Source organism: Pseudomonas sp. GL-RE-26, from assembly GCF_019956275.1.
GTDB classification, from domain to species: Bacteria; Pseudomonadota; Gammaproteobacteria; order Pseudomonadales; family Pseudomonadaceae; genus Aquipseudomonas; species Aquipseudomonas grandcourensis.
The window spans coordinates 1-57,671 of record NZ_JAHBDI010000025.1; the positions used below are offsets into that span (position 1 = coordinate 1).

At 53.7% G+C, this 57,671-nt stretch carries 47 protein-coding genes and 3 pseudogenes (1 of these 50 running past the window's edge); 11 read left to right on the forward strand and 39 right to left on the reverse strand.

Annotated features, from left to right (window positions below; translation table 11 throughout):
• The first annotated feature begins 279 nt into the window (after nt 1–279).
• Nucleotides 280–1,554, forward strand: a complete 1,275-nt coding sequence (locus KGB07_RS17030; RefSeq protein WP_223466017.1) for a Wzz/FepE/Etk N-terminal domain-containing protein — start codon at nt 280–282, stop codon at nt 1,552–1,554.
• 75 nt (nt 1,555–1,629) lie between these two features.
• On the opposite strand, the gene KGB07_RS17035 is transcribed toward KGB07_RS17030, so the two are convergent.
• The 5 genes from KGB07_RS17035 to KGB07_RS17055 all read right to left on the reverse strand — a co-directional run bounded on the left by KGB07_RS17035 (nt 1,630) and on the right by KGB07_RS17055 (nt 7,409).
• Nucleotides 1,630–1,959, reverse strand: coding sequence for a ComEA family DNA-binding protein (locus KGB07_RS17035; protein ID WP_223466019.1), 330 nt, complete (start codon nt 1,957–1,959; stop codon nt 1,630–1,632).
• A gap of 117 nt (nt 1,960–2,076) precedes the next feature.
• A complete protein-coding gene (locus KGB07_RS17040; protein WP_223466069.1) occupies nt 2,077–4,074 on the reverse strand; it encodes a polysaccharide biosynthesis protein in 1,998 nt (665 codons plus the stop codon).
• A gap of 91 nt (nt 4,075–4,165) precedes the next feature.
• The gene (locus KGB07_RS17045; protein ID WP_223466021.1) at nt 4,166–5,194 is read right to left on the reverse strand and encodes an MraY family glycosyltransferase; all 1,029 of its coding nucleotides are present in this window, start codon (nt 5,192–5,194) and stop codon (nt 4,166–4,168) included.
• Between the two features lie 2 nt (nt 5,195–5,196).
• Nucleotides 5,197–6,156 (reverse strand): UDP-glucose 4-epimerase family protein, encoded by a 960-nt coding sequence (locus KGB07_RS17050; protein ID WP_223466023.1) that lies wholly within the window; start codon nt 6,154–6,156, stop codon nt 5,197–5,199.
• Nucleotides 6,156–7,409: a glycosyltransferase family 4 protein gene (locus KGB07_RS17055; RefSeq protein WP_223466025.1), complete on the reverse strand. Its 1,254-nt coding sequence runs from the start codon at nt 7,407–7,409 to the stop codon at nt 6,156–6,158. Before KGB07_RS17055 ends, KGB07_RS17050 begins: the two co-directional genes overlap by 1 nt.
• 198 nt (nt 7,410–7,607) lie before the next feature.
• On the opposite strand from KGB07_RS17055, the pseudogene KGB07_RS17060 reads away from it, so the two are divergent.
• Nucleotides 7,608–7,817: pseudogene (locus tag KGB07_RS17060) on the forward strand (transposase domain-containing protein); the annotation flags it as partial.
• A 116-nt stretch (nt 7,818–7,933) separates the two neighbouring features.
• On the opposite strand, the gene KGB07_RS17065 reads toward KGB07_RS17060, so the two are convergent.
• Entirely contained in the window at nt 7,934–8,605 is a 672-nt protein-coding gene (locus KGB07_RS17065) for an aspartyl/asparaginyl beta-hydroxylase domain-containing protein (protein WP_223466027.1), read from the reverse strand.
• 314 nt (nt 8,606–8,919) lie between these two features.
• On the opposite strand from KGB07_RS17065, the pseudogene tnpC reads away from it, so the two are divergent.
• Together tnpC and KGB07_RS17075 are read left to right on the forward strand one after the other, a co-directional pair.
• Nucleotides 8,920–10,126 (forward strand): annotated as a pseudogene (gene tnpC, locus KGB07_RS17070) (IS66 family transposase); the annotation flags it as partial.
• Nucleotides 10,127–10,488: 362 nt separating this feature from the next.
• Nucleotides 10,489–10,857, forward strand: a complete 369-nt coding sequence (locus KGB07_RS17075) for a hypothetical protein (protein WP_223466029.1) — start codon at nt 10,489–10,491, stop codon at nt 10,855–10,857.
• Nucleotides 10,858–10,980: 123 nt separating this feature from the next.
• On the opposite strand, the gene KGB07_RS17080 is transcribed toward KGB07_RS17075, so the two are convergent.
• Together KGB07_RS17080 and KGB07_RS17085 are read right to left on the reverse strand one after the other, a co-directional pair.
• Nucleotides 10,981–12,414 (reverse strand): hypothetical protein, encoded by a 1,434-nt coding sequence (locus KGB07_RS17080; protein WP_223466034.1) that lies wholly within the window; start codon nt 12,412–12,414, stop codon nt 10,981–10,983.
• 11 nt (nt 12,415–12,425) lie between these two features.
• On the reverse strand, nt 12,426–14,039 hold the full coding sequence (locus KGB07_RS17085; protein ID WP_223466035.1) for an MBOAT family O-acyltransferase: 1,614 nt from the start codon (nt 14,037–14,039) through the stop codon (nt 12,426–12,428).
• Nucleotides 14,040–14,345: 306 nt separating this feature from the next.
• On the opposite strand from KGB07_RS17085, the gene KGB07_RS17090 reads away from it, so the two are divergent.
• Entirely contained in the window at nt 14,346–14,549 is a 204-nt protein-coding gene (locus tag KGB07_RS17090; RefSeq protein ID WP_223466036.1) for a hypothetical protein, read from the forward strand.
• A 225-nt stretch (nt 14,550–14,774) separates the two neighbouring features.
• Here the strand turns inward: KGB07_RS17090 and KGB07_RS17095 are convergent, their stop codons facing one another.
• From KGB07_RS17095 to KGB07_RS17160, 14 genes and pseudogenes are all read right to left on the reverse strand, one after another.
• Complete coding sequence (locus KGB07_RS17095; RefSeq protein ID WP_223466037.1) at nt 14,775–15,206, reverse strand: MaoC family dehydratase; 432 nt, start codon at nt 15,204–15,206, stop codon at nt 14,775–14,777.
• Complete coding sequence (locus tag KGB07_RS17100) at nt 15,206–15,871, reverse strand: acetyltransferase (RefSeq protein WP_223466038.1); 666 nt, start codon at nt 15,869–15,871, stop codon at nt 15,206–15,208. The genes KGB07_RS17095 and KGB07_RS17100 overlap by 1 nt, the downstream gene beginning before the upstream one ends.
• 201 nt (nt 15,872–16,072) lie before the next feature.
• Nucleotides 16,073–18,067 carry a nucleoside-diphosphate sugar epimerase/dehydratase gene (locus KGB07_RS17105; protein WP_263290450.1) on the reverse strand — a complete coding sequence of 665 codons (1,995 nt, stop codon included), beginning with the start codon at nt 18,065–18,067 and terminating at the stop codon, nt 16,073–16,075.
• Between the two features lie 313 nt (nt 18,068–18,380).
• Nucleotides 18,381–19,560 (reverse strand): annotated as a pseudogene (locus KGB07_RS17110) (DegT/DnrJ/EryC1/StrS family aminotransferase).
• 86 nt (nt 19,561–19,646) lie between these two features.
• Nucleotides 19,647–20,273 (reverse strand): acetyltransferase, encoded by a 627-nt coding sequence (locus KGB07_RS17115; protein ID WP_223466040.1) that lies wholly within the window; start codon nt 20,271–20,273, stop codon nt 19,647–19,649.
• Nucleotides 20,270–20,866 carry a sugar transferase gene (locus KGB07_RS17120; RefSeq protein WP_223466041.1) on the reverse strand — a complete coding sequence of 199 codons (597 nt, stop codon included), beginning with the start codon at nt 20,864–20,866 and terminating at the stop codon, nt 20,270–20,272. Before KGB07_RS17120 ends, KGB07_RS17115 begins: the two co-directional genes overlap by 4 nt.
• A 47-nt stretch (nt 20,867–20,913) precedes the next feature.
• Nucleotides 20,914–22,134, reverse strand: a complete 1,221-nt coding sequence (locus KGB07_RS17125) for a glycosyltransferase family 4 protein (RefSeq protein ID WP_223466042.1) — start codon at nt 22,132–22,134, stop codon at nt 20,914–20,916.
• A 5-nt stretch (nt 22,135–22,139) separates the two neighbouring features.
• Nucleotides 22,140–23,270, reverse strand: coding sequence for a non-hydrolyzing UDP-N-acetylglucosamine 2-epimerase (wecB, locus tag KGB07_RS17130; protein ID WP_150726251.1), 1,131 nt, complete (start codon nt 23,268–23,270; stop codon nt 22,140–22,142).
• A 312-nt stretch (nt 23,271–23,582) separates the two neighbouring features.
• The gene (locus tag KGB07_RS17135) at nt 23,583–24,746 is read right to left on the reverse strand and encodes an EpsG family protein (protein ID WP_223466043.1); all 1,164 of its coding nucleotides are present in this window, start codon (nt 24,744–24,746) and stop codon (nt 23,583–23,585) included.
• 224 nt (nt 24,747–24,970) lie between these two features.
• The gene (gene wbjC, locus KGB07_RS17140) at nt 24,971–26,089 is read right to left on the reverse strand and encodes a UDP-2-acetamido-2,6-beta-L-arabino-hexul-4-ose reductase (protein WP_223466044.1); all 1,119 of its coding nucleotides are present in this window, start codon (nt 26,087–26,089) and stop codon (nt 24,971–24,973) included.
• Nucleotides 26,090–26,093: 4 nt separating this feature from the next.
• Complete coding sequence (locus tag KGB07_RS17145; RefSeq protein ID WP_223466045.1) at nt 26,094–27,128, reverse strand: polysaccharide biosynthesis protein; 1,035 nt, start codon at nt 27,126–27,128, stop codon at nt 26,094–26,096.
• Between the two features lie 7 nt (nt 27,129–27,135).
• Nucleotides 27,136–27,540 carry a hypothetical protein gene (locus KGB07_RS17150; protein WP_223466046.1) on the reverse strand — a complete coding sequence of 135 codons (405 nt, stop codon included), beginning with the start codon at nt 27,538–27,540 and terminating at the stop codon, nt 27,136–27,138.
• 24 nt (nt 27,541–27,564) lie between these two features.
• The gene (locus KGB07_RS17155) at nt 27,565–28,770 is read right to left on the reverse strand and encodes a glycosyltransferase family 4 protein (RefSeq protein WP_223466048.1); all 1,206 of its coding nucleotides are present in this window, start codon (nt 28,768–28,770) and stop codon (nt 27,565–27,567) included.
• Nucleotides 28,767–30,020 carry an O-antigen translocase gene (locus KGB07_RS17160; protein WP_223466049.1) on the reverse strand — a complete coding sequence of 418 codons (1,254 nt, stop codon included), beginning with the start codon at nt 30,018–30,020 and terminating at the stop codon, nt 28,767–28,769. The genes KGB07_RS17155 and KGB07_RS17160 overlap by 4 nt, the downstream gene beginning before the upstream one ends.
• Before the next feature lie 665 nt (nt 30,021–30,685).
• Between KGB07_RS17160 and KGB07_RS17165 the strand changes: the two genes are divergently transcribed.
• Nucleotides 30,686–30,841: a hypothetical protein gene (locus tag KGB07_RS17165; RefSeq protein ID WP_223466051.1), complete on the forward strand. Its 156-nt coding sequence runs from the start codon at nt 30,686–30,688 to the stop codon at nt 30,839–30,841.
• A 103-nt stretch (nt 30,842–30,944) separates the two neighbouring features.
• Here the strand turns inward: KGB07_RS17165 and KGB07_RS17170 are convergent, their stop codons facing one another.
• The 12 genes from KGB07_RS17170 to mtnA form a co-directional block, all read right to left on the reverse strand.
• On the reverse strand, nt 30,945–32,003 hold the full coding sequence (locus KGB07_RS17170; protein ID WP_223466052.1) for an LPS O-antigen chain length determinant protein WzzB: 1,059 nt from the start codon (nt 32,001–32,003) through the stop codon (nt 30,945–30,947).
• Nucleotides 32,004–32,058: 55 nt separating this feature from the next.
• On the reverse strand, nt 32,059–32,283 hold the full coding sequence (locus KGB07_RS17175) for a hypothetical protein (RefSeq protein WP_223466053.1): 225 nt from the start codon (nt 32,281–32,283) through the stop codon (nt 32,059–32,061).
• Between the two features lie 23 nt (nt 32,284–32,306).
• The gene (gene ihfB, locus KGB07_RS17180; RefSeq protein WP_223466055.1) at nt 32,307–32,609 is read right to left on the reverse strand and encodes an integration host factor subunit beta; all 303 of its coding nucleotides are present in this window, start codon (nt 32,607–32,609) and stop codon (nt 32,307–32,309) included.
• Nucleotides 32,610–32,758: 149 nt separating this feature from the next.
• Entirely contained in the window at nt 32,759–33,037 is a 279-nt protein-coding gene (locus tag KGB07_RS17185) for a hypothetical protein (protein ID WP_046042605.1), read from the reverse strand.
• A 214-nt stretch (nt 33,038–33,251) separates the two neighbouring features.
• Entirely contained in the window at nt 33,252–34,943 is a 1,692-nt protein-coding gene (gene rpsA / locus KGB07_RS17190) for a 30S ribosomal protein S1 (RefSeq protein ID WP_007973639.1), read from the reverse strand.
• A gap of 120 nt (nt 34,944–35,063) precedes the next feature.
• Nucleotides 35,064–35,753 carry a (d)CMP kinase gene (gene cmk / locus KGB07_RS17195; protein ID WP_007985391.1) on the reverse strand — a complete coding sequence of 230 codons (690 nt, stop codon included), beginning with the start codon at nt 35,751–35,753 and terminating at the stop codon, nt 35,064–35,066.
• Nucleotides 35,750–37,957, reverse strand: coding sequence for a bifunctional prephenate dehydrogenase/3-phosphoshikimate 1-carboxyvinyltransferase (locus tag KGB07_RS17200; protein ID WP_263290452.1), 2,208 nt, complete (start codon nt 37,955–37,957; stop codon nt 35,750–35,752). The genes cmk and KGB07_RS17200 overlap by 4 nt, the downstream gene beginning before the upstream one ends.
• 28 nt (nt 37,958–37,985) lie before the next feature.
• Nucleotides 37,986–39,098, reverse strand: coding sequence for a histidinol-phosphate transaminase (hisC, locus tag KGB07_RS17205; protein ID WP_223466059.1), 1,113 nt, complete (start codon nt 39,096–39,098; stop codon nt 37,986–37,988).
• Nucleotides 39,099–39,111: 13 nt separating this feature from the next.
• The gene (gene pheA, locus KGB07_RS17210) at nt 39,112–40,206 is read right to left on the reverse strand and encodes a prephenate dehydratase (RefSeq protein ID WP_007939916.1); all 1,095 of its coding nucleotides are present in this window, start codon (nt 40,204–40,206) and stop codon (nt 39,112–39,114) included.
• The gene (gene serC, locus KGB07_RS17215; protein ID WP_046042602.1) at nt 40,206–41,291 is read right to left on the reverse strand and encodes a 3-phosphoserine/phosphohydroxythreonine transaminase; all 1,086 of its coding nucleotides are present in this window, start codon (nt 41,289–41,291) and stop codon (nt 40,206–40,208) included. Before serC ends, pheA begins: the two co-directional genes overlap by 1 nt.
• A 230-nt stretch (nt 41,292–41,521) precedes the next feature.
• Nucleotides 41,522–44,176: a DNA gyrase subunit A gene (gene gyrA / locus KGB07_RS17220; protein ID WP_046042601.1), complete on the reverse strand. Its 2,655-nt coding sequence runs from the start codon at nt 44,174–44,176 to the stop codon at nt 41,522–41,524.
• Nucleotides 44,177–44,592: 416 nt separating this feature from the next.
• Complete coding sequence (gene mtnA / locus KGB07_RS17225) at nt 44,593–45,669, reverse strand: S-methyl-5-thioribose-1-phosphate isomerase (protein WP_046042600.1); 1,077 nt, start codon at nt 45,667–45,669, stop codon at nt 44,593–44,595.
• A gap of 108 nt (nt 45,670–45,777) precedes the next feature.
• On the opposite strand from mtnA, the gene KGB07_RS17230 reads away from it, so the two are divergent.
• The 5 genes from KGB07_RS17230 to KGB07_RS17250 all read left to right on the forward strand — a co-directional run bounded on the left by KGB07_RS17230 (nt 45,778) and on the right by KGB07_RS17250 (nt 50,781).
• Nucleotides 45,778–47,112: a TRZ/ATZ family hydrolase gene (locus KGB07_RS17230; RefSeq protein WP_223466061.1), complete on the forward strand. Its 1,335-nt coding sequence runs from the start codon at nt 45,778–45,780 to the stop codon at nt 47,110–47,112.
• A 58-nt stretch (nt 47,113–47,170) separates the two neighbouring features.
• The gene (gene ubiG / locus KGB07_RS17235) at nt 47,171–47,869 is read left to right on the forward strand and encodes a bifunctional 2-polyprenyl-6-hydroxyphenol methylase/3-demethylubiquinol 3-O-methyltransferase UbiG (RefSeq protein WP_046042598.1); all 699 of its coding nucleotides are present in this window, start codon (nt 47,171–47,173) and stop codon (nt 47,867–47,869) included.
• A 4-nt stretch (nt 47,870–47,873) separates the two neighbouring features.
• Nucleotides 47,874–48,545: an N-acetylmuramic acid 6-phosphate phosphatase MupP gene (gene mupP, locus KGB07_RS17240; protein WP_046042597.1), complete on the forward strand. Its 672-nt coding sequence runs from the start codon at nt 47,874–47,876 to the stop codon at nt 48,543–48,545.
• A gap of 191 nt (nt 48,546–48,736) precedes the next feature.
• Nucleotides 48,737–49,477: a YciK family oxidoreductase gene (locus tag KGB07_RS17245; protein WP_007999919.1), complete on the forward strand. Its 741-nt coding sequence runs from the start codon at nt 48,737–48,739 to the stop codon at nt 49,475–49,477.
• Between the two features lie 377 nt (nt 49,478–49,854).
• Nucleotides 49,855–50,781: a GGDEF domain-containing protein gene (locus KGB07_RS17250; RefSeq protein WP_046042594.1), complete on the forward strand. Its 927-nt coding sequence runs from the start codon at nt 49,855–49,857 to the stop codon at nt 50,779–50,781.
• Nucleotides 50,782–50,917: 136 nt separating this feature from the next.
• Here the strand turns inward: KGB07_RS17250 and KGB07_RS17255 are convergent, their stop codons facing one another.
• The 5 genes from KGB07_RS17255 to KGB07_RS17275 form a co-directional block, all read right to left on the reverse strand.
• A complete protein-coding gene (locus KGB07_RS17255; protein WP_263290451.1) occupies nt 50,918–51,679 on the reverse strand; it encodes an iron-containing redox enzyme family protein in 762 nt (253 codons plus the stop codon).
• Between the two features lie 76 nt (nt 51,680–51,755).
• Nucleotides 51,756–54,215 (reverse strand): EAL domain-containing protein, encoded by a 2,460-nt coding sequence (locus tag KGB07_RS17260; protein ID WP_223466063.1) that lies wholly within the window; start codon nt 54,213–54,215, stop codon nt 51,756–51,758.
• 188 nt (nt 54,216–54,403) lie between these two features.
• Nucleotides 54,404–56,221 carry an ABC transporter ATP-binding protein gene (locus KGB07_RS17265; protein ID WP_046042590.1) on the reverse strand — a complete coding sequence of 606 codons (1,818 nt, stop codon included), beginning with the start codon at nt 56,219–56,221 and terminating at the stop codon, nt 54,404–54,406.
• Nucleotides 56,214–56,816, reverse strand: a complete 603-nt coding sequence (locus KGB07_RS17270; RefSeq protein ID WP_185754836.1) for a DsbA family protein — start codon at nt 56,814–56,816, stop codon at nt 56,214–56,216. Before KGB07_RS17270 ends, KGB07_RS17265 begins: the two co-directional genes overlap by 8 nt.
• 36 nt (nt 56,817–56,852) lie before the next feature.
• Nucleotides 56,853–57,671 carry the 3' portion of a rhodanese-related sulfurtransferase gene (locus KGB07_RS17275; RefSeq protein WP_046042587.1) on the reverse strand. Its footprint extends 123 nt past the window's final position, so only the last 819 of its 942 coding nucleotides appear in the window; the start codon falls outside the window, past its right edge — the gene reads right to left on this strand; its stop codon occupies nt 56,853–56,855.

Genomic DNA, 57,671 nt, shown 5'->3' on the forward strand with positions numbered 1-57,671 from the left:
ATATGGCCCCTTCCTGTCCCTTCCTTCAGCACAACGGTAATTCGAACCCTTACAGCAGCGCATCAAAGACCTGGCCGCTGCATTCCATGGGTTCTGCCGGCTCCGCCGAGTAGAAATAGACTGCATAAAATATGCCGTTAAACTTGCCAACAGCTTGCCGCCAGAATGTAGATACGGGAGAATGCAAAATATTTCTAAATATTTTTCACCACCACAGTCAGCGAAGACCGATAGAGCTTTTCTCAACGCCAGCTGACTTTTTTGTGACTTGAGGGTTTCATGAACTTGCCTACAAAAATACGTCCTGACAGTGAGCGTCATGAAATCGATATTGCAGAGTTTCTTCACGACTTATGGAAGCAAAGAAGGATTATTCTACTCTTTACCGGGCTTTCCACAGCAGCCGCAGTAGTTTATGCATTAACGGCGCAACCTCAATATAAAGTGCAGAACGAAATCAGACCTGTAGCGACTGCAGATTTGGATATGTTAAACGAATCTGGCCTTTATAAGATTCAACCAGAGCAAGCCTTAAGACGTATTGGTTCGTCCATGGGTTCTTATACCGAACGTTTAAGTTTCTTCCAGACCAATCCGGGTTTGCTCGCCCCCATACAAATCGACGGCAAGTCAATCGAAGAGACCCTCGAACGCTTCAATACTAATGCGTTTACGATTGAGCAAAACGATCCTAAAAAAAACTCTAATCTTTCGGAGGCAATTCAATTTAGCGTAGAGTATCCATCTGGCGTGGATGGGGTGGCTATTGTTAACAACTTTACCGATTTTGTAGTCAAACGCGAAAAAGAGAAGATCGAAACGGACTTTAAAACTCTTGTTGAGAACCGGATCGCGCAAACAGAAAGAAAGCTGTTATCCAAGAAAGCTGCATACGAAGCCGACAAAGACTCGGAAATCGCAGAACTCCTTGAAAAGGATCAGTTAAAAAAAGAAACCCTACAAGACGAACTCAAAGCCCTGCGGCAACAATTGCAAACTCGTCGACAAAATCGCGTGAAACAGTTGGACGAGGCAATATCGATTGCCAAAAAACTGGGAATTGTTGCGCCTACCACGCCATCTGCCCTTGGAGAGGCTGGGCAGACAAGGCAAGGCAACATGATTCGCACAGAAGTAAGCAACCAACAAATACCTCTTTATTTTATGGGTCAGTCGGCACTGGAAGCAGAGCGCACAACACTCGCCTCCCGAAACTCCGATGACTTTACTGAACCTCGCGTTGATGAAATCCAGAAAGAGCTCAGCCTCCTCGCCAATAACCGGAAAGTTACCCTGCTTAAACAGCGTAGTAACGAAGAACTGTTCTTAAAAGGCTTAGGTGAGATCCGGGAAGAGCTGGAACACCTGAAAAACCTGCATGTCAATTTTGAACAATTTAATCTGGTTAATATCGACAGACCGGCGTCTCCCCCGCAAGCCCCTATCAAGCCGAAGAAAGCGTTAATCGTTGGCTTAGGTTTGATATTCGGGCTGATGCTCGGAACAATGCTCGCTATTGCCCGGACAATCATGCTACCTAAAAAAGCCGACTGACAAACGCACTGCAAGCTTATTTCCCGCTCCAATAAAAAGGCCGATCAATGATCGGCCTTTTTCTGACTCTCGCGATTAATTCACTTCAATCTTGTCTCGGTTACTTTCCAGAATTGCCTTACCAATCCCCTTGACCTCAAGGAGTTCATCCACTGACGCAAACGGCCCATTATTGTCACGATACGCAACAATTGCCTTGGCCTTCGCTTCCCCAACACCGGCTAGCTCACGTTGAAGTGTTGGTGCATCTGCACCATTAAGATCAACTTTATAGGCCTTCGCTTTAGTAGCAGCTTCCGTGACCACGGAAGACTCAACAGCTTTAGCTTCCGGAGCAGCAATAGCTGCAACAGAAGCGCCGCTCAAAAGGGCAAAAACCAAAGAGTAGAAGTAACCTTTAAGCATGATGATGCTCCATGACATGACACGAATTGAAAGAAGCAGCTTTTCCTAAGCTGCTCCCCAAATTTAGGCCATGTTACGGAACTGTCAAAAACGTGTACGTTTCCGAATATGAAGCAATCAAGGCTCCAAACGGCGCTGCTGGTAGATCCAGTCGACAATCTCTTCGTCCGGGGTATAGCCGCTGACCGTGTCGCGCAACAGCTGGCGGACGCGCGCATAGTCGTCCTGATCCACCGCAGTGAGCAACTCGGTCAACTTGACCTTAAGCAAATCCCAGGACAGGTGATCCTCGTTGGCAGTCATGATCATCGGGTGCTGAGTGGCCGCCACGTTATCGCCGATCAGCAGCTCTTCGTAAAGCTTCTCGCCAGGACGCAATCCGGTGAACTCGATAGCGATGTCGCCATGCAGGTTTTTTTCCGAGCGGACGCTCAGGCCGGACAAATGGATCATCTTCTCGGCCAGCTCGACGATTTTCACGGGCTCGCCCATGTCCAGGACAAAAACATCACCGCCCTGCCCCATGGAGCCCGCCTGAATCACCAGCTGCGCCGCTTCAGGGATGGTCATGAAGTAACGAGTGATCTTCGGATGGGTAACCGTCAATGGCCCGCCCGACTTGATCTGTTTGTGAAACAACGGAATGACCGAACCAGACGATCCCAGGACGTTACCAAACCGTACCATGGTGAAGCGTGTTTTGTTCACATGCGAAACGTTGCTCGTATCTCCGAACAACACCGGCGCCAACTCACGACTCAGCGCTTGCAACGTCAATTCGGCAAGGCGCTTGGTACTGCCCATGACATTGGTCGGGCGCACGGCCTTATCTGTCGAGATCAGGACGAAGTTGGCAACACCTGCCTTCAAGGCCGCCTCCGCCGTATTGAGCGTACCCACCACGTTGTTCAGCACGCCTTCAGCAATGTTGTGCTCGACCATCGGCACGTGTTTATACGCGGCGGCATGGTAGACAGTGTCTACACGCCATGTTTTCATCACGTCGAGCAACTTCTCCGGATTGCGCACGGAACCGAGAATAGGCAATAGACGGACGGACAAAGACTCACGAGCAATCCGCTGTTCAAGTTCGGACAAGATGCTGTAGAGATTGAATTCACTGTGCTCGAACAACAGCAGCGTAGTTGGATGCTGGGCAAGAATCTGTCGGCATAACTCTGAACCGATGGAGCCACCGGCCCCGGTGACAAGAACAGACTGTCCCTTGATGCAATGTTCAAGCAAGTCGCCCTGGGCCGGAACCGCATCCCGGCCCAAGAGGTCAGCGATATCCACTTCCTGGATGTCGTCGACCTTTACCCGTCCGCTGGCCAGATCCATGAAACCGGGAACGCTTCGAACGTGAAGCGGGAAACCTTCGAGATAACCAAGAATTTCACGCCGCCGCCCACGGTTTGACGAAGGGATGGCCAGCAAGACTTCCTGAGCCCCGGTATTATCGATCATCTGCTGGATATGCCTGGGTTTATAGACCTGCAAACCAGAAATAACCCTGTCGGCAATCCCGCTATCGTCATCGACAAACGCCACCGGGCGCATGGCGCGCCCCATCCGCAAGGCAGCGACTAGCTGGTTACCGGCTGCCCCCGCACCGTAAATGGCAACTTTGGGCAAGCCATCGTCCCGATTGGTAAACGGGACATGCTGAGCCGCACTGAACCAGTCGCCCAAGAAGTACTGACGCATGGCCAGGCGAAGCCCGCCGATCATGATCAGACTCAACCACCAGTAGTTGAAAATGATTGAGCGTGGAACGACGTTTTGGTGATTGCTATACCAATAAACAACTACGCCAAGAATCAGCGACGACAAGCTGACCGCCTTGATGATCGCGATCAACGCATCGTTGCCGAAGTAGCGCATGACTGCGCGATACATGCCAAATCGGATGAACAACGGGATTGCGACGACCGGGGCACTCAAAAAAAGCCAGGAATGGACGCTCAGTGGATTGACCATATCATCAATGCCGAGGCGAACCAGAAAAGCCAACCACAACGCTGCCCACACTAGAATGACGTCAGCCGCAACCTGAATGAGCCGTTTTTGACGGCGCGGCAGTTCAAGCAACAGTTTGCGCAATTTATCCATAATTCCGTCGTACACCACTAACCACTCCCCATGACCTTGCTTGATCAGTGTACGTCTCCTGACGCACTTGTTACTTCAAATAATCACAAATCAGCTATTGAAGGCCTGGTTTTTTTTCGATTTCACCCGCGTGAAATTTGATCGCCAAAATCACGAGAGGGAGGTAGGCGACTATCAGCCCCAGCACACCATCTACTCCAAAGGAAGTCACGCAAACCGCAACGGGTAGCAACCAGCCGACATTGATTGCTCCGACAGCAAGAGTGACTGGCAAATGCTTGCGATACCGGCGTGATGCAAACTGATAGGCGTGACTACGATGAGCTTCATAAACTTTGTCACCGCGAACCAGGCGACGAATCAAGGTAAAGGTTGCGTCTACAACAAACACCCCCAACAGGATCAGCCAGGCCCAGAGCAACTGCGGTGCAATCCAGGCAGCCTGAATCGAGATGACACCGAGCACTATGCCAATGAATCCGCTTCCAGCGTCTCCCATGAAGATGAGAGCAGGGGGAAAATTCCAGAACAAAAATCCTCCAACCGCCATCGCCAACAGTCCAGGAACCCACATCTGACTTTCGAATCCATTCATCCAATAAAGCAGACAAGCACCCAGGCACGCCGAAATCGCTTCAACACTGGCTATACCATCGATTCCATCCATGAAATTGTAAAGATTGAGCATCCAGACAAGATAGACCGCCGCCAGGATGCATCCCAGCCAACCAAGATCCACAACCCATCCAAACAAGGTAATCGGAGGCAGACCTCCCAGACAGAACAAGGCCCAGGCGGCCGCACAGAAATGGCCTAACAAGCGCCAACGTGCTGCTATATGACCATGATCATCTATGAAGCCGACAATTGCGATCAGACCACCCGCCCCCCCGATAGCGATCAACAGTGGCATGGTTGCCAACTGCGCCCATGCCAGAAATGGCAGCGCCAACAAAAATGCGATGACGATCGCGACACCGCCCCCCCTGGGAGTGGGTACTGAATGAGAACTGCGAGCATTGGGGACGTCGACAATACTTCGTGCCAATGCATAACGACGTAATACAGCTGTCAATATTAAGGAAACAATCGCCACCGCAGGAATTAACCACCAATAGATCATTGTTATTTACTTTCTTGAAAATATTGTGCTGTAGCCTTCAGTGCGTCATCTGCCGAGACCGGAGGTGTCCACCCCAGTAATGAGCGAGTTTTGCTGATGTCTACCTGCAAGGATCCGCATAACCGGTTTGACAGGGCTTTCCTTCCGAGCAATGTGGCGACGCCTCGCAGGACGCCGGCAGGTATTGGTACAAGCCGAGCCGTACGCCCAAGGGCAAGCGCTATCTTGCGCAGCAATTGAGTGGTGGATAGATCCTCACCATCACTGACCAGAAAGGTCTGATTAGCGGCCGCCGGATGAATGATACAGGTGACAATCAAATCCACCAGATTGTCCAATGCTACGAGACTGCGGCTGTTGTGAATCGCCCCAAATGGCAGCGGAATACCTTTATCGAGCCATCGTATCATGCTTTGAAAGTTAGCCTTGACCCCGGGGCCGTAAACCAGCACTGGCCTTATGATCACGACCTCCATCCCGGTCTCCACGGCCAATTCACGCAACCGCTCTTCGGCTTCCATCTTGGATATCCCATAGGGATCTGCCGGGGCTGGCGTGTCCTCGGGAGAATACGTGATACCCATATCGGTACTTTCGCCGTTCACCTTGATGGAACTGATGAATACGAAGCGTCGGACGCCTGCAGACGCAGCCTGGCGCGCGAGATTCACTGTACCTTCAACATTGACTCGCCTGAATGCCGCCAAGGGATCGGTTTCGGTATCATTCATCACATGAACGCGAGCCGCGGCATGTATGACAACGTCTACGCCGGTGAGACCGTTTTTCCAGGACGTAGCACCATCGATACTGTCAACGTGGATCGTCGAGACTTTACTCTGAAGTAATTGCGACCCATTACGTAGCGCGGCAATGACCGTGTAGTTTCTTGCGACCAGACACTTTAGCGTCGCGCCACCAACAAACCCTGTTGCACCGGTTAAAAATACGGTCTTCGACATTATTGGGTGGTCCTTCGCAAAGTAGCAACGCGAAACAACTCTTCCAGACGCCCCATAAGTGCAGGTTTGGAAAAGTGGCTCAAATAGTAAGACCGACCGGCACGCCCCATAATTTCACGTTGAGCAGGGGATGTGGTGGCCAACTGCAGAGTAATCCGCACAAGCCCCTGGATATCACCTGAGGGGCAGGAAAATCCCCCGCCTGACTCTTCGATTACCCGTGCAGCCTCCCCATTGATCATGCCCAGGATCGGCTTGCTCGAAGCCATATAAGCCTGGACCTTCCCGGGAATCGTTTTCTCGAATACATCATTGGTTTTCAATGAAACCAGCAACGCATCGGCACAAGCAAACACCCCTGGCATCTCGCTCAGAGGGTGTCGTCCCAGCAGCCATACGTTGCTCAAGTTTCTTGTCGTGACTTGTTCATGCAACCATTTGCTCATACGCCCATCCCCCACGATCACCCAACGCACTGCCACTTTGTTCTTCAATGCCTCTGCGGCCTCCAGGATCGCGGGGAAATCCTGCGCTTCACCTAAATTTCCTGCAAAAACAATGGTGAAGACCGAGTCATCTCGCTCTAGCAAATTTGAAGTGAGTGGAGTGGAGGCTGAAAAATCATCCTCAGCCCAACTTGGGAAATAAATCAAACGTTCTGGGGTGATTTCCTTGGTGCAATATTGTTTTACGTTGTCGGCAAAACCTTTGGATTGTAAAAGCAAATAATCAGCACGATTGTAGATCGCACTGACCACGCGCCCGACCAAAGCCAACAAGGCAGGCTGACGGAGTACTCCTACAGCCCTCAGAGTTTCCGGCCAAAGATCGAGGACCCAGACAAATACTGGGACCTTTTTTATCCGTCCTAACACAACTGCGGGAATCGCAGCCATAATAGGAGAAACTGCGTACACGAAAACCGCATCAAATTTTTCATTTCGAAGTTTGAAAACGCCGAGTATGGAAGCGCTGAGAAAAAAAGAAACGTAATTGAAAATCAGGCTGACACTGCGCTTTCCACGCGAAACTAATGGAACTCTAACTATGCGCGCGCCGAAGTAGTTTTTGAAACGCTCAGGACTGGCACTAAATTCCGAATAAACCGAACCCTCAGGGTAATTTGGCCATCCGGTCAACACACTGACCTCATGACCATTTTCCGAGAAGGCACGAACCAGGTCATTGATACGCATATTCTCCGGCCAAAAATACTGTGTAACTATCAGGATCTTTAATTTATTTTCAATCATTCCTGCAGCTCAACTCAGCATTTATCTGTTTATCCAATCAAGCTATTGTAAACAACCCCAATTACTTTATCGGCAATATTCGGCATGCGGTACTCAGTGAGCATAGCTAATTACGCATAGTCGGAGCTCCATGTCAACGATTTGAGAAAGCAGCTTTTCCCAAGCAGCCCCCAAAGTTAGACGATGTGTGGGGGTTACGCCGAAAGAGCGATCAAGCCGTTTGTCGTCGGGCGCAAGGGCGCCACCGCCAGTACCCAGATCTACAGCTTGGTCGAGACCGCGAAGATCAACGAGCAAGAGCCCTATACGTGGCTGCGCCACGTACTGGAGCGGCTACCTCATGCACAGTCGGTCGCCGACTACGAAGCCTTGCTGCGCTGGAACTGCTCGCTAGAGATGCCACGTTAAACCTTCACCTCTACTTGCGATAGGTGGGGTTTATGTATCGCATACAAAACATCAACCACGGTTGGTTGATTGCGGCGACTTCAAATAAATCCCCCTTGTACACAGATGTACTATCCTCATTTCACATCTTTTTTTCCAAAAACTCTCCACATAATAAATTTTTTCAGCATCCGCATCTGCGCAAAGAAGTACCCTGGATCTCGCCAGACGTTTATAAGAATCGACTTCAGAAAACTAAAAAGCAAAATCGACACAAAATAAACATCATGAACCCTGCCAAAGAGATTTTTTTTCGGCAAGTGTGTCATGACCTGTTTATTGACAGGGCATTCGATGACAATGTGAACGCGAGTCTGTTCACTCTTGTTTTCTACAGCGTGCAGAAAGGACGTATCCAATGCCCAAAGTTCTCCGGGCTGCATTATCACTCGCTTTTTGGATACGTTGAAATACACGTTATCGTTAGTTATAAGCGGAACATGAAACCTAAGTCGAGCGTTACTGGATGCGCCCGTCAAATCTCTATGAGGATGCAAGACGGCACCTGGAGACAAATAATAAAAAACGCAAATACCGTTTTTTTCCGCACCCAAAAAGTTATAAATATCTGAGACAAAAGGATACTGCTTGGGATCGAGATCTACCTTGTGCCACTGAATATCTTTATACTTACCACCTTCATGCACACTCGACTTTTCGCCCTCCAATTGTCTTGCCAATTCGGCAAGCTCTGCGACTTTGTGCGTATCAAAAAAATCTTTCTTAATTAAATACGTACCCGTATTCATCTAAAGCTCCCACATTTCATTTGGTGATGGGCAGAAATTAAACTCTCCGACGCAAACACAGCTGAATCTATCGCGGTAGCCTGGCGAGAGTTGTATCGGCGCAAGTATATTAGCATGATGCTGAGTTGCCATGCGAGTTAGCCTTGCATCCTAAGCTGCTAGTGGCGTAAACCGCGCCCGACGTCACTGACGAAGCCATCGTATTGAGCGTCCAGGAACTGAACTGGCTGCTTGACGGTTTTGACCTGTGGCGCAAGCGTCCACATCAGGTTTTGACGCCGCGATTTGTTGCTTGATTGCGCATAATCCGGGCCATGATTTCCAGGTCCGACAACTTTCCCGATGACCCGGCAACGCTCAAGCAATTACTTGCTCAAATGCAGTCGAAGGTCGTTCTTCCTGAAGAAGAGAATGCGCCGCTGCGTCAGCGCCTGTTCGGACGCAAGTCTGAGCAAACGGCTGATCCGGCGACACCACAACTGCCGCTGTTTAATGAAGCCGAAAGTATCGACACGCTAGCGCCTGTTGCTGCTGACGAAGAAGTTGTCGCCCCGACCAAACGCCGTGGCAAACGCAAGCCACTACCGGCTGACTTGCCACGCATCGAAGTTATCCACGAACTCCCTGAACACGAACTGACCTGCGTTTGCGGCTGCCGCAAACATACCATGGGCGAGGAAACCAGCGAACAGCAGGTGATCGTACCGATGCAAATCCGGGTGATCAAACATATCCGCAAGGTCTACGGCTGCCGAAGCTGCGAAACAGCACCGGTCACTGCTGACAAACCCGCGCAACTGATCGAAAAAAGCATGGCCAGCCCCAGAGCGCGAGCCATGCTGCTGACCACCAAGTACGTCGATGGCCTTCCGCTGCACTGCTTCGAAAAAGTCCTCGGTCGTCACGGTGTCGATATCCCGCGCCAAACCCTAGCGCGCTAGGTGATCCAGTGCTGCGAACACTTCCAAACGCTGCTGAATCTGATGCGTGATCGGTTACTGGAAAGTCCGATTGTTCACTGCGATGAAACGCGAGTGCAGGTACTGAAAGAGCCAGGTCGAGACCCGACCAACCAATCCTGGATGTGGGTACAAGCCAGCGGCCCACCGGAGCGACCAGTCCTTCTTTTTGACTACACCACCAGCCAAGCGCAGGAGGTTCCGTTGCGGCTGCTCGGCGACTATCGTGGCTATTTAATGACTGACGATTACGCCGACTATAACGCTTTGGCCGCACAGCCGGGTGTCGAGCGTTTGGCTTGTATGGCCCATGTCCGGCGCAAATTTGTCGATGCGCAGAAAGTGCAGCCCAAGGTGTAACACCGGTCGGGCCGATGTTGCGCTGACGATGATCAACAAGTTGTACGGTATCGAGCGTGTTTTGAAAGAAATGACGGATGAGCAGCGCTTTGCCGGTCGCCAGGAACAGAGCTTGCCGGTGCTCGTCCAGTTAAAAAGCTGGCTGGAGAAAACTCAGCCACAGGTCACTGTGCAAAGTGCCTTGGGTACTGTCATGAAGTTCAACCGCAAGACTGTCACAGTGGAAACCGACACCGACCAGCGCTGGAATATTTCACCGCACTTACTGTCACCGATCAAAAACGTACAGGCGGGGGATGGTGGTGGATATCGGGCCGAAAAAATGAAGTAACTGTGCCGAGAATGGTCTCCGCGCCTGCTTGACTTGATTCCCCCCACCTCACGTGCTGTCTGTTTGGACAGGTGGGGTTTAGGATCAGTTACGATCTGCTCGGCACCCTCGAAGTGGACCTGACAGCGCCTTCGAGGTCGGCATCGTCGGTGCCATCGTCGTGGTGCGGCGAGGCCGTCGATGGATTTTCGGAAGTCCACGGGCTTGAGGCATAGGTAGAGGTGGAGGTGGAGGTGGAGGTAGACTTTTTCCACTTTTTTAGCGTCGGGACGCATCATGAGGTTCTGGCTCCGGAAAGGAATCGGGAGCACAGCATCGGGGATCAGGTGGTGACTTTGAATGTGGGGTTCATGGTTCGCTTACAGTACAACTACAAGAAATGCGGTGATGTGCTGGGCGCGGATCTAATAACCACGCCGGAACTGCTCGAGCAGCCAAAGCACGCGGCAATGTCGGCCGCCTGGTTCTGGTACATCAATGGACTAAATGCTTTGGCTGACAACGGCGACCTGCAAGCGATCAGCCAAAAGATCAACGGTGGGTTGAACGACTATACTGACCGTGCGGCGAACTACGACCGGGCGTTGAAGACGGTGATTTGAACGCGTCTCTATTTGATGGGCGTCGCTGGCTTGGTCGAAGTCAGTCGTAAGGGTGGACAAGCTGCCCTCGAACTCCGGAGAGACTCCATTGCCAACCAAGCAGACTCTGACTTGGAGAGAAGCTCATTGGCTACTGAACGTTTTTTGAGCTTTGCTATCCGGCGGGGTAAAAAAAATAGTCTTGTAAAGCAAGCTTATTCCAGTATCGCTAGAAGACACATCGCTGGAATTTATAGTGATCACATGCTTTCCTTGCGTCAATGGAAAACTCAAGACAACGCTCTCAAAATTCAAGGACTTTGTTATTACCTTCGAGAAAATCTGGACATCGTCAACCAAAACAGCAACTGGCTGATGTTCCAGATTTGCGAGAAATTCGATCTTGAATTCTGCGTTACCACTTCTTGCGACCTCCAATTGTAGTTTTGTTTGTGGTGCCCCCCAAGCTACAACTGGGAGGTTATGCTCAGGGTAAGGTCCCTCAAGAGTGCGGAGTCCTGAAATTGGCATCCACCCATTAAAATGTCGAAGTGCTTGATCTACGGGGGTTTCCTCGACAACAATTGGTTTGAGCGGGTGCTGAACATGTAAATAGGGCTTAATCCATTGGATTAATGTGTCCGTATAAGCTGCCTTACCAAGTTGGTTGGCATGATAATTGGTATCGAAAAAAAGATTGGTGTCATACATTACCTGATAGGGGTCGCCAATAAATTTTATCCCTGCATCCGCGTAGAGCACATTCAAATTTTCCAGCGCATCACGATAATTAGCCTGGTCATAGATGTTGAATTTCATGGTTGCTGGCGGCACCGCCAGTAACGAAATATTTCTTTCCTTGCACCATTCAGAAAAATGCTTAAGCAATAACCAGTTATTTTTTGACTCCTTGATCGATAAAATTCTGAACTCTGGCGGTGCTATCGAACGCTGATCGCGCATTTGCTGGTTCAAAAAAATTAAGTTATTGGCGTGCGAATCGCCGTAGGGTGAATAGAAAAATTCAGAGTATACATTGAAGGCGTAGGATGGTTCGGGTGAAAAAAATGACTCCTTAATGGGAGTAAGTAACCGCCTCAATGATACATATGTCATTACATTGATTTTTTCTGAAACGGGGAGTCCGTTGAAATATTTTTTGTCTCTCGAAATTAGATAGTCGATATAAGCGTCGCTGAGTCTATCATCTGCGGCGAAATACAAGTATTCCAAAGCCAGCACAACGGTGTCGCCCGGAGTTAATACATTTTTTGTATGATCAAGCATGTATTCAAGCGGGAGGATTGCATGAGTGCCTAGATTTACGGATTGAATGTTAGTTAATTTTGAAAATTCTTCTGAATCAATATTAAAATTTCCGCTGGAGCCCGCCACAAACACCAGTTTTTCACCGGTGACGTTTTGCGCAGCCAATAGCTTGCCTTTTACAAGAGCATTGGTCCAATAACTATGCTTTGTCGGAAGGCCCAACTGAAAAACAAAAAGCGCACACCACAATGCAATCAACACTACGAAACTGCAAAGAGCACTTAGAAGATATAAAATAGGCTTGCTCATGTTAAGCGTCATCAAAAGTTAAAGTACATGAATTGAGAGGGTAACGCCGAAAACAACTGCGACAACGCCACGAAAAGCATCAAACCGGTCAGCAAGCCTGCACTCCACGACATCCCAATGCGCCAGTGACCGTTCTCTACATCAGGGCCGCAGTCAAGTGCTGGTTTGTACCTAGAGAATATTTGCTGAGTGTTTGGAGTAAACCAAACAATAAACAGAAGGGTGCCTAAAGTGAAGAGAGTACCCGCAGTGCCCCAGCTGATTTTTTGAGCATCCATTAAAAAAACCAAAATTTTCTGCATCCAAGAGAAATTAGTAACCGTCTCTGTTTGAAGTAGCACTGCTTTAGCTTGTGTCATTCCAAGAATGGCATCCTGCGTTACTCTAGAAACGTCAAAACCAGACGTCCCAGTCATTGCCCCCAGGATTAATTTTGCCGAACTCCAATCATATGCCCGAAAAAAGGTCCAAGCAAAAAGAGTGGCAATAAATGTAACTAGAACGCTGATTGCTCGCACTGGTATTCTAAAAATCGGTGGCACACTACTTAGTCCGATTGAGCGTCGACAGGTATGCCATCCATGGTTGATTATTAGGTAAGAGCCATGTAGGGCGCCCCATATTATGAAGTTCAGGCTCGCTCCATGCCAAACGCCGCCTAGTAACATCGTTAACCATAGATTGATGTAGCGACGTACCTTCCCTTTTCGATTGCCACCAAGGGATATATAAAGGTAGTCTCTTAGGAAGTTAGATAGGGTAATGTGCCAACGCCGCCAAAATTCGATGATATTGGGGGCTTTATAAGGAGAGTTAAAATTAATAGGAAGCTTTATTCCGAAAAGTAGCGACAATCCAATCGCCATGTCGGAATAGCCCGAGAAATCAAAGTAAAGCTGCAGCGCGTAGGAAAGAGTTCCAATCCATGCGTTGAGAAAGTCTGGGGCTGCCGTTATCGCCACCCCTGGCTGCCCATAGACGGTTGATACGTCTCCAGCCAAGCCATCGGCAAAAACTATTTTTTTGAAAAGCCCAACTCCGAAAATAGTCAATCCAACAGCTATTTGATTGAAATCGATAAAATAGTTTTCACGCCTCAAAAACTGGGGTAAAAATTGCTTGTGATGAACAATGGGACCCGCGATAAGATGAGTGAAGAAAGTAACGAACAGGCAGTAATGTAGGAAGTTATATTCTTTCGCCTCGTCGCGATATGAGTCAACTAAAAAGGCAATTTGCGTGAATGTGAAAAATGATATCGCTAATGGCAAAACGATATGCTGGAGATTGAAGTCGGTGCTAAATGCTACATTTAATGTACTTATAAAAAAATCATAATATTTATAATAACCAAGTAGCAGTAAATTGGTGAGCACCCCAAATACTAAACCTTTTTTACGCCATTTTGATTGTTGGCTTATCTTCTGACCTAATATAAAATTAAAAATCATCGATGCTGCGATGAGCCATACATAAACCGGGTTCCACCACCCATAGAATACAAATGAGCACAAGACCAACCAAGCAAGTGCCGGCTCAGTCCATCTGCGATTCATTAGGAGATAATAGCCTAATAACGTGATCGGTAAAAAAGCAAAGATAAAAAGTGGAGAATTGAAAAGCATAGATCGCTAATCTGAGGGGAAAGGACCTGAAGTCTACCTTAAAAAAAGGTATTAATAAATAGATGGACTGATGATTCAGTTCGTCGACTTTGGCATTATCAGCGATGCGTGGCGCTTCCTCATTTCAACCGGCATTGCCTTTGCAGTCAGATGCTGTAAGCAGCATTCTAAGCTTTGAGTTACAGCGTGCATGGGGTGCTAGGGGGCAAGTGTTCGAGTCACTTCGTCCCGACCATATTTTTCAATGACTTAGGCCAATGGCTGAAGATGTTGGAGTCGTTGGAGTCGTTGGAGTCTCATAAATCGATGATGCAGTTCCATCCAGGAGCACGGGCAAGCTTCGACTCACCCAATGGTGAGCGCCTGTCCGGTACCGTCATGAAGTTCAACCGCAAGACTGTCACAGTGGTAACCGACACCGACCAGCGCTGGAATATTTCGCCGCACTTACTATCACCGATCAAAAACGTACAGGCGGGGATGGTGGTGGATATCAGGCCGAAAAAATGAAGTAACTGTGCCGAGAATGTTCTCCGCGCCTGCTTGACTTGATTCCCTCCACCTCACGTGCCGTCTGCTTGAATAGGTGGGGGATATGGATCAGTTACCGTGGAGTGACCTGCGAGCAGGCGTACGACGGGCTAAGGCGATCGTCTTAAACCTTATCCGGAAGATTCGAATACCGTATTTAAGAGTATTTAAGGCAAGCGGTCACCCCGCTTTGCGGGGTGATTTCTATTTTTCGGGAATAAATATCTCTGCTGACCCGGTAATTACCTTTTTACCTTTCACTCTGCAAATTGTATCGAAGGATATGCGACGCTTTTCTTGGTCAACCTTAGTCACTTCAACTTCTGCCGTAACGGTGTCGTCAATGTAAACGGGCCGCAAGAAGTTTAGGTTTTGCGATACATATACACAGCCTGGTCCCGGTATCCTAGTCCCGAAAATTGCGGAAAAAAAACCGGCAGACATCAAACCGTGCGCAATGCGTTTCCCAAATCTCGATTTGGCAGCGTATTCACTGTCTACGTGCACAGGATTGTGGTCCCCGCTTAGACCTGCAAAGGCTTTGATGTCCGAGTCGGTAATCGTTTGTGAGTAACTCGCCTTCATCCCAATTTCAATTTCAGTGATAGGTACCGAGCCAATAGCGAAGTCTTTCATTAGCTGCCGAGCCCCTTACGAAGCGGCTTTGCCGGGTTTCCAACTACCACGGCTCCAGCTGGAACGCTTTTTGTCACGACCGCGCCCATGCCGACAATGGCGCCTTCGCCAATCACGATAGGTCTATCGGGCGTGCCTTGTTTGATGATGGCACCTGTTCCAATATATGCGTGGTCTTCAATCGTTACATTTCCGTTGCACTTAACGCCTGGGGCGAATGTTACGAAGTCGCCGATCACACAATCATGAGCGGCATAGGAATAGATATTGGCATGGAAGAATTTTCCAATTTTCACGTTTGAAGTGACCGTTGTGAACGGGCAAAAAATCGCGCCCTCGCCGATTGTGTTTGCATCTAGAATTACACTGTTTCCCATCGAAGATATCGAGAATGGCTTCGCACCAGCTGAAACCAGATCTGCAGCAATATTCTCGCGAATCTTGCTGTTACCGATTGCGATGTTGAAAAACTTATCGCTACTTTTAATCGCTTTAAATGCTTCGGAGGTCATGACCATTACGCCGTTAACCTCGGACTCTGTCGAACCATCATCGACAAACACAATCCGAAACTCGTCATGGCCGATCATGCCGATCTGTTCCCGCGCCAGCGGCAACACCTCGCGGCCAAAACCTCCAGCCCCCACGATTGCGTAAATGTTCATATCCTCTCCTTTTTAACGGTTATAGCTGAAGGCCCCATATCGGATATCGGGCAAGGGTACATGAACCCAATCACAATAGCTGTCCAACTCGACACGGTTAGCTTAGCTGGGGGCTTGCGTTATGGTTACTCTCTGTCATTTGGGAAACGCCTCCGTCAGTAGGACCTGTCAAAAATATGTCTGTTGCGGAATGTGAAACAATCAGGGCTCCAGGCGGCGCTGCTGGTAGATCCAGTCGACAATCTCTCCGTCTGGGGTATAGCCGCTGACCGTGTCGCGCAACAGCTGGCGGACGCGCGCATAGTCGTCCTGATCCACCGCAGCGAGCAACTCGGTCAACTTGCCCTTCAGCAAATCCCAGGACAGGTGATCCTCGTTGGCCGTCATGATCATCGGGTGCTGAGTGGCCGCCACGTTGTCACCGATCAGCAACTCTTCGTAAAGCTTCTCACCCGGACGCAGCCCGGAGAACTCGATAGCGATGTCGCCATGCAGGTTCTTTTCCGAGCGCACACTCAAGCCCGAAAGATGGATCATTTTTTCGGCGAGCTCTACGATTTTCACGGGCTCGCCCATGTCCAGGACAAAAACATCACCGCCCTGCCCCATGGAGCCCGCCTGAATCACCAGCTGCGCCGCTTCAGGGATGGTCATGAAGTAACGAGTGATCTTCGGATGGGTAACCGTCAATGGCCCACCCGACTTGATCTGTTTGTGAAACAACGGAATGACCGAACCAGAAGACCCCAGGACGTTACCAAAACGTACCATGGTGAAGCGCGTCTTGTTTACCCGCGAAACGTTGCTCGTATCTCCGAACAACACCGGCGCCAACTCACGACTCAGCGCCTGCAGCGTCAACTCGGCCAGCCGCTTGGTGCTGCCCATAACATTGGTCGGGCGCACGGCCTTGTCTGTCGAGATCAGGACGAAGTTGGCAACACCTGCCTTCAAGGCCGCCTCCGCCGTATTGAGCGTACCCACCACGTTGTTCAGCACGCCTTCAGCAATGTTGTGCTCGACCATCGGCACGTGTTTATACGCGGCGGCATGGTAGACAGTGTCTACACGCCACGTTTTCATCACGTCGAGCAACTTCTCCGGATTGCGCACGGAACCGAGAATAGGCAATAGACGGACGGACAAAGACTCACGAGCAATCCGCTGTTCAAGTTCGGACAAGATGCTGTAGAGATTGAATTCACTGTGCTCGAACAACAGCAGCGTAGTTGGATGCTGGGCAAGAATCTGTCGGCATAACTCTGAACCGATGGAGCCACCGGCCCCGGTGACAAGAACAGACTGTCCCTTGATGCAATGTTCAAGCAAGTCGCCCTGGGCCGGAACCGCATCCCGGCCCAAGAGGTCAGCGATATCCACTTCCTGGATGTCGTCGACCTTTACCCGTCCGCTGGCCAGATCCATGAAACCGGGAACGCTTCGAACGTGAAGCGGGAAACCTTCGAGATAACCAAGAATTTCACGCCGCCGCCCACGGTTTGACGAAGGGATGGCCAGCAGGACTTCCTGAGCCCCGGTGTTATCGATCACCTGCTGGATATGCTTGGGTTTATAGACCTGCAAACCAGAAATAACCCTGTCGGCAATCCCGCTATCATCATCGATAAACGCCACCGGGCGCATGAGGCGCCCCATCCGCAAGGCAGCGACCAACTGGTTACCGGCGGAGCCCGCACCGTAAATGGCAACTTTCGGCAAGCCATCGTCCCGATTGGTAAACGGGACATGCTGAGCCGCACTGAACCAGTCGCCCAAGAAGTACTGACGCATGGCCAGGCGAAGCCCGCCGATCATGATCAGACTCAACCACCAGTAGTTGAAAATGATTGAGCGTGGAACGACGTTTTGGTGATTGCTGTACCAATAAACAACTACGCCAAGAATCAGCGACGACAAGCTGACCGCCTTGATGATCGCGATCAACGCATCGTTGCCGAAGTAGCGCATGACTGCGCGATACATGCCAAATCGGATGAACAACGGGATTGCGACGACCGGGGCACTCAAAAAAAGCCAGGAATGGACGCTCAGTGGATTGACCATATCATCAATGCCGAGGCGAACCAGAAAAGCCAACCACAACGCTACCCACACGAGAACGACGTCAGCCATAACCTGAATGAGCCGCTTTTGGCGGCGCGACAGCTCAAGCAACAGTTTGCGCAATTTACCCATAATCCCGTCGTACACCTCGAACCGCTCACCTATTGATCATGCTGACGAGTGTACGTCTCCGACGCTCTCGTAACGTTGAAATAACTTATCTGATTCAAAACATTGAAACCGGTAGCGCCATAAGGAGGCTAAATCACCATCACGGGGCGTGTGCAAGGAATGCAGGCCTCGACCGATACTACCGGCAAGAACTGAAAACTGTGAGGAGAAGGGGATCAGATATTGCGAATATCAGGCGGTTTTTCGCCATCCCTTTTCCCCACCAGCAAGAACCGACTCGCACCAAAAGGAAATTGTGAGGCCCCAAACAGGTCTAAGGCTTCACAGCTTGCTGCATAACTCTGCGAATCACCTCGCAGGTCTTTTCGATTTCGGCTTCAGTCAACGTAGGGTGTACCAAGAACATCAAGCTTGTCTCACCCAGCTCTTTCGCAATAGCTAGTCGTACTTCTGGACGCCAGCCCGTATCGTCGAACGCTTTCTCGAGGTATACCTCAGAGCAAGAACCCGAAAAACATGGAACGCCAAGAGCAGAAATCTCGGACAGAATACGGTCTCGGTTCCAGTCAGCCCTCAACTGCTGTGGCTCTACGAACGCATAACATTTATAGGCAGCGTGAGCATAGTTTTCGGAAACCGCTGGAACACGCAAACCTTTAAGCTCCCGAGCCTGCGACCAAATACGTTCCGCATAATTGATTCGGCTAGCACGCCACTGCGCCATGCGACGAAGCTGAATCCGGCCTATGACCGCTTGCACTTCCAGCATCCGCCAGTTCGTACCAAAGCTCTCATGCAACCACCGGAAGCCTGGTTGATGGTCTCCTTCGTAAATGGCTTCCCAGCTCTTGCCATGATCCTTGAATGCCCACATTTTCAACCAGAGGGTGCGGTCATTCGTCGTGACCATCCCACCCTCCCCCCCCAGTGGTCATGATTTTGTCCTGGCAAAATGACCAGGCGCCTATATGACCAATGGAACCTACGGGGCGTCCCTTATACTTCGCACCATGTGCCTGGGCGCAATCTTCGATTACCTTGACATCATGAAGTGCTGCCAACTCCATGATCGGATCCATATCACACGGCCAGCCGGCCAAATGCACACAGATAATACCCCGGGTACGAGGGGTCAAGACGGCCTGGATCGTCTGTGCGGTAATGTTCTGGGTATCGCGGTCGACCTCGGCGAAGACCGGAATCGCACCGGCATTGACAATGCTGGAAACTGAGGCGAGGAAGGTGCGAGGCGTGACGATGACTTCGTCTCCACGCCCAATACCCAGCGCAACCAGTGCAAGGTCAAGTGCTACAGTGCCGTTCGCCAGGGCGACGGCATATTCAGTGCCTGCCCATGTGGCGAACTCTTTCTCAAACTCGCGGCATTCCTGCCCGGTCCAGTAGTTGACCTTATTGGAAAGCACTACGTCGCGAACGGCATCGGCCTCTTCCTCAGTGAACGAAGGCCAAGGAGAAAATGGGGTATTCAACACGGTTTTTACCTGCCACACATAATTAATAAAGAACCATCGATAATCCAGGACGGCTAATCAGTCACGTGTATCCGATGGTTAAACACTCAGGATCTTGCAATCACTCGAGCGGGCACTCCTGCGACCGTCATGTTATCAGAGATATCGTAGATCACCGCGGCTCCGGCCCCCACCACCACGTTAGAACCTATGCTGAGCACCTGTCTGACACAGGCACCGACTCCAATCCAGCTTCCGTCGCCGACGGTTACCGCACCAGCCAACCGCGCACCTGGACTGACATGCACGCACGCCCCAAGAATACAGTCGTGATCAATGCTGCAGCCGGTGTTCAGAATTACCCCTTCACCAACGATCGCATAAGCATTGACTACCGCAGATGCAAACACGACGGTTCCGGACCCGATCTTAGCGTATCGGCTTATGATCGAAGAAGGGTGCATCAAAACAGGAAGTTGTGCGCCTGAGGCTTTCAGTTCGTCCATTTTACGTCGACGGACACTGTTGTTGCCAATAGCAACCAGAACTCCATCAAACTCCCCTACACGGCCGAGCAAGTCTCTGGTGTTTCCAACGACCGGCCAAACCCCGATGGAAGACACTTGTGGCCATGCGTCATCAAAGAACTCTATGACTTGCCATCCACAACACTCCGCCGTGTCAGCGACAACTTTTCCATGTCCACTTGCACCAAAAATTGCAAGCCTCTTCATTTTTTTGACCCGGTGAACTTGGTCATTGTTACTTCACCCTCAGCGCTGATCCCATCCCTGATCAAAACTTTTTTGATGGTGAGAAAAATAATTTTCAGGTCGAGCCACAGCGACTGATTGTCTACATACCAAACATCAAGTTTGAATTTTTCTTCCCAGGACAACGCATTGCGACCATTTATCTGTGCCCACCCGGTAACCCCGGGTCGCGCATCATGCCTGCGAACCTGCACTTCATCGTACAGAGGCAGATACTCCATCAATAGCGGGCGAGGCCCTACCAAACTCATATCCCCCTTGATGACGTTCCACAACTCCGGCAACTCATCCAAGCTGCTGGATCGAAGAAATCTGCCAAAATCTGTCATTCGCTCAGAATCAGGTAACGGATTACCGTTGGCGTCCAACGCATCCCGCATAGTGCGAAACTTAACCATCTCAAAGGGTTTACCACCGAGACCCGGTCTGACTTGTCGAAACAAAATCGGAGATCCCAATCGCTTGCGAATCAGGTATGCGACAACAGCGATCACGGGAGACAAGACAATCAACCCGGCTACGGAAGCCACAATATCGAAGAAGCGTTTTGACATCGGAGGTCCTTGAAAGACAAATTATTGTTGGGGAAAAGCGTTGGAGTTCATTTCGACAAACGCTTGAAGTGCTCACCAAAACGCTTGACACCGACATGCAAGGACAGCTCTCTGTGATAGAACGCCAATCCGTTTTCAGCCATTTCCTTATGCCCTTGTACCGAGACATCTATCAAGGCCAGGACCGCGTCCGCAAGAGCCTGCGGATTGTCTGACTCGCTGACAACTCCACAACCGGCGTCGCGCACAAGATCAGCAGCATCACCGTCTACCGCCATCAAGATCGGCTTACCGGCCGCCATATACGCCTGTGTTTTAGAAGGAATAGTGATGGTGAACAACGGATCCTTTTTCAAATGTACAAGCAAGGCATCGGCGCTGGACAGATAAGCTCCCACTTCAGGCATCGGAACAGCAGGTAGGAAGAATACATTGTCGAGCTGTCTGCTTTTCGCAAGTTCTTCCAGCCTGGATGCCTCAACTCCGCCGCCCAGGAAGATAAACGCTACTTGACTGGCTTTTTCCTGCAACAACTGCGCAGCTGCAATGACCGCATCAAGCGACTGCGCCTTGCCCATATTTCCAGCAAACAGAATTCGAAACTTCGAAGTCACTGGAAAATTGACCGGTGGATTACTCGAAGTGGAACGAACCATATCTTCGGCACACCAGTTGTAGATGACATCGATTTTTTGCGAAGGCACTCCCCGCTCGATCAATAGATGCTTGAAACCAGGAGACAATACGACAATCTGGTCTACGTGACCGTATACCCAATCGCAGACGCGAGAGACAACTTTCAGGAGCTTTTCGTTGGAAAACATCCCTGTGGCCTTGAGCGTGTCAGGCCACATATCCTGAATATCGTATACCACTGGCACACGCCGAAAAAAACGAACGAGCGCAGCCGCAATACCTACCGTCAATGGAGGATGGTAGGCATAAATGACATCCGGTTTTTTCGCTCGAAAAAGGCCATAGAGCAAAATACTGGCTGCAAAGCTTATGTAGTTAAAAAGTCGACCGACACCACTCTGCCCATGGCTTGGGTAGAGTGGTACACGTGTCACATGGACGCCGTCGATGACTTCGCGCTGCAAGGGTTTGATCCTATAGCCAGGATACAATTTACCACCGGGATAGTTTGGAAACCCGGTGACAACCTCGACTTCAAAACCCTGTGCAACTAACTCACGAGCAAAAACCAGTCCTTTGAACGTTGGCTCAGGATCAAACCACTGAGTGAACAGTAAAACACGAATGGCCATTCGTATTAGTACCTTCTCCAAACGGTCCGCATGACATAATCACGATAGCTATGAATGATTCGAACCACTTTCTCAGCCACGTTAGGCATGCTGTAGTCCGCTACAAGTCGCAGCGTACGCTCTTCGTCACGATCCTGACCTTCCAGCACTTGCAAGCCCTGCATCACCCGCTCGACCTCGAGACCAACCATCATTACCGCGGCCTCTTCCATACCCTCTGGACGCTCATGAGCTTCCCGAATATTCAACGCAGGGAAGTTAAGAATGGAAGATTCTTCGTTGATCGTACCGCTGTCAGAAAGGACTGCCTTGGAATCAAGCTGCAACTTGTTGTAGTCCTTGAACCCCAATGGTTTGAGCAAGCGAACATTTTCATGGAACTTCACACCCATGGCGTCAACCCGCTTCTGGGTACGTGGGTGGGTTGAAACAATAACGGGATAGCCATAATGCTCGGCGACCGTATTCAGAACTTCGACTAGCTTACCGAAGTTTTTATCGGAATCGATATTCTCTTCGCGGTGTGCGCTAACGACGAAAAACTTACCCTTTTCCAAACCGAGACGAGCAAGGACATCCGACGCTTCGATGCCTTCACGGTAATAATTGAGCACTTCAAACATCGGGCTACCGGTCTTGATTACCATGTCAGGCGAAAGGCCTTCGCGCAGCAAGTAATCACGAGCGATCGTACTGTAAGTCAGATTGATATCCGCAGTATGATCGACAATACGACGATTGATTTCTTCGGGAACACGCATGTCGAAACAGCGATTACCAGCTTCCATATGGAAGGTCGGGATCTTGCGGCGCTTGGCAGGAATGACTGCCATGCAGCTATTTGTGTCTCCCAAGACCAACAGAGCCTCTGGCTCAATCTCGGCCAGGACGCGGTCCACACTAATAATCACGTTACCGATAGTTTCGGCGCCAGTGGCACCCGCAGCGTTCAGAAAATGATCAGGCTTGCGGATCCCTAAGTCCTGAAAGAAAATTTCATTCAGTTCGTAATCGTAATTCTGCCCGGTATGGACAAGTACGTGATCACAATACTGATCCAGAGCAGCCATTACGCGCGACAGACGAATGATCTCCGGACGGGTTCCCACTACGGTTACGACTTTTAATTTTTTCATGATTTTAAACGTCACATTTCAAAAAGTGATAGATAAGTAATTAACACTAGCCAGCGCTTTCATCATCAGCCAGCACGATAAAAGCGCTTAACTCGTCGGCAACCCCGTCACACATCACTGTGTAACCTTTGCTTTTGTCACAGCTGCTGACCAGGCCTGACTGAGGACCGCGCTCTCACTGGGCTGGCATAATGACACATTTGAGTCCAATTCTTTGAGTATCGTCGGCGCACCATCCAAAGGCGACCATTTTAGCATCGCGCCCCGACCCCGACACCAGCACGTCGTCAGTAGACAGCGCCCCTGGCACCATCACTCGCTTACCTTATTCGCAGCGTTGAAGTCTTCGTAATACTGTTGCGTTCGCAGTCGACCATCACCCTCTTCATTGGTCAGCACATATTTTATATATGACTGATAGGGAGTAAATGGCATCGCAGAACCGGCAGAAACAAAAAACAACAGTGAAGCGAGACTAACAACCGCGACACTTGCAGCTACAATTGCGCGACCAGGCTCCCGCAACTGCCTGAGAATGTCGTATATGATTACCGCCTGAGCAAAACAAGCCAGATATTGAATGCGGTTCCATATTAGAGCAAAATCAAACAAAAATGATTGCGCGCCGATCAAACATATTAGCGCACCAATTAACACTAACTCTCGACGCGTTATTTCTTTTAGATACAGCTTGGCCAACCCAAGCAACATACAATTCAAAACCAAGTAACCGGCCCCCGCTATTGAGCGCTGGGAAAAACCAAAACCAGCATAGACACTGAGCTTCTCGGAAACGAACGGAATATTTGCGACGGCCCCCAAGCCGAGAGCAATTTGGCCTGAACCGATACCAACACTATAAAAAAGCAAACAGACTGCGATATAGATCCATACATGCGTGACCAGGTAACGAATTCCGCGAAGAAAGAATATGGGCGCATACATAAGCGCCGAGTACTGAAAACCCATAGCAATGAAAAAACCAAAAAAGGCTTTCTTCGACCGTCCGAAAACAAAGCTTTCCATTGACAAAAGCATAATAGAAACAGCAATAGACTGACGTATCGTCCCCATCTCCAATGGAATATACACCCAACAAAAAACAAAAGCCAAACCAAGTGAAACACGCGAATCAAAGCGATAAAAAAACCTGCACGCACAATATGTATTGAAAGTACCAACTAAAAACAGAAAAAACTGAAAGTTACCAACCCGAGAAACAAGGTAATTCAACAAATAGAAAAGTGGCTCCATTGAGACCACATCTTGCGGAAAATCCATAAATCCGGAGTTTTTTACGGCATTATAATATTGCTCGTAAACCACCCAATCGAAGCCTGTTTCGAATCTAAATGCGCAAATTAACCAAAAAGCGAGTAATGCCACGAAAAAGCTTATGCCAGTCTTCGTCTTAATGAACAGTCCTGGAATTGTTATGACCCAAAGCAAGACACCAATACCAAGATAAAAAAACATGACAATCCTTTCCTTAACACCTGCAGACCAAAGACGGCGACTAACGATCCGAACATTTAAAATTTATTAACCGTTACATCCATCTTACCGTGATCTAATTAGACCTGCTATCTTAATAGCCCGCATCGCCTGAACGAACATACGCCAGCATGCATCATGCGTCACGCGAAAAATGACTCCCTGCCCTGCTCGCTCAGGCGATCAAAGCAGAGAGCATTTCCAACCTAAGCCTCGCTGCCGACCGGACGTGCGTACGTGTCCGGTAGCTCGCGATCAAAAATTTCGTTCGCCCAAAGCATCACAATCATCTCCTCATCCCCGGCATTGGTGATGTCATGAGTCCAACCTGGAACCGTCTCAACGATTTCCGGTTGATCACCGGTGGTGTACAACTCATAAAACTCGTCAGATACGATATGCCTAAAGCGAAAACAAGCCCTACCTTTTATTACCAAAAACTTTTCAGTTTTCGAATGGTGGTAGTGACCACCACGTGTAACACCCGGATGAGCAGTGAAGTATGAAAATTGACCACTGTCTCCGGTTTTCAGCATCTCGACAAATACCCCTCTAGGATCACCGTACTTTGGAACCTGGTATGTGAAACTCTCGGGAGGTAAATAGCTGACATAGGTGGAGTAAAGAGCACGCACCAAGCCGGTACCTACCGGCTCTGTGATCAAGGTGTCACGACTTTCGCGAAACGCCTCCAACTGCTTTGCCAGAGCTCCAACACTGATACTGTATTGAGGCTGGACGTCTACGAATCCATCATGTGACAACCTTCCATCCATCGCTGAAATGAAGTGCCTGATAACATCATCGATATAGACAAGATTAATATTTGCGTGTGGATCATTGATAGTAACCGGCAGTCCACGCACAATATTATGGCAAAACGTTGCAACTGCTGAGTTGTAATTCGGCCGAGCCCACTTGCCAAAGACATTTGGAAGCCTGAACAAGTAAACGGGTGAACCAGACTTTTCCGCGAGCGCTGTCAATGCCTCTTCAGCACCAAGCTTGCTATGGCCGTACGGATTATCCTGCTCAGCCTGAATGGACGAAGTATAAAGTACTGGCACCGGTTTACCGCATGCTGATACCGCTTCACAAAGAGCTTGCGTCAAGTCCGTATTACCAGCCTTGAACTCTTCCGGATCTTGTGGTCGATTCACTCCTGCCAAGTGAAATACAAAATCCACACTGCTTATTAGTGCCAATAACTGATTGATACTATCGTCCCGAGTGAACCGGACGACTTCAATATCAGCGCGCTCGTTCAGATGCGCTATCAAGTTCTTGCCCACAAAACCATTGGAACCGGTGACCAGCACTTTCATGGTTTCACTCCTCCGGCGTCGCGTGTTCACCACGCTGAATAGCGCGCATAAAGTCCAGCTTCAACAGCAGGTTCTTCATACCTTCGATATCCAGTCTCTCGGTATTATGGGAGTTATAATCTTCAGTGCGAGAAATCTTTTCCTCCCCTTGCTCCACAAATTTTGCGTAGTTCAAATCGCGTAGATCAGGCGGCACTCGGAAGTAATCACCACGATCTTCCGCGCAGGCCATTTCTTCACGACTCAACAGCGCTTCATACAGCTTTTCACCATGGCGAGTACCGATCACTTGAATCGGGTGCTCCGGCAGTTTGAGCATTTGAGTCAGCGCATTGGCAAGAGTTTCTACTGTAGCTGCTGGCGCTTTCTGCACAAACAGGTCGCCATTGTTGCCGTGCTCAAAAGCGTACAACACCAAATCCACCGCATCCGCCAGAGTCATCATAAAGCGAGTCATGCTAGGGTCGGTCAGGGTCAAGGGCTTGCCGTCGCGAATCTGCTGAATGAACAGCGGAATAACCGAACCTCGCGAAGCCATGACGTTGCCGTAGCGCGTTCCGCAAATGACAGTCTTCTCATCATCAGCACTACGCGACTTGGCCACCATCACCTTCTCCATCATCGCCTTGGAGATTCCCATTGCATTGATGGGATAAACGGCCTTGTCAGTACTCAAGCAAACAACGCGCTTGACACCATTTTGAATAGCCGCTTCAAGTACGTTCTCCGTACCCAGGACATTGGTCTTCACAGCCTCCATAGGGTGGAACTCGCAGGATGGAACCTGCTTGAGCGCCGCCGCGTGGAAAATGTAATCGACGCCACGGGTGGCATTCAGGACGCTCTGGTAATCACGAACATCACCAATATAGAACTTCAGCTTGGAGCTCGCGTAATGCTTACGCATGTCATCCTGCTTTTTTTCATCCCGACTAAATATGCGAATCTCGGCAATATCGGTATCAAGAAAGCGCCTCAAGACAGCATTACCAAAGGACCCGGTACCACCGGTGATCAAAAGCGTCTTATTCTGAAACATAATATCCTCACAACATTATTTGTTTCAAACAGCCACAAGAAGACTCATATTTTCTGCCTTTAAAACTGATGACAACAAACATCAGGAATACAATGCAAAAAAACGAATCTGACACGTGTGCCGATTGATTGTTAGCTAGTGTATTTAACACCGACAAATACACAAACAGGCACAGGAGCACCAAGGTTTTAGCACCCATTTTCCACAGTACTGCATTTTTCCAGGCGCCACGCCAGAAAGAGCCCATCACGACTATTGGCAGGGTAATTCCCAGAGAACCTAGATCGCTAGATAGCCCCGGAAAGATAGTCACCCACTGCGAGCCATCGTGACTTTCTACAGTCACCAGCAAAGCACAGGCCATGCCCAACATCAGAGGAGGCAGAAAAACCTCACCTAATTCATTGGACATAAATCACACTCCACAAACACAGAGCTATACGACCAAATCAAGAAGTTGGGACGTAATGTGCTTCACTTCAAACACTTCTTTAAAACGCACTGGCCCCAACTCACTCATTACCCTCATCTTATCAGTATCGCGCAGCAACGCCTCGATAGATTCGAGCAACTTATCAGGTTCTCCAGCTTCAACACTGATGCCTACGCCTAATGAGGCTATATAGTCCCCATAATCCGTAGAGGACTCTACCGACGCGATAATAGGCAAACCCACTCTCAAATAATCTATCGTTTTAGATGGAAAGCTTGGGACATCAACATCCCTGACCGTACATACAAGAGCGAGATCACAGGATTTTATCAACCCCACATACTCGTCTCGAGGTATACGTGGAATCCAGATAAGATTTCCACAGCATTGCTCGATACTTGCTTCCACAAGTGACTCAAGGGAACCACTCCCGATCACGAGGAACGTTACGGGAGAACCACGCTGCTGCGAAAGCTTAGCGGCCCCTATCAGGTCTTCAAGACCTCGACCGTGAACGAGTTGGCCACCAAAAACAACAAGCGGCCTATCCTGCGGCAAAGAATACTTTTGGCGAATATCGGTACGATCCACCCCAGGCAATGTAGTTTCTTTCCCCCACACCGGGGTGATGCAAATTTTTTGCTCATCGCGAATAGGGTAATGAGTACGAAGGTAAGTTTCGTTCGCAGGCGACATACACGCAATCACATCGAATTTGCGTATCAGCGTCTCTTCAACCTTTCTTGCTACAAAGAAAGAAACACCAGACGAAAATAAACCGATTTGTCGATGATGATGCGGAAAGAAATCCCACTGAATCAATAGCGACGTAAGCTTTTTGTTTCGGGCCAACAACATAATTGGCAAAGCCATAGTAATGGCAGGTGAAAACCCAATCACCGCATCAAATTTTCGCTGTTTGACCAGCTTTCGCGAAATCGAATATGCAGAAAATGACGAGAGGCTCCACTTTAGGATACGAGTAACGAACTCAAATGGGGAACTCACCAACAAAGGAGGAATCGAAATCACTTCGACCCCGTTTCGCAGCTTTAGATTCGAACGGGTGCTGCCGGGTTTTGCCGACCAGTCGAGACATAGCACGGTCACCTCATGCCCCAATTCCTGGAAAGAATCGGCCAATTCATTTGTAAGCCAAGGATCATTTTCAGACAATGAAAACTTGGTACACAGCATAAGAATCTTCATGACTTCCCTCTCTTAAACCAAAATCCCAGCCCTGCGGCCATGAACATGGAAAGCAACCCGTAAGTAATCACGTGCGCATACACTGGAGCCATAGACCCAAAAGTACTCAGCAGCATGAGAAACACGCTAAAAATAAATATACCTTGTGCAAATTCGAATATTATCGACACTCGCACAGCACCTCTAGCCATGAATATCAAAGATATTGCAGACGCGATCGTTCGAAAAATATCTCCAACCATCTGAGGTAAAAAATAGTCAGTCATCGGAAGAAACTCGTCTGAAAAAACCAACTTGACAATAATATTTTTCAGACTATAAAGAACGATAAAACCTAACAAGAGAGCTGACAACAACCACAACAGACTGACTTTAAACTCTTTAATAACCAAGTTAAGATTGGCTGCTGATGCATACCGAGGCAACACATAATTCATCAAAACAACACCCACGAACTGCATATAGACATCAGACAGCTTAATCACGCCCTGCCATAGCCCCACCTGCTCCCAGCCAAACCTCTGCGCCATACCATCACGCATCAAAATTTGCGCAACTGGAACGGATGTAGAACCTACCAAGGCCAAAACTGAAAAAGACAACAGGTGACGCATTCTAACCCTATCGACCAAGAATCTCGAAAAATGGAAAAGCTCTCTCCGGCCTGAAGCCATAAACAACAATGTGACAATTGCGGTTAACGCCGGCATTAGCATTACCGAGTACGCAGCACCGTCAAAACCAAACGAGTTGACTGCAAGGGCCAACACAAGCGTACCAAGTACTGTTCCTAATATATTGACCTTCGCGTAGAAACTGCTCTCACCACGGCTGCTTGCCTCTGCCTGAACCAAACTTCCGTAACCCACAATCACTTGAACCAATCCAAGGCCTACGAAAAGAGCGGTAAACCCTCCCTGCATCAAACGACTTGAAAGTGCGGTGGAGAAAATCATCAAAAACAGTGCAACAATTGCAGAGATAACGGTCGTTAGTGTAAATGCCGTAGCAAACCAAGCCTTCCCTTCCTTCGATGCAACAGGTGACTCCGCCAGGACCTTGATCAAACCATTGGTTATTCCGCCGCCGGCAAACATGCCCGTAATAGCAACCAGCGTCATGAGCTGACCAAGCAATCCAAAACCATCCGGCCCCAACTTCCAAGCCAGTAGTTTTATTACTATGAGCCCTGCTACAGCCTTCACTAGTATTGAGGAAGCGAAATGGATACCAGCTTTCAACCTTGCCAAACTTCAAACCTCATCGCAGTGCCCTTTTACTTGCAGCCAGGAGTCACGCCAGGAAAGCCACGTCCAAGCAGTGGCACCCACTGCCGGGTAATCCACCACTTAAGCACTCGTCCAAATACGAATGGAGCAACAAAAGGTACGCCCCCTGAATTCCTTTATCCAAGCAACCATCAGTGCCACCATCAAACACACCCTTACGTGCTACCAGACGAGAAATGCTGGCCACACAGCAACGTAAGACTGAGAAAAATGCGCAAATTCAACACACTTACCACTCCAGAGTCAACCCTTACTCATCAGTCAGTACGCTTTGCTCAAGTCACGCTGCCGATACACACCGGGCGTACACCTTGAAATGACAAATAGCTCTCAGTAATCGGGCTCCAAACCAATGCCGAAACCCGCCGACCAGGCCATTCAAAGCCCCCATCGGACTGCGTCCGTACAGCTACAAAAAATTGATTATACCTGTGCGCACGTAGCATCGCTGCCACACAATTCGACAATCTCACCATCAAGCACAAATTCACTCCTGTCGACCCATATCCGTCGGAATTTATCGGTGGCCCCCTCAAGCAACGCAAGACCGAGCAAAATGCATAGACTCTGGTCTCCAGACGAACGGGCGCATGGCAAAGGTGTAGGTTTAAATGGGAGTTCCCAGAATGAAAAATCAAGGCCGAATCTTCAGAATGCCGACAAATAGCCAGCAACTTCTTCAACTAAACAGCTTGATAGATGTTACGAATGGGGCAGGGGCAGAAAAAGAGTCAAAAGTGCAGGGCATCAACAAAAAAACTGAAGAATATGCATTGCCCTAATCACCTCGAGTGTGCCCCCCCCCATTGAGAAGCAACCGTATCATGATACGCGCCAAAATTTGATCAATCCGCCAGTCATTGATATGGCAAGGATTACCACATCTTACTGAGAAAAAACCGACTTCTTGGATGAATTCGAAGGAAGGAAATAGCGCACCAAGGCAAAGCCCACCCCCAACAACACGCCAAAGAGAAAACTGAGCATAATTATTAAAGACTTTTTAGGTTTTATAGGATTGAGCGGTGGCTTGGCATCTCCATCCAAGCGATAGACGACAACATCCTGAAGATTTGAAGAAATCGACTTGTAAAACGCCCGCTTTGACTCAAGATCCCGCAAACGCCCAATGAAAGGGTCATTCGCACCTCGCGCCTCCAGGTTTTCAATCTCCGCCTCCAGCGCTTTAGTGCCACGCATGTAAATGAGCTGCCCATCGACGCTGCCAGCGATTTGAACCGCGGGATTGCCAGTAATAATAGGAGGCTTCTCCAATCCAATGGCGTTCGCAACCCGAAGAGCTTCACGCAGTTTAGTGATGGTATCCTCTCGGACTTTTTGAGCATTTTCACGCAAATCGGCAATTTGTCGATCAAGGCTACGAACCTTGACATCCGCCTCATATAAAACGTTTTTTATTATTTCCTTCTCCGCCAACTTACCTGCTCGATGAATATATTCTTGCGCCCATTGCGCAGCTTGCTCAGGGTTACTACTTTGAATAGTAACCACATACTCATCTGGAAGATCTCTTGTTGGCTGAGACACAACCAAGCGCTTGGAAAGCTCGGAATACAGAAGATCACTACCAGCCTTGCCCTCGTCTTTACTTGATCCGGGCGCCATTACTTCAGCAATGAATGTTTGACGGAGAGTCTCGCCTCTCAAACTCTGCAAAAAAATCGAGTAAACATCTTTAACTGTAATAGGAACCAGCTCTGTTTCGCTGCTTCTGCCGTAATTTAGATTCGCAATATCATTGTAAGTAGGAGGCATAGCAAATGCACTTGCCTCATAAACCGGGCGGGCAAAAAAAACGTAGGCTACTGCAATCAAGGTTACTATGCTTGCAGTGGCGAAAATCGTCCATTTTGTTTTCCATAGCACGCGAAAAATATCGGAGATATCAATCTCGCCCAGGCCATTGGATTCTTTACTATTCAATATTCTTGACTTCCACTAAAGGCTGATAACTCAGCCCAGTAAATCTTCAGCCCAATCAGGTACGGTTTCGCCTTTGCTTAAAAGCCATCGCCAGAAGCGGGCCAAGCAAAATACCACCGAGCATAAATGTCGCTACGAAAATAGAAACCGGGAGTGGCTGCGTTGTCATCCCCAAAAAAGAAATAGAGGTAAGCTGCTGATTTTCAAGCATAAAAACCAGAATAGCAGCAAAAAGCATTAGCAAACACAGCCACAGAACAGCCTTTCTGAAACTATTCATTAGAACCTACCCCGGAGAACGCATTAAAATTCACCAGCATCATCCTCTTCCTCATTCACCCGATCCCTAAGCTCTTTCCCTGGCTTGAAATGCGGAACGAACTTGCCGTCGAGACTGACAGACTGGCCGGTTTTCGGATTACGGCCGACCCGCGGCGCGCGATAGTGCAGAGAGAAGCTGCCAAACCCCCGGATCTCGATACGATCTCCGGTAGCCAGACATTGGGACATTTGCTCAAGCATGGTCTTGATGGCCAGCTCCACATCCTTGGATGAGAGCAGCCCTTGATGGGTGACAATTCGTTCGATCAACTCCGACTTCGTCATATTTTTCCCTTCTTTTTCAAGCAGCTAGGTCAGCGCCTCAAAGGTTTTAGCACGCCTGCACGATTTTGAACAGTCTGAGTTTTACCATCTATCCCAGCGCCTCAAAATGCTTGATTCCTGGAACGGGTAGACTCTGGGCGATCACCCTGTTATCGGCAAATCACCAACATAGTGCGCGTCAGGAAACCTGCCGGGTTGAACCCAAACAGCCCCTCCTCCTCTTCCTTGAGATCATCAGACCTTGCAACAACCTGGTAGCCCGCCCCCTTGCATTCCTTGGTCGCGCGCTTGTAACACATGTCCCATTTCGAACCGAGCCCCGAACAATCGACCTCAATGCCGCCAACCCCACGCACTACGTGAGTTTTGGCGTTAGTGGTACAACCCGCTAGCACCAGCACTACTACTGCGACAATGAGCTTGTTCATTCACGTCCTTTTGCCAGAAAGCCTACCAGGCGATCATCAGTCTCAGACTAAAGACTAGCTGCAAATAACCGTTTGATCTGACTAAACAATCAGACATTTTTTGGGCATTTTTGGTTCACGGTCCGAGCAAATCAAGCTGGCCAAAATTCATTCACTAAATTACAGGCACAAAAAAGGGCGACCGAAGTCGCCCTTTTTTACAGAAAATCAGAACTTAGTTCTGCTTTTCCATTTGTGCACGCAGCAGGTCACCCAGGGTGGTGGCCACAGGAGCATCAGTAGCTACTGGCTTGTCGCGCAGGCTCTGGATTGCTTCTTTCTCGTCTTCAACGTCTTTCGACTTGATCGAGAGCTGAATTACACGGCTCTTGCGGTCAACGCTGATGATCTTGGCTTCTACTTCTTCGCCTTCTTTCAGAACGTTGCGCGCGTCTTCAACGCGGTCACGGCTGATTTCGGAGGCTTTCAGAGTCGCTTCGATATCGTCGGCCAGAGTGATGATGGCGCCTTTAGCGTCAACTTCCTTCACGATGCCTTTAACGATGGCGCCTTTGTCGTTCTCTTGAACGTACTCGGAGAACGGATCGCTTTCCAGTTGCTTGATACCCAGGGAGATGCGCTCGCGCTCTGGGTCAACCGACAGGATAACGGTGTCCAGCTCGTCGCCCTTCTTGAAGCGGCGAACGGCTTCTTCGCCCACTTCGTTCCAGGAGATGTCGGACAGGTGAACCAGACCGTCGATACCGCCGTCCAGACCAATGAAGATACCGAAATCGGTGATCGACTTGATGGTGCCGGAGATTTTATCGCCCTTGTTGAACTGGCCAGAGAAATCTTCCCATGGGTTAGATTTGCACTGCTTGATGCCCAGGGAGATACGACGACGCTCTTCGTCGATGTCCAGAACCATAACTTCCACTTCGTCGCCGACTTGTACGACTTTCGAAGGGTGGATGTTCTTGTTGGTCCAGTCCATTTCGGAAACGTGTACCAGACCTTCAACGCCTTCTTCCAGCTCAGCGAAGCAGCCGTAGTCGGTCAGGTTGGTTACACGCGCGGTAACGCGAGTGCTTTCTGGGTAACGGGCTTTGATAGCAACCCATGGATCTTCGCCCAGCTGCTTCAGGCCCAGGGAAACACGATTGCGCTCGCGATCGTACTTCAGAACCTTGACATCGATCTCGTCGCCAACGTTGACGATTTCGGAAGGATGCTTGATACGCTTCCAAGCCATGTCGGTAATGTGCAGCAGGCCATCGACGCCACCCAGATCGACGAATGCGCCGTAATCGGTGAGGTTCTTGACGATACCTTTGACTTGTTGGCCTTCCTGCAGGGATTCCAGCAGAGCTTCGCGCTCGGCGGAGTTCTCGGCTTCCAGGACGCTGCGACGGGAAACGACAACGTTGTTGCGCTTCTGGTCCAGCTTGATGACCTTGAATTCCAGCTCTTTGCCTTCCAGGTGCGTGGTGTCGCGCACTGGACGGACGTCAACCAGAGAACCTGGCAGGAACGCACGGATGCCGTTAACGTCGACAGTGAAGCCGCCTTTAACCTTACCGTTGATAACGCCCTTGACCACTTCTTCGGCTGCGAAGGCTGCTTCCAGAACAATCCAGCATTCAGCGCGCTTGGCTTTTTCACGGGACAGCTTGGTTTCACCAAAGCCGTCTTCAACCGAGTCCAGAGCAACGTGAACTTCGTCACCGACGTTGATGTTCAGTTCGCCAGCGTCGTTGTAGAACTGCTCAAGCGGGATGAGTGCTTCAGACTTCAGGCCAGCGTGAACGGTTACCCAGCGAGCCTGGTAATCGATATCAACGATAACACCGGTGATGATGGAGCCTGCCTGAAGGTTCAGGGTTTTTAGGCTTTCTTCAAAGAGTTCCGCAAAGCTTTCGCTCATTTTAATTCCTGTTGATGAGGGCGAAGAATACGCCCATCTCCACACCCCAGACGGTGTGGGTTAGTTTCATTTAAAAGAAGCCACCGCAGGACTATGACTGGTCCCCTGCGGCCTTCTTGGTCACCCGGCGATATCGCGAATGGCGATCTCGCTCATGATGCGTTCCAGCACCTGGTCGATGGATAATTCCGTGGAATCCAGCTGTATGGCGTCAGCCGCCGGTTTGAGCGGGGCTACCGCTCGCTGGGTGTCACGCTCATCGCGCGCACGTATCTCATCTAGCAGACTCGACAGACTAACACCCTCGACCTTGCCCTTCAACTGCAAATATCGACGGCGCGCCCGTTCCTCGGCACTGGCGGTCAGAAAAATCTTCAGCGGCGCGTCAGGAAAAACCACTGTGCCCATGTCGCGACCATCCGCCACAAGGCCCGGTGCCTCCTGAAAGGCTCGCTGGCGCTGCAGCAGCGCCTCGCGTACAGCGGGCAGCGCAGCCACCTGGGAAGCGCCGGAACCGACGCTTTCGGTGCGAATGACATCGCTGACTTCATCACCTTCCAGAATGATGCGTTGCAACTGACCGTCCGTCGCCGCGATGAACTGCACATCCAGATGAGCGGCGAGTTTCTTCAGCAGCTCTTCATTGGTCAGGTCGACACCGTGGTTATGCGCGGCGAAGGCCAGCAATCGGTACAACGCACCGGAATCCAGCAGGTTCCAGCCCAGGCGCTTGGCCAGAATCCCGGCTACCGTACCCTTGCCCGAACCACTTGGCCCATCAATAGTGATGACCGGTGCAATGTTGATCACGACTGTGCCTCTTGTGCCACGCGAATACCGACCTGTGCGCACAGCGCCAGGAAATTCGGGAACGACGTCGCGACGTTGGCGCAATCATGAATGCGGATCGGCGCACTGGCGCGCAGCGAAGCAACGCTGAACGCCATGGCAATACGGTGATCACCATGACCGTGCACTTCACCGCCGCCGATCTGGCCGCCGTCGATGATGATGCCATCCGAGGTTGGCTCGCACTTGACGCCCAGCGCCAGCAAACCATCCGCCATGACCTGGATGCGATCCGACTCCTTGACCCGCAGCTCTTCGGCGCCACGCAACACGGTGCGCCCTTCGGCACAGGCCGCGGCGACGAACAACACCGGGAACTCGTCGATCGCCAGCGGGACCAGCGCCTCGGGAATCTCGATACCTTTGAGTTTAGCTGCACGTACGCGCAAGTCAGCCACCGGTTCGCCACCCACTTCACGCTGGTTTTCCAGGGTGATGTCGGCGCCCATCAGGCGCAGGATGTCGATCACGCCGGTACGGGTCGGGTTGATGCCGACGTGCTCCAGCACCAGCTCCGAACCTTCGGCGATCGATGCCGCCACCAGAAAGAACGCCGAAGACGAAATATCGCCCGGTACTTCGATGTGGGTCGCGGTCAGTTTATTGCCGGACTCGACCGATGCGGTCGCACCGTTGACCGTTACCGGGTAGCCGAAGCCACGAAGCATGCGCTCGGTATGGTCGCGGGTCGGAGCAGGCTCGGTAACCGTGGTCTTGCCTTCGGCATACAGACCGGCAAGCAGCAGGCAGGACTTAACCTGGGCACTGGCCATCGGCATGGTGTAGGTCAGGCCCTTGAGCTTGTTGCCACCACGAATGGTCATCGGAGGGCGACCTTCAGCGGCGGTTTCGATTACCGCGCCCATTTCACGCAGCGGGTTGGCCACGCGATTCATCGGGCGTTTGGACAGCGAAACGTCGCCGGTCAGGGTGCTGTCGAAGTTCTGCGCAGCCAGCAGGCCGGACAGCAGACGCATCGAAGTACCGGAGTTGCCCAGGTAGATCGGGCCCGGTGCCGGCTTCAGGCCATGCAGGCCGACGCCGTGAATGGTCACGCGACCGTGGTGCGGACCTTCGATGACCACGCCCATGTCACGGAACGCCTGCAAGGTCGCCAGGGCATCTTCGCCCTCCAGGAAACCTTCGACTTCGGTGACGCCTTCGGCCAGGGAGCCAAGCATGATCGAACGGTGGGAAACCGATTTGTCACCCGGTACGCGAATCCGACCGGACAGGCGGCCACCAGGTTGAGCCAGGAAAATCAGATCGTTGGAATTCATAGCGTCCACATAGGCCCTGCGGGCCAGGATTTTACTGAAATGCTCGCGGGCAACCCGGGCGCGAGTGAAAACGCCCAACAATTGGTGCCCATCCCCTGCATCGACCGCGTCGCGCAATGCGTCGAGATCGCTGCGAAATGTATCGAGTGTGCGCAGGACAGCTTCGCGGTTGGCGAGGAAGATGTCGTGCCACATGACCGGGTCGCTTCCGGCGATTCTTGTGAAATCGCGGAAACCGCCCGCAGCGTAACGGAAGATCTCAAGATTTTCATTGCGCTTGGCCAACGAATCGACCAGGCCGAACGCCAGTAAGTGCGGCAGATGGCTGGTCGCGGCCAGCACTTCGTCGTGACGCTCGACCTGCATGTGCTCGACATCGGCACCCAACTCGCGCCACAAGCGGTCGACTACCGCCAAGGCTGCCGGATCGGTCTGATCCAGCGGCGTCAGGATTACTTTGTGGCGACGGAACAGCTCGGCATTGGAGGCTTCCACCCCGCTCTGCTCTGAACCGGCAATCGGGTGCCCCGGCACGAAGCATGACGGCATCTTGCCAAATGCTTCGGTGGCCGCACGCACCACATTGCCCTTGGCACTGCCGACATCGGTCAGGATCGCCTGCCCCAGATCCATGCCCGCCAGACGCGCGAGCACTTTTTCCATGGCCAGGATCGGCACCGCCAGTTGGATGACGTCGGCGCCCTGACAAGCAACGCCCAGGTCCTCCTCGCAGCGATCCACCACACCCAACTCAACCGCGAGTTTGCGCGATTGTGGATCGAGATCGACTCCGACCACTTCGCGGCACAGACCGCTTTCACGCAAACCCTTGGCAAACGAACCGCCGATCAAACCGAGACCGACCACCACCAGGCGACCGATCATAGGCTCAGCAGATTGCAGCGCAGTGACATCAACCACGAGCCAGAACCTTGGTCAGCGCTTCCAGGAAGCGGCTGTTCTCTGCCGGCAGGCCAATGGTGATGCGCAGGTGGTTCGGCATGCCGTAGTTGGCCACCGGACGCACGATCACGCCTTCACGAAGCAAGCCCTGGAACACCGGGGCCGCGACTTGACCGAGATCGACGCAAATGAAATTGCCCTTGGACGGGATCCAGCTCAGCCCCAGCTCACGGAAACCGGTTTCCAGTTGCTGCATGCCGGACTCGTTCAACTGACGGCTTTGCGCCAGATACTCTTCGTCCTTCAACGCCGCACAGGCCGCGGCCAGGGCCAGGCTGTTGACGTTGAACGGCTGGCGTACACGGTTCAGCACGTCTGCGACCACCGCCGTGGACAAGCCATAACCCACGCGCAGCGCCGCCAGGCCATAGGCCTTGGAGAAGGTGCGGGAAACCAGCAGGTTCGGATAAGCCGCCAGGAAGTCCAGGCCATCCGGCAGATCGCTGCCTTCGGCGTATTCGATGTAAGCCTCGTCCAGTACGACCAGCACATGCTCCGGCACATCCTGCAGGAATTCATCCAGCGCCTCGGCGTCGAACCAGGTCCCGGTCGGGTTGTTCGGGTTGGCGATGAACACCACGCGGGTGTTGGCATCGATGGCTGCCTGCATGGCAGGCAGGTCATGCCCCCAATCCTTGGCCGGAACCACCTTGGCCTGCGCGCCGACAGCCTGGGTGGCAATCGGGTAGACCGCGAACGCATGCTCGCTGAACACGGCATTCAGGCCCGGCGCCAGGTAGGCACGCGCAACCAGCTCCAGGATATCGTTGGAACCGTTGCCCAGCGTAACCTGGTTGAGTTCGACGCGGCACTGCTCGGCCAACAGGCTCTTGAGGGCAAAACCGTTGCCGTCCGGATAACGGGTCAGCTCGGCCAGCGCATCGCGAATCGCCGCCAGCGCCTTGGGGCCGGCGCCCAGCGGGTTTTCGTTGCTCGCCAACTTGATGATGCTGGCTGGATCGAGGTCCAGCTCACGTGCCAGTTCGTCCACGGGTTTGCCCGGAACGTAAGGCGAAAGTTGTTGCACGCCCGGCTGTGCCAGAGCGAGGAAATTGCCACTCATTTGCTACCGCCCCTTAGAGAACTGCTTTCGGGTAGGAACCCAGCACCTTGAGTGCCACTGCTTCCTGACTGATCTTTTCCAGCACACCCTTGACCAGCGGGTCGCGGTGGTGGCCGACGAAGTCGATGAAGAACACGTAGGTCCATTTACCGCTGCGCGACGGACGAGTCTCGATTCGCGTCAGGTCGATGCCATTGTCGTGGAACGGCACCAGCAACTCGTGAAGCGCACCCGGCTTGTTGCTCATCGAAACGATGATCGAGGTCTTGTCGTCGCCGGTCGGCGGCACTTCCTGGTTGCCGATCATGAGGAAACGCGTGGAGTTATCCGGGCGGTCCTCGATTTTTTCGGCCAGACGGGTCAAGCCGTACAGGCCGGCCGCCATGTCGCCGGCAATCGCCGCCGAGTTCCACTCACCCTTGACCCGCTTGGCCGCTTCGGCGTTGCTGGACACCGCCACGCGCTCGACATTCGGGTAATGGGCGTCCAGCCACTTGCGGCACTGGGCCAGGGACTGGGCGTGGGAGTAGATGCGGCTGATGCTGTCGGTCTTGGTGTTTTCACCGACCAACAGGTGATGGTGGATACGCAGCTCGACTTCGCCGCAGATCACCATGTCGTGTTCAAGGAAGCTGTCGAGGGTGTGGTTGACCGCGCCTTCGGTAGAGTTCTCCACCGGCACCACGCCAAAATTCACCGCCCCCGCCGCCACTTCACGGAACACTTCGTCGATCGCCGCCATCGGCTTGCTGATCACCGCGTGGCCGAAGTGCTTCATGGCCGCCGCCTGGGTGAACGTACCTTCAGGGCCGAGGTAAGCCACTTTCAGCGGCTGCTCGAGCGCCAGGCACGACGACATGATTTCGCGGAACAACCGCGCCATCTCTTCGTTGCCCAGCGGCCCCTGGTTGCGCTCCATGACACGCTTGAGCACCTGAGCTTCGCGCTCAGGACGATAGAACACCGGCACTTCGCCTTCGGCCAGCGAGGCCATCTTTACTCGCGCGACTTCCTGGGCGCAGCGCGCACGCTCACTGATCAGTTCCAGGACCTTTTCGTCCAGGGCATCAATGCGCAGGCGCAGTGCCTTGAGTTCTTGCTCAGACATTAGCCGTGTTCCTTCTCGAACTCTGCCATGTACGAAACCAGCGCATTGACGGCGTTGATGTCGACGGCGTTATAGATGGAGGCGCGCATGCCACCCACGGAACGGTGCCCCTTGAGGTTCAACAGGCCACGCTCGTCGGCACCGGCCAGGAACGGCTTGTCCAGACGATCATCAGCCAGGCGGAACGGCACGTTCATCCACGAGCGGTCCGACTTGTTGATCGGGTTGCTGTACAGGCCGCTGGCATCGATGAAGCCATACAGCGTGCGCTGCTTGACTTCGTTGAGCTTGCCGATGGCCTCGACGCCGCCCTGCTCCTTGAGCCACTCGAATACCAGGCCAGACAAGTACCAGGCCAGGGTCGGCGGGGTGTTGTACATCGAACCGTTATCGGCCGCGACCTTGTAGTTGAGCATGGTCGGGCAAATGGAGCGCGCATGACCCAGCAGGTCTTCGCGAACGATGTTGACCACGATACCACTCGGGCCGATGTTTTTCTGGGCGCCGGCGTAGATCATGCCGAAGCGCGAAACATCCACCGGGCGCGACAGGATGTCCGAGGACATGTCGGCGACCAGCGGGATATCACCGGTCTCGGGAATCCATTGGAACTCCAGGCCGCCGATGGTTTCGTTCGGCGCGTAGTGAACGTAGGCCGCGTCTTTCGACAATTTCCATTCGTTCTGGCCGGGAATGGCGAAATAGTCGTAAGGCTTGGCGGTGCCGGCAACATTGACATGGCCGTAGCGCGAAGCTTCTTCGATGGCTTTCTGCGACCAGATACCGGTATCGATATAGTCGGCCGAGCCGTTTTCCGGCAACAGGTTCAGAGGAATCTGAGCGAATTGCTGGCTGGCGCCACCTTGCAGAAACAGCACTTTATAGTTCGAGGGGATATTCAGCAGATCACGCAGATCCTGCTCGGCCTTGGTGGCGATGGACACGAACTCATCACTGCGATGGCTCATTTCCATGACCGACAGACCCTTGCCGTGCCAGTCGAGGAGTTCACCCTGGGCGCGCTGCAGGACAGCTTCGGGAAGCGCCGCAGGACCGGCACAGAAGTTATAGGCTCTCTTGCTCACATCCAATCTCGCTCTGATTTGGTGGTATCACGCAATAAATCGCAACATCAATCGACACCCTGTAGGAGCGAGCTTGCTCGCGAAAAACCTGAGGACGCCGCGGGATGCCAGGCTTCCCGCGTTATCGTTAACGTCCATCGCGAGCGAGCTCGCTCCTACAGAAGGGACATAATTATTCAAAGGGACAAACAACAAGGGGGCGAATTTTCATCCGCCCCCTGCTTACCCGCTTATTCCTGTGGTTCTTCGTCAGCGGCGGCGTCGAGTTGTTGGTCTTCGGCAACGTCGTCGATCACGACTTCCCCGACAAACCCTTCACCCTCTTCACCTTCCAGCTCTTCACCCTCGACTTCCGACGGCTCCTGAACCCGCTCCAGCCCGACCAGTGTTTCGTCGTTGGCCAGCTTGATCAGGGTCACGCCCTGAGTGTTACGACCCAGGCTGGACACTTCGTCGACACGGGTACGCACCAGGGTGCCCTGGTCGGAAATCAGCATGATTTCCTCGCCATCGAGTACCTGGACTGCACCGACCAGACGGCCGTTACGCTCGTTGCTGACCATGGCGATAACGCCCTGGCCGCCACGCTTGTACTCAGGGAACTCGGTGATCGCCGTGCGCTTGCCGTAGCCACGCGCCGAAGCGGTGAGGATCTGGCTGCCTTCTTCCGGGATCAGCATGGAAATCAGCTTCTGACCTTCCGGCAGACGCATGCCGCGGACACCGCGAGCGGTACGGCCCATGGCGCGAACGTCGGTTTCCTTGAAACGGGTAACCTTGCCGCCGTCGGAGAACAGCATGACTTCGCGCTCGCCATCGGTAATGGCGGCAGAGATCAGTACGTCACCTTCGTCCAGCTCCAGCGCGATCAGACCGACGCTGCGTTGACGACTGAAGGATTCCAGCGGGGTCTTCTTCACGGTGCCTTTAGCAGTCGCCATGAAGATGAAGTGACCTTCGGTGTATTCCTCGACCGGCAGCATGGTGGTGATGTATTCATCACTGTCCAGCGGCAGCAGGTTGACCAGCGGACGACCACGGGCAGCGCGGGACGCTTCCGGAATTTCGTAGGTTTTCAGCCAGTACACTTTGCCCTTGCTGGAGAACAGCAGCAGCGTGGTGTGGCTGTTGGCAACCAGCAGGTGAGCAATGTAGTCCTCATCCTTGACGCCGGTCGCCGACTTGCCTTTACCGCCACGACGCTGAGCCTGATACGCAGCCAATGGCTGGGTCTTGGCGTAGCCACCGTGGGAGATGGTCACGACGCGCTCTTCTTCCGGGATCATGTCACCCAGGGTCAAGTCGAGACGGGCATCGAGGATCTCGGTGCGACGCACATCGCCGTACTCGGCGCGGATCACTTCCAGCTCTTCGCGGATCACTTCCATCAGACGCGTGGCGCTGCTGAGGATGCGGATCAGTTCGCCGATCTGGTTGAGGATCTCTTGATACTCGGCCAGCAGTTTTTCGTGTTCCAGACCGGTCAGACGGTGCAGACGCAGTTCCAGAATGGCTTGCGCCTGTTCTGGCGACAGGAAGTATTTGCCGTCGCGTAGGCCGTATTGCGGGTCCAGGGTTTCTGGACGGCAAGAGTCGGCACCGGCACGTTCGACCATGGCCACCACGGCAGAGGATTCCCAGGCAGTACTGATCAGCGCTTCCTTGGCTTCCGACGGCGTTGGCGAGGCCTTGATAAGGGCGATGACCGGGTCGATGTTCGACAGGGCAACCGCTTGACCTTCCAGAATGTGACCACGTTCGCGGGCTTTACGCAGCTCGAACACGGTACGGCGGGTAACGACTTCGCGACGGTGACGAACGAAGGCTTCCAGCAGGTCCTTGAGGTTCAGGATCCGTGGACGGCCGTCGATCAGCGCAACGATATTGATACCGAACACCGCTTGCAGCTGGGTCTGGGCGTAGAGGTTGTTGAGGATGACCTCAGGCACTTCGCCGCGACGCAATTCGATCACGACGCGCATACCGTCCTTGTCGGACTCGTCGCGCAGTTCGGTGATGCCTTCGAGCTTCTTCTCTTTTACCAGTTCGGCGATCTTCTCGATCAGACGCGCCTTGTTCAACTGGTAAGGGAGTTCGGTGATGACGATCTGCTGGCGGCCACCGACCTTGTCGATGTCTTCGATCATCGAGCGGGCGCGCATGTAAATGCGACCGCGACCGGTGCGGTAGGCTTCGATGATGCCGGCGCGACCGTTGATGATCGCGGCGGTCGGGAAGTCCGGACCGGGGATGTATTGCATCAGCTCGTCGACAGTCAGCTCTGGATTGTCGATGAGCGCCAGGCAACCGTCGATGACTTCACCGAGGTTGTGCGGCGGAATGTTGGTCGCCATGCCCACGGCGATACCGCTGGAGCCGTTGACCAGCAGGTTGGGAATACGGGTCGGCATGACCGCCGGGATCATTTCGGTGCCGTCGTAGTTCGGCACCCAGTCCACGGTTTCTTTATGCAGGTCAGCCAACAGCTCGTGCGCCAGCTTGGTCATGCGCACTTCGGTGTATCGCATGGCCGCAGCGTTGTCGCCGTCCACTGAACCGAAGTTGCCCTGGCCGTCTACCAGCAGGTAGCGCAGGGAGAATGGCTGCGCCATCCGAACGATGGTGTCGTACACCGCGGTATCACCGTGCGGGTGATACTTACCGATCACGTCACCGACAACACGGGCAGATTTCTTGTACGGCTTGTTGAAGTCGTTGCCCAGCTCGCTCATCGCGAACAGCACGCGCCGGTGCACGGGCTTCAAGCCATCGCGCGCATCCGGCAGTGCCCGCCCGACAATTACGCTCATCGCGTAGTCGAGGTAGGACTGCTTCAGCTCGTCTTCGATATTGACCGGGAGGATTTCTTTGGCCAGTTCGCCCATGAGAAGCCTGATTCCTTTTTCTGGTGAAACTTCGTCAGGACCAACGAAGCTCGCCGCTGCAGGCTCAGTGCCATGCATTGGCTTACAACAAATCAACGAGTTATGCCATGGATCTGTGCAGTACGGGTCGCCACTTGGGGCAACCCTGGAAACCGCCGGATGTTATCACAAGAGCCGCCACGCACCTATCCCCCAGATGCGCATGGAGAGTAGTTAGTTGACCGGTGACAGGCTTGAAGGGGACGAGAGAGGCTTAGAGCTGTGTTGAATGGAGAATTTGTGGCTGATTCGGGCTGATTTGTTGGCTTTAAGGGCCTCTTCGCGGGCAAGCCCGCTCCCACAGTGTCCTGCGGCGGTCACAAAACCTGTGGGAGCGAGCTTGCTCGCGATGGCGGCTTACCAGACACCAAAGATTATCAATGCAGACGTTTACGGCACATCAACTGCGCCATTTTCGCCGTATCCGGGCGTTCTACAATGCCTTTTTCGGTGACGATCGCATCGATCAGATCCGCCGGCGTCACGTCGAACACCGGGTTAAAGGCATGAACATCAGCCCCGACGCGCTTGCCGCCGACCTCCAGCAACTCGCGACCATCACGCTCTTCAATCGGGATCTCATCGCCACTTGCCAGATTCATGTCGATGGTCGAACTCGGCGCCACCACCATGAAGCGCACGCCATGGTGCATGGCGTTGACCGCCAGTTGGTAGGTGCCGATCTTGTTCGCCACGTCGCCGTTGGCGGTAATCCGGTCAGCGCCGACGATGACCCAGGTAGGGCCTTTGGTCTTCATGATATGCGCCGCGGCAGAATCGACATTGAGGGTTACTGGAATGCCTTCATTGGCCAGTTCCCACGCGGTCAGCCGCGAGCCCTGTAGCCATGGGCGGGTTTCGTCGACATAGACCTGCTCGACCATACCCTCGATGAATGCTGCACGAATCACCCCCAACGCCGTGCCAAAGCCGCCCGTGGCCAGCGCGCCGGTGTTGCAGTGGGTCAGGATCGCCTGGGCGTTGCCCTGATGCTTGCGGATCAGGTCCACACCCAGCTGGGCCATGGTCAGGTTGGCTTCGCGATCACTTTCATGAATGGCGATAGCCTCGGCCTCCAGCACCGCCAGCGGATCGGCATTGTCTTTCAGGCGATCAAGCCGGTCGTGCATGCGACCCAGCGCCCAGAACAGGTTGACCGCGGTAGGACGAGAATCGGCCAACAGCATGAAATCCTCTTCCAGCGCCGCGTACCAGTCACCACCTTCGGCAATACGGGCACGGGCAGCCAGTACGATGCCATAAGCCGCACTGATACCAATCGCCGGAGCACCGCGCACCACCATCGAGCGAATGGCCTCGGCCACGCCAGCAGCGCTGGTGTAGGCGATCCAGGTTTCCTCGAACGGCAAAATGCGCTGATCCAGCAGATGGAGAGCGCCATCACGCCAATCGATGGCCTTTACCTTTTCCGCAGCCAACAGTCGATCGCGCATCCCTCACCCCGCACTCTTGAACAAAAGCCGCCGATTATAGCGATCCCCCCGCGAAGACGCTCGGGTATACTTCGCCATCCTATACAAAAGCACTGGAACCGACCCTCGATGCCGAACACTGCCGCTGCGCTCGACCTGTTATTGCTGCCGACCTGGCTGGTACCCGTCGAACCTGCTGGTGTTGTGCTCAAGGAACATGGCGTGGGCATCCGTGATGGACGCATCGTGTTTATCGGCCCACGTTCCGCCGCGCTGAAGCTTAACGCAACCGAAACCCGCGAATTGCCCGACATGTTGCTCAGCCCCGGCCTGATCAATGCCCACGGGCACGCGGCGATGACGCTGTTCCGTGGCCTGGCCGATGACCTGCCATTGATGACCTGGCTGGAAAACCACATCTGGCCCGCCGAAGCCAAGTGGGTCGACGAGGATTTCGTGCGCGACGGCACGGATCTGGCCATCGCCGAGCAAATCAAAGGCGGCATCACCTGTTTCTCTGACATGTACTTCTTCCCGAAGGTTGCCAGCGAGCGCGTGCACAACAGCGGTATTCGCGCGCAGATCGCGATTCCGATCCTCGATTTCCCCATTCCAGGCGCCGCTACCGCGGACGAAGCCATTCGTCAGGGCGTTGAACTGTTTGGCGATCTCAAGCACCACGAGCGCATCAAAATCACCTTCGGCCCCCATGCGCCCTACACCGTAGGTGACGAAAACCTGGAAAAAATCCGGGTGATCGCCGAGGAACTGGACGCCTCGATCCACATGCACGTGCATGAAACGGCGTTTGAAGTGCAGCAATCGGTCGAGCAGCGCGGTGAACGACCGCTGGCCCGGCTGGCGCGCCTGGGCTTGCTGGGGCCGCGCTTCCAGGCGGTTCACATGACCCAGATCAGCGAAGAAGACCTGGCGCTGCTGGTAGAAAGCAACAGCAATGTGATTCATTGCCCGGAGTCGAACCTGAAGCTGGCCAGCGGGTTCTGCCCGGTCGAGCGTTTGTGGGAGGCCGGGGTCAATGTCGCGGTCGGCACCGATGGCGCGGCCAGCAACAATGACCTGGACCTGCTCGGCGAAACCCGCACCGCGGCTCTGCTGGCCAAGGCTGTTGCCGGCTCGGCCACCGCGCTGGATGCCCATCGCGCCTTGCGCATGGCCACCCTCAACGGTGCCCGGGCACTGGGTATCGAGGCCGAAACCGGCTCGCTGGAAATCGGCAAGGCCGCGGACATGGTGGCTTTCGATCTCTCCGGCCTGGCCCAGCAGCCGGTCTACGACCCGGTTTCGCAGCTTATATACGCCACCGGCCGGGACTGCGTGAAACACCTTTGGGTTGCCGGCAAGCAGTTGCTCGACGACCGTCGCCTGACACGCCTGGATGAACAACAGCTTGGCGCTGTCGCGAGGGCCTGGGGCCAGCGCATCAGCGGCCGCACCGAATCGTAAGCACCCTGGAGCACAATCCGGGGCAACAGGATTTTTCAAGTTTTAGAGGACTTAAACCATGAGCAACGTCGACTACGCCGAAATCGCCAAATTCGAGGCCCTGGCCCATCGCTGGTGGGACCGTGAAAGCGAATTCAAACCGCTGCACGACATCAACCCGCTGCGGGTCAACTGGATTGACGAGCGGGTCAACCTGGCCGGTAAAAAAGTCCTCGACGTCGGTTGCGGCGGCGGCATCCTCAGCGAAGCCATGGCCCAACGCGGTGCGACCGTGATGGGTATCGACATGGGCGAAGCGCCGTTGGCAGTTGCCCAGCTGCATCAGTTGGAGTCGGGCGTGAGCGTCGAATACCGGCAGATCACCGCCGAAGCCCTGGCCGAGGAAATGCCCGAGCAGTTCGACGTGGTCACCTGCCTGGAAATGCTTGAGCACGTACCGGACCCGTCGTCGGTCATCCGTGCCTGCTTCCGCATGGTCAAGCCCGGCGGCCAGGTGTTCTTCTCGACCATCAACCGCAACCCGAAGGCGTACCTGTTCGCCATCGTCGGCGCCGAATACATCATGAAGCTGCTGCCGCGTGGCACCCACGACTTCAAGAAATTCATCCGCCCTTCCGAACTCGGCGCCTGGAGCCGCATGGCTGGCCTGACCGTCAAGGACATCATCGGCCTGACCTACAACCCGCTGACCAAGCACTACAAGCTGGCGGCCGACGTGGACGTCAACTACATGATCCAGACCCTGCGCGAGGAGTAAGCCGATGCCAATCAGAGCAGTTCTTTTCGACATGGACGGCACCCTGCTCGACACCGCGCCGGACTTCATTGCCATCTGTCAGGCGATGCGTGCCGACCGTGGCTTGCCACCGATTAACGACAAGCACATTCGCGACGAGATTTCCGGCGGCGCCAAGGCGATGGTCGCGGTGACCTTCGCCATGGACCCGGAATCGCCGGGGTTCGAGGAACTGCGCTTGGAGTTTCTGGAGCGCTACCTCGTCGGTTGTGCAGTCCACAGCAAGCTGTTCGACGGCATGGGCGAACTGCTGGCGGACATCGAGAAGGCCAACCTGATCTGGGGCGTGGTCACCAACAAGCCGCTGCGCTTCGCCGAGCCGATCATGCAACAGCTGGGGCTGGCTGAACGCTCGGCGCTGCTGATCTGCCCGGATCATGTGAAGAACAGCAAACCGGACCCGGAACCGTTGATCCTGGCCTGCAAGATGCTCGACCTGGACCCGGCCAGCGTGCTGTTCGTCGGCGATGACCTGCGCGACATCGAGTCGGGCCGCGATGCCGGCACCAAGACTGCCGCCGTGACCTTCGGCTATATCCACCCGGATGATAATCCGCGGCATTGGGGTGCGGATGTGGTGGTCGATCATCCGCTGGAGTTGCGTAAGGTGCTTGATAGCGCACTTTGCAGCTGCTGAGCCAGATAGCTTGACGTGGGCACCTGCTTTTGTGGCGAGGGAGCTTGCTCCCGCTGGGTCGCGAAGCGACCCCTCTGCCTATGCATGCGCCTTCTCGGGAACCGTTATTAAAAGATTACGACTGCTTCGCAGCCGAGCGGGAGCAAGCTCCCTCGCCACAGGTTCGATGCAGGTCTTTGAAGAGGTTTTTTATGTTTGATTATTCCGCCCGCCCCGAACTGCTCAAGGATCGGGTCATTCTGGTCACCGGCGCAGGACGCGGCATCGGCGCCGCAGCGGCAAAAACCTACGCAGCCCACGGCGCAACCGTGCTGCTGCTGGGCAAGACCGAAGCCAACCTGACCCAGGTCTACGACGAAATCGAAGCCGCCGGCCATCCACAACCGGCGGTGATCCCGTTCAACCTCGAAACCGCCCTGCCCCATCAATACGATGAACTGGCAGCCATGATCGAAAGCGAATTCGGGCATCTCGACGGCCTGCTGCACAATGCTTCGATCATCGGCCCGCGCACGCCGATCGAGCAGCTTTCCGGCGAAAACTTCATGCGGGTCATGCAAGTCAACGTCAATGCCATGTTCATGCTTACCAGCACACTGTTGCCGCTGCTCAAGCTGTCGCAGGATGCCTCGGTGGTGTTCACCTCCAGCAGCGTCGGTCGCAAGGGACGTGCGTACTGGGGCGCTTACGGCGTCTCCAAGTTCGCCACTGAAGGCCTGATGCAAACCCTGGCTGACGAAGTCGATACCGTGGCCCCGGTACGTTCCAACAGCATCAACCCGGGCGCCACCCGCACCAGCATGCGCGCCCAGGCTTACCCGGGTGAAAACCCACTGAACAACCCGACGCCCGAGGAGATCATGCCGGTCTACCTCTACCTGATGGGCCCGGACAGCACTGGTATCAATGGCCAGGCGTTCAACGCCCAGTAACGACCGTACGTCGCTTTCTGGTGCCGCGCCAGCTTCCTGTCGCGGCACTCGAAGGCTCTCGGATTCGAACCAGGCACTTGTCAAATAAACGTCACACACTGCGCCATACAGGTAGCAGACAAACAACAACCAGTTGATTTAACACAGCTTTTATTCGGATGAACCGAATGGCACGACTTTCGCTCTAAGTTTGCTCAGACACGTAACGTGAAAGCAGACAGGGGTGGAGCTTGAGTGCAGAGATTACTCATCTTCTACAAAGCGGATTAAACTTGTACGAAATGTCCTACGGGACTGACGGACCAGTACGACGCGCAGCCCTAAGCCGCTCTCACCCTGCTTGTAAGACAGCCTTACTGCTTAGGGGCGCACGCCTTATGAAACCACCTTCCCAGACCAACGCAATTGACTTCGATAGCGCCAAATTGCAGCGCCTGGGCTTTGGTCAGCAGCCGCCCCTTCTGGAAAGACCTGTCAGTCTTGCGCAATTGCGCCAGCAACTGAGCCTGCAGCTGCAAACCAGTCTGGAGCCTCAGCGCATTCTTGGGACGTTCTATCGCGAGATTCAGCGGCTGGTGCCGTTGGACGCCTTGTGCTACCAGCACAAGAGCAGTGACCTGCGCCTGGAGTTCGGCCAGCGCGGCCACCACTCCATCAGTTACAGCCTCAGCCACGAAGGCGAACATCTGGGTGAGCTGATCTTCCGTCGCAATCAGCGTTTCAGCGAACAAGAACAGGGCCACCTCGAATCACTGCTGGCCGCGCTGCTTTTCCCGATGCGCAATGCGCTGCTTTACCGTACCGCCACCCAAAGCGCACTGCGCGACCCGCTGACGGGCGCCGGTAACCGCATCGCCATGGACCAGACGCTGCAAAGGGAAATCGAGCTGTCCCGGCGCCATCTGCAACCGTTGTCGGTGCTGATGCTGGACATCGATCATTTCAAGCTGGTCAATGATACCCATGGCCACAGCACTGGCGATGACGTGCTCAAGGCGGTCGCCACCTCGATCAAAAACCAGCTGCGCAACGTGGACATGGTGTTCCGCTATGGTGGCGAGGAGTTCCTGATCCTGCTGTCGAATACCTGTCGCGAGGCCGCGGCCTTGGTCGGTGAGCGGCTGCGGTTTGCAGCGCAGTCTGAAGAGTACCTGGCCGATGGTCACAGGATCCTGCTGACGGTCAGCCTCGGCTGTTCGACCCTGTTGCCCGGCGAGTCCGCCGAAAGCCTGTTGCGGCGGGCAGACAGTGCGTTGTATGTGGCCAAGCGCGAAGGTCGTAACCGGCTGGAGATGGCGGGCTGATTTTTCAGCCGTGTCACAAACCAATGTGGGAGCGAGCTTGCTCGCGAATGCGGAATATCAGCGACATCCATGCCGCCTGATACACCACTTTCGCGAGCAAACCCGCTCCCACAGTTTTTATTGCGTGATAGCTGTATCAGCCTTCGGCCAATGCCATCCGCTCACGCACGACCGGTGCCCGTTCTGCGTGCTCCATTTGCATGCAACGTTCGAGGAACAGGTACATATAGTCGTAGCTCTTGCAAACGGCCTGACGCAGTTCCACCTGCAGGGATTTGCTCGGATTGGTGCCCGCCAATGTGCAGATGATCTCCAGGGCTTCCCATGGATGGGCATCGTCGTATTGGGCATGCATCTTCAACCACTTCATCGTCCGCTTGCGATCTTCCTCGGGGAACGAGGCGGCGTAGATACCATTGGAACACACTACCGCCGACCATTCCCCGGTCGCCCCTTCGATGGCGTAGTTGGTGGCGGCAATCGCGACGATCAGCGAGTCGGCGGAACTGGTGTGCCAGCACCAATGGCTCAGGGCGTGAAGCTCAGGGGGAACCTGCTGCGCCTGCAGCTCTTCCAGGCTGACACCGTGCGCGCGACTCCAGTGCACCCAGTAATCGGCGTGGTTCAGTTCGACGCGGATGTTGCGCATCAGCCAGCGACGGGCCATGTCCTCGCCGGGATGACGGGCAAAGCGAGTCTTGGTCAGGTTTTGTGCCATATACAACGCGAACTGTTCGACCACCGGCCAGCCACCTATCAGGTACTGGCGCATGGTCTTCGCACTGAGTTTGTTGTCTCGCATGCGTTGGTACAGTTCGTGTTCGACAACCCGGCGCTTGCTCTCGCTGCAATCCTGGATCAGGCGCTGGGCCCAGGCAGGGTAACTTGCAGCTTCCATGAGCGGTCCGGTTCGGTTGAATGTATCGATCACTGTCGAGCTCCTTTTGATTGTGATTGTCAGACCGGCAGGAGTTTCAACGGAACGTGCCAGGCGCCTTGAACAACAGCGGCTGAGGCCTGGCAGGGCGACTCAGCAAGCTATCGCAGGTAAACAACTGCGGGCGTTCAATCACATACCCTTGAGCGTAATCTACCCCGATCTCCAGCAATGCCTGCTCGATCTGGGGCGTTTCGACAAACTCGGCAATCGTGCGCTTACCCATCACATGGCCAATGTGATTGATCACTTCGACCATGGCGCGGTTAATCGGGTCGTCCAGCATATCCTTTACGAAACTCCCGTCGATCTTCAGGAAGTCTACAGGCAAATGTTTCAGGTACGCGAATGAGGACATTCCGGCACAAAAGTCGTCCAGGGAAAAATGGCAGCCTAAGCCTTTGAGTTCATTAATGAATCGAATGGCGCTGCCAAGATTTGAAATAGCACTGGTTTCAGTAATTTCAAAACAAATCATTTCAGGCGGAATCGAATACGTCACAAACTGTTCGCGCAAGAAGTCCAGGAACGCCTCATCCCCGATCGTCGTGCCTGACAGATTTATCGCACACATGGCCAGCGGCCCGTTGCCTTGCTCGGCCCGGCATTGGGCGATGATCTTGAACACGTTCTGCACCACCCAACGATCAAGCGAGCTCATCAGGCCATAGCGTTCAGCGGCCGGAATGAAGCTGTCAGGCAAGATCATCCGCCCGGCTTCATCATGCAATCGCAGTAGAATTTCAATGTGCCCGCTGTCCTGTTCGACATGGCCCAAGGGGACAATTTCCTGGGCGTACAGGCAGAAGCGGTCTTCCTCCAGCGCCATGTGCAAACGCTGCACCCAGGCCATTTCGCCGAAGCGCAGGGACAATTCCGAGTCATCCGGATGATAGACCTGGACCCGGTTGCGACCCTTTTCCTTGGCCATGTAGCACGCCATATCGGCAGCACGCAGCGAGGCTTCGAGCGTCGTCGGATTCTGCGCGACATGGACCAGCCCGATACTGACAGTGGTCACGAAAGGCCGGCCCTTCCAGACAAAATGCAGATTCTGCACAGTCTGGCGCAGGCTCTCGGCAATTTTCTCCGCCGCCTCCGGTGCGCAGTTTTCCAGCAGGATGCCGAACTCGTCGCCACCCAGGCGCGCCAGGGTGTCGCCTTCGCGCAGCCCGGATTGCAACAGCGCGCAGATGTGCCGCAACAGCTCATCGCCCGCCGCGTGGCCGCAGGTATCGTTGACCAGCTTGAACTGGTCCAGATCGAGGAACATCAGTGCATGGCGACCTGCATAGCGGGTCAGGTTGTGCAGCGCCTGTTCCAGGCGATATTCGAACTCGCGACGGTTGGCAAGCCCGGTCAAGGCATCGTGGGTCGCCTGCCACGACAGATTGGCGATGTATTGCCGCTCCTGGGTCATGTCATGCAGCACCAGTACCGTCCCGCTGACTTTGCCGGCATTGCGGATTGGCGCGCCCACCAGCGTGACCGACACCGTGCTGCCGTCCAGGCGTTGAATCAGTTTGGAGTGCTCACTGCCACCACTGAGCTGACCGCTCAGAATATGCTCGATCAGGGTGAAACCATCGGTCTGGGCATTTTCGTCCAGCAGGTTGAACAGCGCCGCCAGCGGCAATCCCGTCGCCTGCTCGGCCTTCCAGTGGGTCAACGCCTCGGCCGCCGGATTCATGTAGGCGATCGCACCGGAAACATCCGTGGTGATCACTCCATCACCAATTGATTGCAGGGTGATCTGCGCCCGTTCTTTCTCCACCTGCAGCGCATCGGCAAAGGCATGGCGCTGCTTGAGCAGTTTATGGGTGCGCATCAAGGCCAACGCAATCAAACCCAGGGCGGTGGCCAGATTCGTCACCAGCAACAAGCGCAGAATCACCCGCGAACCTTCGCCCAAGGCATCGCTGAACGCCTTTGCCGCTGGCGTCACGCCGTCGTTGATGGCGAAGATCTGCTCCTTCCAGCGCTGTACATCCACACCGGAGACCGGGCCGCCAGCGATGTGCTGATGCATGTCCCGCGCAACGTCATCGAGTTGGACCAGATAGGCATCACCCACGGTCCAGAGGTTGATGGCTTTTTCGAGATAGCTGAAGTGACGAAAGTTGAGGTACAGCCAAATCAGGCTGGAAACGTCGTCCGGGTGGTTGCCGCCCTTGAGAATCGCCACACGTGCCGCCTCGATATTCGGCGGTTGATGATCCAGCGCCACGCGCAACTCATGCCCGCCCTGAGGCACGGAAATGGCCTGCTGGTATTTACGAAAAATCGCTTCGTCGCCGCTGTCGGCGTAGAGGTTGAGGTAATAGATGGCGTCTTTCTGGCCCTTGGACCAGAGGCTTTCGCCGGCAACATAGCCGCGAACCGCCGACAGCACATAAAGGCTAACGCCGCCCAGCAAGGCTTGAAACACCACAACGGCGATAAATGGCCAGACGATGCCCAACAACCGTGGCGTTCCGAGAGTCCGCGTTTGATTCATGAGGTCCCTTGCATTAGCACTGCTTGTTCGTCTTCCGGACGAAATCGCTATAGCTAGACTAGGTTGCGATTCCGATCCCGGCAAGCGACAAGCTTTGCCCGGAGGGAGTATCGCGGCCACCGACATCCGGTCGCGATGATGTTTTTTATAGTATTGAAGTGGCGCCCTGCAACCTCGGTGTCATCTCCCTACAACCGCTGCAAATGCCCATAAAGCTTGGCGTACAACCCACCGTCGGCGATCAGTTGCTGATGGTCGCCATCCTCGGCAACTTGCCCGCCGTCGAACACCAGCACACGATCAGCCTGTTTTACCGCCGAAAGTCGGTGGGCGATGATCAACGTGGTGCGGTTGCTCAGGAAGCGCGCCAGTGCCTGATGCAGGTTGTATTCGGTGGCGGCGTCCAGCGCGGAGGTGGCTTCGTCGAGGATCACCACCTTGGGTTCGGCCAGTACCATCCGGGCGATGGCCAGGCGTTGACGTTGCCCGCCGGACAAGCGCACCCCGGAGCGCCCGACGACGCTGTCCAGGCCATTGGGCAAACCCCGGACCGTGCCGTGCAACTGGGCGATTTCCAGTGCCTGCCAGCAGGCCTCGTCACTGCGCTCGCGGCCCATGGTCAGGTTGGCCCGGATGGTGTCGTTGAACAGCGCCGGATGCTGCAGGACTACGGCAACATTTTCTCGCACGGTTTCCAGGCCGATCTCCTGCTGGGTCGAACCGCCGAAGCGAATGGTTCCGGCCAGCGGCGTGTACAAGCCCAGCAGCAGTTGCACCAGTGTGCTCTTGCCACCGCCACTGGCGCCGACGATCGCGACCTTTTCGCCGGGGGCAATGGACAGGTTCATCTGGTTCAGGACCAGTTCATCGCCGTAACCGAAGCTCAGCCCTTGTACTTCCAGCCCGACCGTCTCGCGACCGACGAAAGGGTCGACGCCGCCCGGGTATTCGGGCTCATCGGCTCGGGACAGCAGCTCGTTGATCCGCGACAGCGCACCGCCGGCAGCGTAGTAGGCATATTGCAGGTTCAGCAGCTGTTCAACCGGACCGATCATGAACCACAGGTAGCTGAACACCGCGAGCATCTGGCCGATTGAAAGGTCGGAAAACAGCACCGTGAGCATCGCCGCGGCGCGGAAAATATCGATGCCGAACTGGAACAGCAAACCGCTGGCCCGGTTCGACGCATCGGTTTTCCATTGCGAATTCACCGCATAGTCACGCACGTCCCGGGCGCGATGCCCCAGGCGGCCGAGGAAAAAACCCTGGCGGTTGCCGGCGCGAACTTCCTGGATGGCGTCCAGTGTTTCGGTCAGTGCCTGGGTAAAGCGCGAAGTGCTGTCGTTCTCGAGTTTCTTCAGGTGCTTGACCCGCTTGCCCAACTGCACCGTGGCGTAGATCACCAGCGGGTTGAACAGCAGAATCAGCAATGCCAGCTTCCAGTGCATCCACATCAGAATGCCCGCCGTGCCAACCAGGGTCAGCATGGCCACGAGGAAACGGCTGAGGGTTTCGCCGACGAATTTGTCCAGCGTGTCCAGGTCAGTCACAAGGTGCGTGGTCACCGTGCCGCTGCCCAGGCTTTCGTATTCGCCCAGGGAGATACGCTTGAGACGCTCGATCAGGCGTATACGAATGCGGTAGACGATGTCCTTGGCCAACCCGGCGAACAGTTTCGCCTGCACCACGTTGAACAGCAACGCCGAGCAACGCAGGGTCAAGGTCACCACCAGCATCAGGCCGATGTAGCCAGCAGCCTTCTGCCAGCCGTCGGGCAGCACGTGGTTCATGATCTTCAGCGCGGCATCACCATGCCCCAGCAACACCTCGTCCACCAGCAACGGCAGGAGCAAGGGAATCGGCACGCTGCACAAGGTCGCCAGCACGGCCACGCCGTTGGCGATCCACAGGGATTTCTTGTGATGCAGGGCCAGGCGGCGGATTTCCGCCCAGCTCAGACGGTCGACACGTTTAGCGGTAGCAACATCATCGGGCAGGTCATGCACAGGCAGCGCGCTCCAGCCAGCGGCCGAGCAGCGGGGACAACTCGCTCAACGGCTGATAGCCATTGGTCAACAACGCCAACTGCCCATTTCGCTCAGCCAGCAACGTAGGAAAACCGGCGATGCCCAGGTCCTGGACCCAAGTGAAATCGGCAGATGTCGCGGCGTGCGTATCGGCACGGTCGAACGCGGCGGCGAATTCAATTCGCGGCAGACCGGCCTGCTCTGCCAGCTCCACCAGGACACTGGCGCGCGTGACATCGCGACCTTCAGCGTAAAAGGCGTGCTGAATCAGCCCGAGCAGTTTCCACGCACAATCCGGCGCCAGGTTGCGTGCAGTCACCAGCGCCCGGCAGGCAGGTTCGGTGTCATAGACAAAACCGTCAGGCAACGCGCCTTCGCGCTTGAACGGCTGGCCGGTAGCCTCGGTGACCGCCTGCCAGTGTTCAAGTATGTAGCGCCGGGTGGTCGGTTCCAGCGCGGCACCGCTACCGGTGCGCAAACCACCCACCACCAGATGCACGTCCACACCGGCAGCCGCCGCCTGCTCTACCAATGCGTTTGCAACCGGAGCAAACCCCCAGCACCAGGAACACATCGGGTCCATCACATAGAGCAGGCGCGCAGACATGATTCAGGCCTCGGAGGATGCTTGCTTGTAGTTGAAGCCGATCGGGTGAGGCTGGTTACGAGCCTTGGCCAGTTCGATCTGCTTCTGCCGGTCGATCGCGCTGCGACGGGTCTTCTCACTCAGCTTATCCCAGCAATGCGGGCAACTGATGCCGGCCACGTAATGCTCGGACGCGCGGTCTTCCACGCTCACCGGCGTGCGGCAGGCATGACATTGATCGTAGTCGCCTTCGCTCAGGTCGTGACGAACGGTCACGCGGTTGTCGAACACGAAGCAGTCGCCCTGCCACTTGGTTTCTTCCTGCGGCACCTCTTCGAGGTACTTCAGGATGCCGCCCTTGAGGTGAAAAACCTCACCGTAGCCCTCGCTGAGCATGTAGCTCGAGGCCTTCTCGCAGCGGATGCCACCGGTGCAGAACATCGCGACCTTCTTGTGCACGGCCGGGTCGAAGTTGGCTTTGATGTAATCGGGAAATTCGCGAAAACTGGTGGTTTTCGGGTCGATGGCGCCTTCGAAGGTACCGATCGAGACTTCGTAATCGTTACGGGTGTCGATCAACAACACTTCCGGGTCGCTGATCAGGGCGTTCCAGTCCTGCGGATCGACATAGGTGCCGACCTTTTTGTTCGGGTCCACGCCTTCCACGCCAAGGGTGACGATTTCTTTCTTGAGTTTGACTTTGGTGCGGTAGAACGGCTGATCGTCGCAGTACGACTCTTTATGGTCGATGTCGTCCATGCGCGGGTCGTTCTTGAGCCAGGCCATCAGCCCGTCGATGCCTTCGCGGCTGCCGGACACGGTGCCGTTGATGCCTTCTTCGGC

Coding starts and splice junctions, on each gene's coding strand:
- KGB07_RS17030 (WP_223466017.1), top strand. CDS start 280: ATGAACTTGCCTACAAAAATACGTCCTGACAGTGAGCGTCATGAAATC.
- KGB07_RS17035 (WP_223466019.1), bottom strand. CDS start 1,959: ATGCTTAAAGGTTACTTCTACTCTTTGGTTTTTGCCCTTTTGAGCGGC.
- KGB07_RS17045 (WP_223466021.1), bottom strand. CDS start 5,194: ATGATCTATTGGTGGTTAATTCCTGCGGTGGCGATTGTTTCCTTAATA.
- KGB07_RS17050 (WP_223466023.1), bottom strand. CDS start 6,156: ATGTCGAAGACCGTATTTTTAACCGGTGCAACAGGGTTTGTTGGTGGC.
- KGB07_RS17055 (WP_223466025.1), bottom strand. CDS start 7,409: ATGATTGAAAATAAATTAAAGATCCTGATAGTTACACAGTATTTTTGG.
- KGB07_RS17065 (WP_223466027.1), bottom strand. CDS start 8,605: ATGAATACGGGTACGTATTTAATTAAGAAAGATTTTTTTGATACGCAC.
- KGB07_RS17080 (WP_223466034.1), bottom strand. CDS start 12,414: ATGAGCAAGCCTATTTTATATCTTCTAAGTGCTCTTTGCAGTTTCGTA.
- KGB07_RS17085 (WP_223466035.1), bottom strand. CDS start 14,039: ATGCTTTTCAATTCTCCACTTTTTATCTTTGCTTTTTTACCGATCACG.
- KGB07_RS17090 (WP_223466036.1), top strand. CDS start 14,346: ATGATGCAGTTCCATCCAGGAGCACGGGCAAGCTTCGACTCACCCAAT.
- KGB07_RS17095 (WP_223466037.1), bottom strand. CDS start 15,206: ATGAAAGACTTCGCTATTGGCTCGGTACCTATCACTGAAATTGAAATT.
- KGB07_RS17100 (WP_223466038.1), bottom strand. CDS start 15,871: ATGAACATTTACGCAATCGTGGGGGCTGGAGGTTTTGGCCGCGAGGTG.
- KGB07_RS17105 (WP_263290450.1), bottom strand. CDS start 18,067: ATGGGTAAATTGCGCAAACTGTTGCTTGAGCTGTCGCGCCGCCAAAAG.
- KGB07_RS17115 (WP_223466040.1), bottom strand. CDS start 20,273: ATGAAGAGGCTTGCAATTTTTGGTGCAAGTGGACATGGAAAAGTTGTC.
- KGB07_RS17120 (WP_223466041.1), bottom strand. CDS start 20,866: ATGTCAAAACGCTTCTTCGATATTGTGGCTTCCGTAGCCGGGTTGATT.
- KGB07_RS17125 (WP_223466042.1), bottom strand. CDS start 22,134: ATGGCCATTCGTGTTTTACTGTTCACTCAGTGGTTTGATCCTGAGCCA.
- wecB (WP_150726251.1), bottom strand. CDS start 23,270: ATGAAAAAATTAAAAGTCGTAACCGTAGTGGGAACCCGTCCGGAGATC.
- KGB07_RS17135 (WP_223466043.1), bottom strand. CDS start 24,746: ATGTTTTTTTATCTTGGTATTGGTGTCTTGCTTTGGGTCATAACAATT.
- wbjC (WP_223466044.1), bottom strand. CDS start 26,089: ATGAAAGTGCTGGTCACCGGTTCCAATGGTTTTGTGGGCAAGAACTTG.
- KGB07_RS17145 (WP_223466045.1), bottom strand. CDS start 27,128: ATGTTTCAGAATAAGACGCTTTTGATCACCGGTGGTACCGGGTCCTTT.
- KGB07_RS17150 (WP_223466046.1), bottom strand. CDS start 27,540: ATGTCCAATGAATTAGGTGAGGTTTTTCTGCCTCCTCTGATGTTGGGC.
- KGB07_RS17155 (WP_223466048.1), bottom strand. CDS start 28,770: ATGAAGATTCTTATGCTGTGTACCAAGTTTTCATTGTCTGAAAATGAT.
- KGB07_RS17165 (WP_223466051.1), top strand. CDS start 30,686: ATGAAAAATCAAGGCCGAATCTTCAGAATGCCGACAAATAGCCAGCAA.
- KGB07_RS17175 (WP_223466053.1), bottom strand. CDS start 32,283: ATGAATAGTTTCAGAAAGGCTGTTCTGTGGCTGTGTTTGCTAATGCTT.
- ihfB (WP_223466055.1), bottom strand. CDS start 32,609: ATGACGAAGTCGGAGTTGATCGAACGAATTGTCACCCATCAAGGGCTG.
- KGB07_RS17185 (WP_046042605.1), bottom strand. CDS start 33,037: ATGAACAAGCTCATTGTCGCAGTAGTAGTGCTGGTGCTAGCGGGTTGT.
- rpsA (WP_007973639.1), bottom strand. CDS start 34,943: ATGAGCGAAAGCTTTGCGGAACTCTTTGAAGAAAGCCTAAAAACCCTG.
- KGB07_RS17200 (WP_263290452.1), bottom strand. CDS start 37,957: ATGATCGGTCGCCTGGTGGTGGTCGGTCTCGGTTTGATCGGCGGTTCG.
- hisC (WP_223466059.1), bottom strand. CDS start 39,098: ATGAGTGGCAATTTCCTCGCTCTGGCACAGCCGGGCGTGCAACAACTT.
- pheA (WP_007939916.1), bottom strand. CDS start 40,206: ATGTCTGAGCAAGAACTCAAGGCACTGCGCCTGCGCATTGATGCCCTG.
- gyrA (WP_046042601.1), bottom strand. CDS start 44,176: ATGGGCGAACTGGCCAAAGAAATCCTCCCGGTCAATATCGAAGACGAG.
- mtnA (WP_046042600.1), bottom strand. CDS start 45,669: ATGCGCGATCGACTGTTGGCTGCGGAAAAGGTAAAGGCCATCGATTGG.
- KGB07_RS17230 (WP_223466061.1), top strand. CDS start 45,778: ATGCCGAACACTGCCGCTGCGCTCGACCTGTTATTGCTGCCGACCTGG.
- ubiG (WP_046042598.1), top strand. CDS start 47,171: ATGAGCAACGTCGACTACGCCGAAATCGCCAAATTCGAGGCCCTGGCC.
- mupP (WP_046042597.1), top strand. CDS start 47,874: ATGCCAATCAGAGCAGTTCTTTTCGACATGGACGGCACCCTGCTCGAC.
- KGB07_RS17245 (WP_007999919.1), top strand. CDS start 48,737: ATGTTTGATTATTCCGCCCGCCCCGAACTGCTCAAGGATCGGGTCATT.
- KGB07_RS17250 (WP_046042594.1), top strand. CDS start 49,855: ATGAAACCACCTTCCCAGACCAACGCAATTGACTTCGATAGCGCCAAA.
- KGB07_RS17255 (WP_263290451.1), bottom strand. CDS start 51,679: ATGGAAGCTGCAAGTTACCCTGCCTGGGCCCAGCGCCTGATCCAGGAT.
- KGB07_RS17260 (WP_223466063.1), bottom strand. CDS start 54,215: ATGAATCAAACGCGGACTCTCGGAACGCCACGGTTGTTGGGCATCGTC.
- KGB07_RS17270 (WP_185754836.1), bottom strand. CDS start 56,816: ATGTGTTCCTGGTGCTGGGGGTTTGCTCCGGTTGCAAACGCATTGGTA.